Annotated in this window: 34 protein-coding genes, 1 tRNA gene and 1 pseudogene; 15 read left to right on the top strand and 21 right to left on the bottom strand. The window is 61.8% G+C overall.

What is annotated here, in order from left to right; translation table 11 throughout:
* Positions 1-886: hypothetical protein (locus B3849_RS03615; RefSeq protein ID WP_286779823.1), on the top strand; the 886-nt coding region annotated here is incomplete at its 5' end.
* On the top strand, positions 883-3183 hold the full coding sequence (locus B3849_RS03610; protein ID WP_278425199.1) for a sulfatase-like hydrolase/transferase: 2301 nt from the start codon (positions 883-885) through the stop codon (positions 3181-3183). The genes B3849_RS03615 and B3849_RS03610, both read left to right, overlap by 4 nt.
* 43 nt (positions 3184-3226) lie before the next feature.
* Here B3849_RS03610 and B3849_RS03605 read toward each other — a convergent pair whose 3' ends face one another.
* Genes B3849_RS03605 through pcaC form a run of 4 tightly spaced genes read right to left on the bottom strand, consistent with a single transcriptional unit; the run spans position 3227 to position 5763 of the window.
* Positions 3227-4057 carry a 3-keto-5-aminohexanoate cleavage protein gene (locus tag B3849_RS03605; RefSeq protein WP_005852216.1) on the bottom strand — a complete coding sequence of 277 codons (831 nt, stop codon included), beginning with the start codon at positions 4055-4057 and terminating at the stop codon, positions 3227-3229.
* Positions 4050-4655 (bottom strand): protocatechuate 3,4-dioxygenase subunit alpha, encoded by a 606-nt coding sequence (gene pcaG, locus B3849_RS03600; RefSeq protein ID WP_278425202.1) that lies wholly within the window; start codon positions 4653-4655, stop codon positions 4050-4052. The genes B3849_RS03605 and pcaG overlap by 8 nt, the downstream gene beginning before the upstream one ends.
* A complete protein-coding gene (gene pcaH / locus B3849_RS03595) occupies positions 4655-5386 on the bottom strand; it encodes a protocatechuate 3,4-dioxygenase subunit beta (protein WP_037943727.1) in 732 nt (243 codons plus the stop codon). The genes pcaG and pcaH overlap by 1 nt, the downstream gene beginning before the upstream one ends.
* Positions 5383-5763, bottom strand: a complete 381-nt coding sequence (pcaC, locus tag B3849_RS03590) for a 4-carboxymuconolactone decarboxylase (RefSeq protein WP_278425204.1) — start codon at positions 5761-5763, stop codon at positions 5383-5385. The genes pcaH and pcaC overlap by 4 nt, the downstream gene beginning before the upstream one ends.
* Positions 5764-5997: 234 nt before the next feature.
* On the opposite strand from pcaC, the gene B3849_RS03585 reads away from it, so the two are divergent.
* The 4 genes from B3849_RS03585 to B3849_RS03570 all read left to right on the top strand — a co-directional run bounded on the left by B3849_RS03585 (position 5998) and on the right by B3849_RS03570 (position 10595).
* The gene (locus B3849_RS03585) at positions 5998-7110 is read left to right on the top strand and encodes an S-(hydroxymethyl)glutathione dehydrogenase/class III alcohol dehydrogenase (RefSeq protein ID WP_005852224.1); all 1113 of its coding nucleotides are present in this window, start codon (positions 5998-6000) and stop codon (positions 7108-7110) included.
* Between the two features lie 176 nt (positions 7111-7286).
* Positions 7287-7745 carry a (2Fe-2S)-binding protein gene (locus B3849_RS03580; protein WP_005852225.1) on the top strand — a complete coding sequence of 153 codons (459 nt, stop codon included), beginning with the start codon at positions 7287-7289 and terminating at the stop codon, positions 7743-7745.
* Position 7746: 1 nt separating this feature from the next.
* Entirely contained in the window at positions 7747-9987 is a 2241-nt protein-coding gene (locus B3849_RS03575; protein WP_286779822.1) for a xanthine dehydrogenase family protein molybdopterin-binding subunit, read from the top strand.
* Positions 9984-10595 (top strand): hypothetical protein, encoded by a 612-nt coding sequence (locus B3849_RS03570; RefSeq protein ID WP_278425209.1) that lies wholly within the window; start codon positions 9984-9986, stop codon positions 10593-10595. Before B3849_RS03575 ends, B3849_RS03570 begins: the two co-directional genes overlap by 4 nt.
* Here B3849_RS03570 and B3849_RS03565 read toward each other — a convergent pair whose 3' ends face one another.
* Positions 10596-12110 carry a malonate--CoA ligase gene (locus tag B3849_RS03565; RefSeq protein WP_278425210.1) on the bottom strand — a complete coding sequence of 505 codons (1515 nt, stop codon included), beginning with the start codon at positions 12108-12110 and terminating at the stop codon, positions 10596-10598.
* A 155-nt stretch (positions 12111-12265) separates the two neighbouring features.
* Between B3849_RS03565 and B3849_RS03560 the strand changes: the two genes are divergently transcribed.
* The 5 genes from B3849_RS03560 (at position 12266) to B3849_RS03540 (ending at position 17812) form a co-directional block, all read left to right on the top strand.
* Positions 12266-12339, top strand: a tRNA-Gly gene (locus B3849_RS03560).
* A 137-nt stretch (positions 12340-12476) separates the two neighbouring features.
* Positions 12477-14276, top strand: a complete 1800-nt coding sequence (locus tag B3849_RS03555; protein ID WP_278425212.1) for an ABC transporter transmembrane domain-containing protein — start codon at positions 12477-12479, stop codon at positions 14274-14276.
* A 25-nt stretch (positions 14277-14301) separates the two neighbouring features.
* Positions 14302-14775, top strand: a complete 474-nt coding sequence (lysM, locus tag B3849_RS03550; protein ID WP_005852234.1) for a peptidoglycan-binding protein LysM — start codon at positions 14302-14304, stop codon at positions 14773-14775.
* A 218-nt stretch (positions 14776-14993) separates the two neighbouring features.
* Complete coding sequence (locus B3849_RS03545) at positions 14994-16871, top strand: acyl-CoA synthetase (RefSeq protein WP_009826457.1); 1878 nt, start codon at positions 14994-14996, stop codon at positions 16869-16871.
* Positions 16868-17812 carry an alpha/beta hydrolase gene (locus tag B3849_RS03540; RefSeq protein ID WP_278425213.1) on the top strand — a complete coding sequence of 315 codons (945 nt, stop codon included), beginning with the start codon at positions 16868-16870 and terminating at the stop codon, positions 17810-17812. The genes B3849_RS03545 and B3849_RS03540 overlap by 4 nt, the downstream gene beginning before the upstream one ends.
* A gap of 9 nt (positions 17813-17821) precedes the next feature.
* On the opposite strand, the gene B3849_RS03535 is transcribed toward B3849_RS03540, so the two are convergent.
* The 6 genes from B3849_RS03535 to B3849_RS03510 all read right to left on the bottom strand — a co-directional run bounded on the left by B3849_RS03535 (position 17822) and on the right by B3849_RS03510 (position 26013).
* A complete protein-coding gene (locus B3849_RS03535; RefSeq protein WP_005852240.1) occupies positions 17822-18658 on the bottom strand; it encodes an alkaline phosphatase family protein in 837 nt (278 codons plus the stop codon).
* A gap of 69 nt (positions 18659-18727) precedes the next feature.
* Positions 18728-20365: an ABC transporter ATP-binding protein gene (locus tag B3849_RS03530; RefSeq protein ID WP_278425217.1), complete on the bottom strand. Its 1638-nt coding sequence runs from the start codon at positions 20363-20365 to the stop codon at positions 18728-18730.
* On the bottom strand, positions 20362-21177 hold the full coding sequence (locus B3849_RS03525; RefSeq protein WP_009826461.1) for an ABC transporter permease: 816 nt from the start codon (positions 21175-21177) through the stop codon (positions 20362-20364). Before B3849_RS03525 ends, B3849_RS03530 begins: the two co-directional genes overlap by 4 nt.
* Positions 21178-21310: 133 nt before the next feature.
* Positions 21311-22267: an ABC transporter permease gene (locus B3849_RS03520; protein WP_005852247.1), complete on the bottom strand. Its 957-nt coding sequence runs from the start codon at positions 22265-22267 to the stop codon at positions 21311-21313.
* Positions 22268-22281: 14 nt separating this feature from the next.
* Positions 22282-23886 carry an ABC transporter substrate-binding protein gene (locus B3849_RS03515; protein ID WP_005852249.1) on the bottom strand — a complete coding sequence of 535 codons (1605 nt, stop codon included), beginning with the start codon at positions 23884-23886 and terminating at the stop codon, positions 22282-22284.
* Positions 23887-24018: 132 nt separating this feature from the next.
* Positions 24019-26013, bottom strand: coding sequence for a CocE/NonD family hydrolase (locus B3849_RS03510; protein ID WP_278425219.1), 1995 nt, complete (start codon positions 26011-26013; stop codon positions 24019-24021).
* A 367-nt stretch (positions 26014-26380) separates the two neighbouring features.
* Between B3849_RS03510 and B3849_RS03505 the strand changes: the two genes are divergently transcribed.
* The 4 genes from B3849_RS03505 to B3849_RS03490 all read left to right on the top strand — a co-directional run bounded on the left by B3849_RS03505 (position 26381) and on the right by B3849_RS03490 (position 34701).
* Positions 26381-29851: an Ig-like domain-containing protein gene (locus B3849_RS03505; RefSeq protein ID WP_286779821.1), complete on the top strand. Its 3471-nt coding sequence runs from the start codon at positions 26381-26383 to the stop codon at positions 29849-29851.
* A gap of 136 nt (positions 29852-29987) precedes the next feature.
* Entirely contained in the window at positions 29988-31295 is a 1308-nt protein-coding gene (locus tag B3849_RS03500; RefSeq protein WP_414718012.1) for a TolC family protein, read from the top strand.
* The gene (locus B3849_RS03495; protein ID WP_278425222.1) at positions 31292-33514 is read left to right on the top strand and encodes an ATP-binding cassette domain-containing protein; all 2223 of its coding nucleotides are present in this window, start codon (positions 31292-31294) and stop codon (positions 33512-33514) included. The genes B3849_RS03500 and B3849_RS03495 overlap by 4 nt, the downstream gene beginning before the upstream one ends.
* The gene (locus tag B3849_RS03490) at positions 33511-34701 is read left to right on the top strand and encodes an HlyD family type I secretion periplasmic adaptor subunit (protein WP_278425224.1); all 1191 of its coding nucleotides are present in this window, start codon (positions 33511-33513) and stop codon (positions 34699-34701) included. The genes B3849_RS03495 and B3849_RS03490 overlap by 4 nt, the downstream gene beginning before the upstream one ends.
* A 60-nt stretch (positions 34702-34761) precedes the next feature.
* On the opposite strand, the gene dtd is transcribed toward B3849_RS03490, so the two are convergent.
* The 10 genes and pseudogenes from dtd to B3849_RS03440 form a co-directional block, all read right to left on the bottom strand.
* Complete coding sequence (gene dtd, locus B3849_RS03485; RefSeq protein WP_278425226.1) at positions 34762-35208, bottom strand: D-aminoacyl-tRNA deacylase; 447 nt, start codon at positions 35206-35208, stop codon at positions 34762-34764.
* A gap of 1 nt (position 35209) precedes the next feature.
* Positions 35210-35884 (bottom strand): nitroreductase family protein, encoded by a 675-nt coding sequence (locus tag B3849_RS03480; RefSeq protein ID WP_286779820.1) that lies wholly within the window; start codon positions 35882-35884, stop codon positions 35210-35212.
* Positions 35881-37011: a primosomal protein N' (replication factor Y) - superfamily II helicase gene (locus tag B3849_RS03475; protein WP_278375642.1), complete on the bottom strand. Its 1131-nt coding sequence runs from the start codon at positions 37009-37011 to the stop codon at positions 35881-35883. The genes B3849_RS03480 and B3849_RS03475 overlap by 4 nt, the downstream gene beginning before the upstream one ends.
* Positions 37012-37077: 66 nt before the next feature.
* On the bottom strand, positions 37078-37632 hold the full coding sequence (locus B3849_RS03470) for a cytochrome b/b6 domain-containing protein (RefSeq protein ID WP_278425229.1): 555 nt from the start codon (positions 37630-37632) through the stop codon (positions 37078-37080).
* Between the two features lie 42 nt (positions 37633-37674).
* The gene (locus B3849_RS03465) at positions 37675-38793 is read right to left on the bottom strand and encodes an SPFH domain-containing protein (protein WP_286779819.1); all 1119 of its coding nucleotides are present in this window, start codon (positions 38791-38793) and stop codon (positions 37675-37677) included.
* A 35-nt stretch (positions 38794-38828) separates the two neighbouring features.
* A complete protein-coding gene (locus B3849_RS03460) occupies positions 38829-39788 on the bottom strand; it encodes a DUF2927 domain-containing protein (protein WP_286779818.1) in 960 nt (319 codons plus the stop codon).
* A 26-nt stretch (positions 39789-39814) separates the two neighbouring features.
* Positions 39815-40990: a toxic anion resistance protein gene (locus tag B3849_RS03455; protein WP_005852269.1), complete on the bottom strand. Its 1176-nt coding sequence runs from the start codon at positions 40988-40990 to the stop codon at positions 39815-39817.
* A gap of 36 nt (positions 40991-41026) precedes the next feature.
* The gene (locus tag B3849_RS03450; RefSeq protein WP_009826473.1) at positions 41027-41914 is read right to left on the bottom strand and encodes a 5-bromo-4-chloroindolyl phosphate hydrolysis family protein; all 888 of its coding nucleotides are present in this window, start codon (positions 41912-41914) and stop codon (positions 41027-41029) included.
* A 3-nt stretch (positions 41915-41917) separates the two neighbouring features.
* Positions 41918-42148, bottom strand: a complete 231-nt coding sequence (locus B3849_RS03445) for a hypothetical protein (RefSeq protein ID WP_005852271.1) — start codon at positions 42146-42148, stop codon at positions 41918-41920.
* 97 nt (positions 42149-42245) lie between these two features.
* Positions 42246-42834: pseudogene (locus B3849_RS03440) on the bottom strand (pseudouridine synthase); the annotation flags it as partial.

Genomic DNA, 42834 nt, shown 5'->3' with positions numbered 1-42834 from the left:
ACGGGTTCTGCTATGCCAGCCGAACCGGAGAGATGTTACACCGTTGGGCGCTACCAGCCGCGCTGCCGGTGCACTGATGCAAGATTTCACGCCCCTTTATGTCGATATCGACCTGCCCGAAGGTGTCTTGTTGCGCGATGACGCAGCGCAGGCCAGCGTCGTGGACGCCTGTCACCCCAATGATGCGCAGGCAATCTGGTACCACGCCCATGCCCCCGCCATGACCTTCAATGCGCAAAAGGCGATGACCCAATGGGCCGCCGAGAACGGCCTTGGCACGCCCGCGCGCCCTGTCGATCCGAATGACGACAATGCCACGCTGCTGGAGGGCGGCGGGGTGGCATTCACGCGCGGGGTGAATTGCGGCTTTGTCGTTGATGCGGCACTGGTCGAGCAGGACTGCTTTTGCCTTGCCATCCGTGTCACTTCGCCCGACGCAGAGGCGCGTAGCCTCCTGACGGTGAACCCCGACGCCAGCGACAACTACCTGTTTCTCAGCGAAAGCGAGGGCCGGCTGACCTGGCGGGATGATGCGGGTATGGTTGAGGTTTCCATCCCCGCACCGGGTAAGGACTATTGGGTGCTGGCAGGTTTTGACAAAGGGCAGTTGCACCTGGCCGCCGCACCGGTCGGGGATGCCTTTCCGACCCCGCAGAAGAGCACCCGACCAAGCGCTGAACTGGCGGCAGAGTTGAACGGTGTGGCTGATCTGTTCATCGGCTGCCGGTCCCACCGCAAGGGGATCCTCAAGACCTTGGGCACATCGGTGGTGCATGACGTGCTGATCTGGCTTGATCACGGTGCCAGCACGCCCGCCGCCCTTGAACAGGTCGCGCGCGCTTGCCGCTATGCTGAAGCGCCCCGAAACACAGGGGAACGCCCATGAGCTTTACCAGAACCGACACCGCTGGCGGCAATATCTGTGTCATCTGGATCGATGACATGATCGATATTTTCACGTGGCGAACGGCCTTCGGGCTGCAGATCAGCACGCCCAATATCGACCGCTTCATGTCCGAGGGGACGCGGTTTTCCAATGCCTATGCCACCGTGCCGCTTTGTGCGCCGTGCCGGGCGGAACTGGCGACAGGGCTGTCACCGTTTCGCACGGGGCTGGTCGATCTCAACCGGTTTTGGCGCGATATCTTGCCGCCAACGGCGGGCTGGCAATACGATTTGCGCCGCAACGGGTTCCGGACGTTCACGACGGGCAAGGTCGACAGCAACTACAAACCCATGCCCCATGAATATGCGCGTATCCTCTTTCATGAACAGCCTGAGGCAAAGGATGCGGGGCGGCGATCCAAGGTCAAGAAATACCTCGACAAGGGGCCGGGGATCGCGGGCGTGAACCATCCCGATGACGATGGCAGCCAGGATGACCGCTTCTACGACAATAGGGTGGCGCAGAACGCCATCGACTATCTGGATCGGGCCGACCCTGCGCGGCGGCACCTGATCCAGCTGGGCTTCAAGCACCCGCATTACAACCTGCAATGCCCCGACCGCTTCTATCAGCAGTATGATCCCGACCAGATTGTCTGGCCCAATTCTGCCGCGCCGGAGGATTACTTTGGCCCGCAGGAGGGCATGGCCGTCTACGAGGCCGCCTATATCGCCAACGGTCCCTGGACCCCGGAGAAGGCGGGCGATCATGCGTGGCGACAGGTTGTACGCGCCTATTTCGCGGCCATCAGCCATGTGGATGCGGAAATCGGTCGCTTTATGGACGCCTTGCGCGGTTCGGACCTGGCGCAAAATACCACCGTCCTGTTGCTGTCAGACAATGGGTTCAACCTTGGCACCCACGACAGTTTCCACAAGATGAGCCAGTGGGACAGCGCCGCCCATGTGCCGCTGGGGATCTGGCACGCAGGCATGACGCAGGGCCGCGTGGTCGAGATGCCCGTATCGCTGCATAATGTGCCCAAGACGATCATGGAGTTGGCAGGGCTGCCATACCGCCCCGACTGGACCTCGGGCCAAAGCCTGCTGCCGCTGATCGATGACAGTTTCGGATCGTATGACCATAGCAAGTCTCCTGTGACGAGCGTTTTCGGCACGCTCTCCGTGCGCGCCGCCGATCCGGATCTGAGCCAATACCGCTACTTCCGCTACCCCAACGGCGAAGAGCATATCTATGATCTGGTCGCCGACCCCGGCGAGACGACAAATATCGTGGAAACGGCCCCGCTCGACGTGTTGCGCCGCACTATGGTGGATAATGCGCTCGACCTCGGGCTTGACCTGCGCGGGTTCGAGAACCCGCAGCGCGGGGTCAATGCGATGATGGCGCTGGACGGCTCTGTGGTGCTGGCGGGGGGCACGGCGGATAATGATTATTGGGCCTATGGGGCCAATGCCGAAAAGATTTCGGAAGATGAAGACGGCGGCAATGACACGTTGTGGTATATGGCGGGCCCAGATGACTATGTGCTGCATATGCCCGCCTATATCGAGAATATCCGCATCGCCACCGTCGTCGCCCGGGAAGAGCAAGACCCCTCGAAGGGCAAGCCCATTGCGGTTGTGGCGCATCCCGATACCCCGATGAACTTCGAAACCTCCGAAAGGGTCGCGGTGAATGTCCAAGGAAGCCGCGGGGCCGATGTGATGATCGGTGCAAAATACGCGGGCGCGACCTTCTATGGCGGTGCCGGCGACGACATGTTGATCGCCAAATCAGGGCGCGGCAAGGATGTGCACCTGTTCTACGGCGGCGCGGGCAATGACACGCTGATCGGCGGCAATGGGCGCGACATCCTCGACGGGGGCGCGGGCAACGACGTGATCCGTGGCGGGGCAGGGCGCAGCAAGATCTACGGCGGGCCGGGCAATGACGATATTTCCGACGGCGAAGGCGGGTCCGAAATCCACACCGGCCCCGGCCGTAATCGTGTGAAATCCGCAGGCGGGGATGATACGATCTATATCGGCAGCGGGCACAACACGATTGAACCCGGCAAAGGGCGTGCGACCTTCCACGTGGCTTATGGCGGCGTGACGACACTTACCGGATGGGAGGACGACTATACGCTCGACCTATCCGACTGGCCGGCCGCCCCGACCATCACAATCGACGAAGGCCGTGGTGCGGAACTGAGGCTCGGCGTCGCCGTCGTGCGGATCAACGCCGCCGTCAGCGCCAGTCAATTACAGTCGCAAATCCAGCAAAGCCGATGAAAGCGCTGTCGCCCACCGAAAGCCCGGGGCGGCAGCGGATGTCTTAGACGCTGCGCAGGCCCAGAATGTCGCGCGCCTGCTGCCAGGTCGCCACGGGGCGTTCGTATTTCTCGCATAGATCCGCCGCGCGTTTGATCAGCGCCGCGTTGGATGGGGCGAGCGTGTTACGGTCCAGACGCACGTTGTCTTCCAGGCCGGCGCGCGTGTGACCGCCCGCCGCAATCGCCCATTCGTTCACGACGATCTGGTTCGGCCCGATCCCTGCGGCACACCACGCGGCCTCGGGCGCGCGGGCTTTCAACTGCGCGACGTAGAAGTCAAAAACCTCTTTATCCGCGGGCATGGCGTTTTTCACCCCCATGACGAATTGCACATAAAGTCGCCCGAACAGCTTGCCGTCCTTGTGGTGCTGGATCGCCTGCAGGATGTGGCTCAGATCGAAGGCTTCGATCTCGGGCACAACCTCATGGGCGCGCATTTCGGACGCCAGCCAATCCACCAGATCCGGCGGGTTCTCGTAGACGCGGGTGGGAAAGTTGTTCGACCCCACCGACAGCGAGGCCATATCGGGCCGCAGTGACAGCATGCCGCCGCGCGCCTTGCCTGCACCTGACCGCCCGCCGGTCGAGAACTGGATGATCATCCCGGGGCAGTGTTTCTCCAGCCCCTCTTTCAACCGCGCAAATTTCTCTGGGTCAGAGGAGGGCGTCTCGTCATCATTGCGCACATGGGCGTGGCAGATGCTCGCCCCGGCTTCAAAGGCTTCATGCGTGCTTTCAATCTGCTCGGTGATCGTGACGGGTACGGCGGGATTGGCGGCTTTGGTCGGTACGCTGCCGGTGATGGCAACGCAAAGAATGCATGGATCAGACATCTAGGAACACTGTTTCTTTCTCGCCCTGAAGGTAAATATCAAACCGATAGACGCCATCGGTTTCTTTCTCCGCGATCAGGGTCGCAACGCGGTTTTGATGTTCAATACGGGTCAGCAACGGGTCGGCGCCGTTATCGGCATCGGGGAAATACATACGTGTATTCAAGCCGATATTGATCCCGCGCGCGACGATCCACAAGCTGATATGCGGGGCCATCATACGCCCGTCGGGAAAGGGCACGGCACCGGGGCGGATGGTGTCGAACTGCCATTCGCCGGTGTCATAATCGCCCGCCTGGCGGCCCCATCCGGTAAAGTTCGGATCGGCGGCCCCACGGGGGTCATTGCCCGGATACAGCCCCGCCGCATCGGCCTGCCAGATCTCGACCAGCGCGTCTTTCAGCGGCGTGCCGGTGCCGTCATAGATCGTGCCCTTCACCGTGATCCGTTCGCCTTTGGTCTCGGCATTGACCATACGCGCGCCCAGATCCTCGGGGTAGACGCCGGTGATGTCGCAGAAATTCGGCACGCAGCCGATATGCACATAGGGGCCTGCGGTCTGCGACGGGCTTTCTTTCAACTGGGTCAGCTCTTGCATCAGTTCCCCTCCATCCGGTTTTCAAACATGGTGGACCGGCGGCCTCTGAGCACGATGTCGAATTTATAGGCCCGCGCATCCATTGGCACGGTATTGTCCATGTCCAACGGCGCGATCAACTGCTCTACCGCGGCGCGCGACGGGATCGTCTGCACGATGGGGCATTTCCAGATCAGCGGATCGCCCTCAAAATACATCTGCGTGATCAAGCGCTGCGCAAAACCCTGTCCGAAAACGGAAAAGTGGATATGCGCAGGGCGCCAGTCATTCACCCCATTGGGCCAGGGGTAGGCACCGGGTTTGACCGTGCGCAGGCTATAGCCGCCGTTCTCATCGGTCACCGTGCGGCCGCATCCACCAAAATTGGGGTCGAGCGGGGCCAGATAGCCCTCTTTCTTGTGGCGATAGCGCCCGCCCGCATTGGCTTGCCAGAATTCGAGCAACACACCAGGCACACCGCGCCCGTTCTGGTCGAGCACACGACCATGCACGATGATCCGCTGGCCAATCGCCATCTCGCCCTCGGCGGCGTAGTTGAGGATCAGGTCATTATCCAGCGCCCCCAGCATATTGTGGCCAAAGACCGGGCCGGTCTGCTCGCTCAGCGTGGTATTCATCGAGATCAGCGCCTTTTGCGGCGACCGCACCACCGATGTCTTATAGGCCGGTGCCAGCGCGGGCGGGTGCCAGCTCCGGTCACGGTGAAAGAACGCTCCGTTCTGATCGGTCATTCGGCGGCTTCCATTTCCTGATAGGTCTGTTTGGCGAGTTTAAGCGCATGGTTCGCCTTTGGCACCCCCGCATAAATGGCAACATGCTGGAACGCCTCGATCACATCGGATTTGCTGGCGCCGGTATTGGCGGTGGCGCGGATGTGCATGGGGATTTCCTCGAAGTTGCCGGTCGCCGCCAGCAGTGCCAGCGTCAGCATGGATCGTTCGCGGCGGCTGATCTTGTCGCTGGCCCAGACGGTGCCCCAGGCCGCTTCGGTGATCAGTCTTTGGAACGGCGCGTCCAACTCGGTCTTGGCGGCTTCGGCGCGGTCCACATGGGCATCGCCCAAAACGGCACGGCGGGTGGTCATACCGATCTCGGTTCGGTCGGCCATGTTCTTCTCCTCGGTCACGGTGGGTGTTCATTGTCGCGCTGCCGATTGGACAGGAAAAACACGCGGCGCGCAAACGCATATCCGCCCTTCCAAATGGATGAAAATCCCGGGGGAGGGGCCGCAATGCGGTGCCGGGGGCAGCGCCCCCTTAGGCCTGTCCGGCATCCCCCTGACCTTGACATCGCAGCGCTTTTTCGTCCTTTTGGCCGAAACAGCAAAAGGACGCTTCTTATGATGAAAACACGCGCCGCCGTCGCCGTTGCCGCAGGGCAACCGCTTGAAGTGATGGACGTAAATCTCGAAGGCCCCAAGCGGGGTGAAGTCCTGATCGAAATCAAGGCCACCGGCCTGTGCCACACCGATGAATTCACCCGTTCGGGCGACGACCCCGAAGGGATTTTCCCGGCCATTCTGGGCCACGAGGGCGCAGGCGTCGTGCTTGAGGTCGGCGAGGGCGTCACCACGCTCGAGGTCGGCGATCATGTGATCCCGCTTTACACGCCAGAATGCCGCGAGTGTGAATATTGCCTGTCGGGTAAAACCAACCTCTGTCAGGCGATCCGCGTGACCCAAGGCCAAGGGCTGCTGCCCGATGGCACCACGCGGTTCTCGATGATGGATGGCACGCCGATCCACCACTACATGGGCTGTTCGACCTTCGCCAATCACACGGTCATCCCTGAAATTGCCCTTGCCAAGGTCCGCAAGGACGCGCCCTTTGACAAGATCTGCTATATCGGCTGCGGTGTGACCACGGGCATCGGCGCGGTGATCAACACCGCCAAGGTAGAGATTGGCGCGCGCTGCGTGGTCTTTGGCCTGGGCGGCATCGGGCTGAACGTCATTCAGGGTCTGCGCATGGCGGGGGCCGACCAGATCGTCGGCGTCGATCTGAACGACGACAAGGAAGAGACAGGCCGCTACTTCGGCATGACCGACTTTGTGAACCCCACCAAGGTCGAGGGCGATATGGTCGCGCATCTGGTCGAGCTGACCAAAGGCGGCGCGGATTACACCTTTGATGCCACAGGCAATACCAAGGTCATGCGGCAGGCGCTTGAAGCCGCGCATAAGGGCTGGGGGGAGTCGATCATTATCGGCGTCGCACCGGCGGGGGCCGAAATCTCGACCCGTCCGTTCCAGCTGGTCACGGGCCGCGTCTGGAAAGGCACGGCGTTCGGCGGGGCCAAGGGCCGCACCGATGTGCCCAAGATCGTGGATTGGTACATGAACGGCAAGATCGAAATCGACCCGATGATCACCCACAAGCTGACGCTGGACCAGATCAACGAAGGGTTCGAATTGATGCACAAAGGTGAATCCATTCGCGCCGTCGTTGAATTCTAGGCGCGAATTCGTAAAACTTGCGACAAGCGCCGTCCTCACGGGGGCGGCGTTTTATGTTTTCTGAAACCCCTCGTGACACGATGTTTTGACGTGAGGGCACGAAGGGCTGCGGGATAGATTGGGTTTACCACCCCGATCCCGCTGGTATTTATAGAGTGAACGTCGGGAGACAAGGCATGAAACTTACAGTGAATGGCGTGACCCATGATGTGGACGTCGAGGAAGACATGCCCATGCTCTGGGTCTTGCGCGACGTTCTGGGGATCACCGGCCCGAAATACGGCTGCGGGATCGCGCAATGCGGGGCCTGCACCGTGCATATGGACGGGATCGCGGTCCGGTCGTGCCAGTTGGCCGCGGGCGATGTCGAGGGCGAGATTACCACCATCGAAGGGTTGGGCTCTCCGGCGGTGCGCCATGCGGTGCAGGAGGCCTGGATCGACCTGCAGGTCGCGCAATGCGGCTACTGCCAATCGGGGCAGATCATGCAGGCGGCCTCTTTTCTTGAGCTGAACCCCACCCCTACGGATGACCAGATTGACGCCGCGATGAGCGGGAACCTCTGTCGTTGCGGCACCTATCCCCGTATCCGCGAGGCGGTGAAATCCGCCGCGATCAAGCTCAAGGCGGTGTGATATGGGACGTGTGAAAACAATTGCCCGCCGCAGCTTCCTGATCGGCTCTGCCGCTGTTGCAGGCGGCGTCGTGTTTGGCACCTATCTTTACAAACGCGAGGGGGAGAACCCGCTGCTCGACGGGTTGAAACCCGGCGAAACCGCGATCACCCCCTACGTTAAAATCGACGCCCAAGGGATCACGCTGATCACGCCGCGCGCGGATGTGGGGCAGGGCGCGTGGTCGATGCAGGCGCATATGATCGCCGAAGAGCTCGACATTGACCCGCGCAGCGCCAAGCTGTCGCCCGGTCCGGCGGATGCGATTTACTACAACGGCGTTGTCGGGGCAGAGGCGCTGCCGATTGCGGCGACCTCTGACACGATGCTGGCACGCGGCGGGCGCGGTGCGGTCGATGTCATGGGCAAGCTGATGGGGCTGCATATCACCGGCGGCTCGTCCACCGTGCCTGATATGTATGATCGCCTGCGCATGGCCGGTGCCGTCGCACGCGAGACGCTGATCAAGGCCGCGATGAAGCAGACCGGCCTGCCGCGCGACCAACTGGGGACAGAGAACGGCTGCATCGTGCTGCCCGATGGGTTGAAGATCGAATACATCGACCTTGCCAGCATCGCCGCAGAGATCGAGCCGGTACAGGATGTCACCCTGCGTGATCCGTCGGAATGGCGTTATCTGACCAAGCCGCAGAAGCGGACCGACATCGTGGCGAAATCCACCGGTCGGCAGATCTACGGCATCGACATGCAGATGGACGGTATGGTGATCGCCACGACCCGCACCAATCCGGCGATTGGCGGCGGGCTGAACGGTTTTGACGCCGAGGCGGCACGCCAGATGCGCGGGGTCAGCGCGGTCTTGCCCATCACCGGCGGCATCGCTGTGGTGGCGGATAACACATGGCGCGCGTTTCAGGCGGCTCAGGCGGTTGAATGTGACTGGGGCCCGTCGCCCTATATCGGTGACAGCGCCGATCAGTTTGCCGCTGTGGCGGCCTCTTTCACCGACGATCACCGCGACAGCCGGTTCAAGGATGAAGGCGATGTAGAAGAGGCGTTGCAAGATGCCTCGGTCGTCGAGGCGGAATACCGCATCCCCTATCTGGCCCACGCCCCGATGGAACCGATGAGCGTCGTGGTCAAGCTGACCGAGGGGCGGCTGGATATCTGGACCGGCACGCAAATCCCCCGTTTCGTCAAGGCGAATATGGCGCGGCTGACGGGGTTGGACGGCGATGACATCCACGTGCATGTGCTGATGTCCGGTGGCAGCTTTGGCCGACGCCTTGAGGATGATTATATCGCCCAAGCGGTCGAGATCGCGATGCAGATGCCTGACACGCCGATCAAGATGATCTGGCAGCGCGAGGAAGACTTCACCCATGATTTTCCCCGCCCGCTGGCCATTGCGCGCGGGCGCGGTGCTGTGGCGGATGCCGGTATCGCGGCGTTTGATCTGTCTATCGCGGCCCCTTCGGTCGCTGAATCCTCGCTCGCAAGGTTGAACCAACCCGCCTTCGGCCCTGATGTCGCGATTGTCGCGGGGGCCTGGGACCAGCCGTTCCAGATCCCCAACTACCGCGTCACCGGCTACCGCACGCCAGCGATGGTGCCCATCAGCTCTTGGCGGTCGGTCGGGGCGTCGGGCAACGGGTTCATGCACGAAAGCTTCATGGACGAGATGTGCCACGCCGCGGGGGTCGACCCGTTGCAAGAGCGGCTGCGCCTGTGCTGGCACGACGCATCGCGCAAGGTGCTGGAGGCCGTGGGCGAGATGTCTGAGTGGGGCAGCGATCTGGGGCCGAACCGGGGGCGGGGGCTGGCCTTTACGCTGGCCTTCGGCGTGCCCGTGGCCGAGGTGGTCGAGGTCACCAATACCCCCGACGGCATCCGTATCGACAAGGTGTTTGTCGCCGCCGATGTGGGCCGCGTGCTGGACCCCGTGAACTTTGAGGCGCAGCTGCAAGGCGGTGTGATCTTTGGCCTGGGCCACGCGATGAACTGCGAGCTGACCTACCGCGACGGCGTGGCAGAGCAGGATAACTACCACGCCTACGAAGGGATGCGCCTGCACCAGACGCCTTTGATCATGGTGCGCGGGCTTGAGAATGGCGACAAGATCAGGGGCATCGGTGAACCCGCCGTCCCCCCCGCAGCACCTGCTTTGGCCAATGCGATCTTTGCCGCGACGGGGCAGCGTATCCGCGAACTGCCGCTGTCCAAGTCGATTGATTTTGTATGATCTCCCTTCGCGGGGGGATCATCGGCGGGATCATTGCGCTAGCCTACGCGGGCGGTGCTTTTGCGCAAGAAGCACCCGATCGCGCAGCGGCGCTGGCGGCGTGGGATGATATTCACACGGTCGTTTCGCATCCGCGCTGTACCAATTGCCACGTGGGCCCTGCTGGCGTGCCGCTCTGGGAGGGGTTGGGGCACGAGGAGGCTGCCGACCAAGCGCCCGTGCACGGCATGAACATCCTTGCCGATGAAAGCCGCATCGGGGCCGAGACAATGCCCTGCCGCACTTGTCACATTAGCTCCGCGTCGGAAAATACCGTCCCCCACGCGCCACCGATGATTGCGGACGCATGGCGGCTTCCCCCGATAGAGATGGCGTGGAAAGGCAAGACCAGCGCCGAGATATGCGCACAACTGCGTGACCCCGACAGCAACGGTGCCTTTACGCCCGAAGACCTGTCCGATCACCTGCGAACGTCGGCCTTTGTTGCATGGGGCTTTGACCCCGGCGCAGGGCGCGCGGCGGCCCCCGGTAGTATCCCAGAGATGCAGGAGGCGCTGGCGATCTGGGTGGCAGGCGGCACGCCCTGTGCGGGCGATCCGCACCCGTAGTCAGCCCTTGAACAGATCCGCAAAGGTTTCGCGCAGCAGGTTCTTTTGCACCTTGCCCATCGTATTGCGGGGCAGGGCATCAACCACCACCAGCTTGCGCGGACATTTGAACCGCGCCAGCGATTGCGCGACGGTCTGCGACAGCGCCTCCAGGTCCAGATCAAGGCTGCCATCGGCGACCAGCACACCAACCGGTGCCTCGCCCAGATCCCCATGAGCCACGCCGATCACGGCGCTTTCCAGCACGCCGGGTTGATCGTCTAGCACCTGTTCGACCTCTTTGGGATAGATGTTATAGCCGCCGGATATGATCAGATCCTTGCCGCGCCCGACGATCTGCACATAGCCGTCTTCGTCAATCAGCCCCAGATCACCGGTGATAAAGAACCCGTCCGCACGCAGTTCAGCGGCGGTTTTTTCGGGCATCTGCCAATAGCCTTGGAAAACATTCGGCCCGCGGACCTCGACGACGCCGATCTCTCCCTGTGGTAGGGTTTCGCCGGTATCGGGGTCGCAAATCTTGAGCTCGACCCCCGGCAGGGGCGTGCCGACAGTGCCGCCGCGCCGCGGCCCGTCATAGGGGTTCGAGGTGTTCATATTGGTTTCCGTCATCCCGTAGCGTTCCAGAATACGGTGGCCTGTGCGTTCCTCGAACTGCTTGTGCGTTTCGGCCAGCAAGGGCGCAGAGCCCGAGATGAACAGACGCATATGCGCCGTCAACCCGGCGGTGAAGTCATCAGAGCCCAGCAAACGGGTGTAGAAGGTCGGCACGCCCATCAACGCGGTGGCCTGCGGCATGAAGCGGATCAATTGATCGATGTCGAGCTTGGGCAGGAACACCATCGCGCCACCGCTGAGCAGCATGATATTGGTCGCCACGAACAGCCCGTGTGTGTGGAAAATCGGCAGCGCATGGAGCAGCACATCGGCTTTGGTGAATCGCCAGACATCAACCAGCGTTTCCGCGTTGCTCAGCAGGTTGCGCTGGCTCAGCATCGCGCCTTTTGATCGGCCCGTTGTGCCCGAGGTATAGAGGAAGGCGGCGAGATCCTCGGCCGCTCGGTCGACGGTATCGAAGGTGTCGGGCAGGGTGGCTGCCAGATCGCGCAGCGTGCCGCGGCCGGTGTTGTCCATCGTTTCTACCGCAGCACCGGCGGCGGCAGCGACCGGCGTGAGTTCGGTAACATCGGCAGGATCGCAAACCAGCAGCCGCGCGCCCGAGTTGCCGACGAAATAATCCACCTCGGACGCGGTGTAGCCGGGGTTGAGCGGCAAGAACACCAGCCCTGCCTGCACGCAAGCGGCATAAAGCGCCAGCGCATCCGGCGATTTGCCGACCTGCACCGCGACACGGTCGCCCGCTGTCAGCCCCTTGTCCGAAAACGCATTTGCATAGCGCGCGGCAGACCGGATGAATTGGTCATGGCTGATGGTGCGCCCGTCCGGCAGGATCAGGAACGGCGTGTTTTGCCCGATGTGGCGACCGAATAAAGCGTCGTAAAGCGGGTTGGGCATCGTCGTCTCCTTCTGACCTTTGGTAGCGCGGAATTTGCGCCATCGGCAGGGCCAGGTAAAGGGCGGCAAATGGCGCATTTTGATCTTTGCTGCATTTCGCGCGTGCAGACGGCCTTGACGACCCGCAGCGTATGACTTACCCCTCCTCCCGTAGCGCGGGCGTTGTGTAATGGTAAGACCTCTGCCTTCCACGCAGAAGACGCGGGTTCGATTCCCGCCGCCCGCTCCACTCCTTTCCCGACATCCTTTTGATTTTGGCTATTTGCGCTGGATCAATGCGCTTTTTTCGCAAGCGCCTTAGGGGTGCAGCCCTTGACCCCGCGCGATGTGCGGGCGATGACACGGCAGCACTCCAAAGGATATCTCATGGCACGTACCCCGACGCCCGGCCCCGGCACCGAAGAACGCGAAAAATCGCGTGAGTTGGGGGCCCTGCGCGCGCTGCTGCCGTTTCTTGCGCCCTATCGCGGGCTGATGATCGCGGCCATTCTGGCGCTGGTGCTCACGGCGATGATCTCTTTGACGCTGCCGCTGGCCGTGCGCCGCGTGATCGATAACTTCGGCACCGGCGAGGCCGAATTGCTGGACCAGTATTTCGTTGCAGCCCTGATCATCGCGGCCCTTCTGGCTGTCGGCACGGGGCTGCGCTATGCGCTGGTGACGCGCTTTGGCGAACGGGTCGTTGCCGATATCCGCAAGGCGGTGTTCGATCGCGTGATCTCGATGAGCCCGGCGTTCTACGAGAACCTGATGACCGGCGAGGTGCTGAGCCGGATCACCACGGACACCACGTTGATCCTGTCGGTGATCGGGTCGTCCGTGTCCATCGCCCTGCGCAATATGCTGATCGTGACCGGTGGGCTGGTGCTGATGCTGTTCACCTCGGCCAAGCTGACAGCGATGGTGTTGTTGATCGTACCGGCGGTAATTGTACCGATCCTTGTTCTGGGGCGGCGTTTGCGGGTGCTGAGCCGTGAAAATCAGGACTGGATCGCGGCAAGCTCGGGCAATGCGTCCGAGAGTTTGGGCGCGGTGCAGACCGTGCAGGCCTTTACCAACGAGGCCGCCAGCCAATCGCAATTCGCACAGATGACCGAAGCGTCCTATGATGCGGCGCAGCGTCGGATCAAGACCCGCGCGCTGATGACGATTATTGTGATCTTTCTGGTATTTGCCGGCGTCGTGGGCGTTTTGTGGATGGGCGCGCGGGATGTGCGTGCCGACCAGATGACCCCCGGTGCCTTGGTGCAATTCGTGATCTATGCCGTGATGGTGGCAGGCGGGGTCGCGGCGCTGTCCGAGATATGGGGTGAACTTCAACGCGCCGCCGGTGCCACGGAACGTCTGGTAGAGCTATTGCGGACCGAAGACACCGTGCAAGACCCCGCTACGGCCATCGCCTTGCCCAGTCCTGTCGCCGGTCGGATTGCCTTTGAGGACGTGCATTTCAGATACCCCGCGCGCCCTGATGTGCAGGCACTGGACGGGGTCAACCTGTCGATCAACCCCGGTGAAACGGTCGCGTTCGTCGGGCCCTCGGGTGCAGGCAAAACCACAATCATCCAGTTGATTCTGCGGTTCTATGACCCTGCCTCCGGGCGGATCACCCTTGACGGGGTCGATCTGCGCGATGTCTCGCGTGCGGCCTTCCGCCGGTCGGTCGCCTTGGTGCCGCAAGACCCGGTGATCTTCGCCGCCTCTGCCCGCGAGAATATCCGCTTTGGCCGACCCGACGCCACAGACGCCGAGATTGACGCCGCGGCCGAGGCCGCCGCCGCCCACGGGTTCATCAGCGCATTGCCCGACGGCTACGACAGCTATCTGGGCGAACGCGGGGTGATGCTGTCGGGCGGGCAAAAGCAGCGTATCGCCATCGCCCGCGCCATCCTGCGCGACGCGCCGGTGCTGCTGCTGGACGAAGCCACAAGCGCCTTGGATGCCGAAAGCGAACGCGCCGTGCAGGCCGCCGTGGATCGGTTGAGCGCGGACCGCACCACCCTGATCGTCGCGCACCGTTTGGCGACGGTGAAAAAGGCCGACCGCATTGTCGTGCTGGAAGCAGGGCGGATCGTCGATATGGGCACCCATGACGAGCTGGTCACTAAGGGGGGGCTTTATGCGCGCTTGGCGCGGCTGCAATTCACCGATGGTCTAGCGGACGTATGAAAAACCTTGTGAATTTCACGGTTAGATGGAAACAATCACACCCGAATGGATCCAGAAGGAGAACAACATGGGTTTGTGGAGTTTCGTAAAAGACGCCGGCAAGAAAGTATTTGGCGGCGGTGATGATACCGAAGTCACCGGAGCCGCGCTTCAGGATGAATTGAAAGACCTCGGGCTTGACGCCGAAGGGCTCGATATTTCTGTCGAAGGCGACAAGGTCAAGGTTTCGGGCAAGGCGGCGAGCCAAGAGATGAAAGAAAAGGTCATTCTGGCCGTGGGGAACGTCGAAGGCGTTGCCGCGGTTGAAGAAGACATGGACGGCGGCGAGGGGGACGGCACCTTCCACACCGTTGAAAAAGGCGACACGCTTTGGGCTATTGCGGCCAAGACCCTTGGCAATGGCGCGCGCTATGAAGAAATCTTTGAAGCGAATAAACCCATGCTGACCCACCCCGATAAAATCTATCCCGGTCAGATGCTGCGTATTCCTGCCAAGTAATCGCACCACACATAAGGGGTGTGCCACGCGCTTTTACCCCATAAAAGAGAGCGGCAGGCGGCGTCTGCCGCTCTTTTTCGAGCCTTCCGTTGGGTCAGTGGGCTTGAACGCAGCGTTTGAGCGCCTGCAAATGCTTGCGAAAGCTGAAATTAGCAATCATCTTTGACAACAGGGAATAACGGGATGCGGGCAAACCGCACCACTAAGGGAGGAACATAATGTCATTTGCCGGTGTAGAAGACCGTAACGCAATCGAAGCAGAAATGCCGTGGGCTGACCGCGACGTGCCTAAAACACTTTGGAGCATGTTGAGCGAAACCGCCGGAAAGTTTCCAAGCCACGACGCGATCAGCTACCAGATTTTCTCTGGGCCGAAAGATCACGCGGAAACCCTAAGCTGGTCGCAACTGCGGGGGCAGGTGGGCCGTGCGGCCAATCTGTTCCGGTCGCTGGGTGTGGGGCCGACCGATGTGGTCGCCTATGTCCTGCCAAACTGTAACGAGACGGTCATCACGCTTCTGGGCGGTGCGGTCGCAGGGATCGCAAACCCCATCAACCCGCTGCTCGAGGCAGAGCAGATCGGATCGATCCTGCGTGAAACCAATGCCAAGGTCGTTGTGACCCTGCGGCCTTTCCCCAAGACGGATGTGGCCGAGAAAACCGCCGAGGCGGTCAAGCTGGCACCGAATGTCACGACCGTGCTCGAAGTCGACCTGTGCCGCTATCTGACCGCTCCAAAGTCGTGGATCGTGCCGCTGATCCGTCCGAAGCTGAAGGTCACCAATCAGGCGACCTACAAGAACTTCAATTCCGAAATCGCCAAGCAACCGGCCGAGCTGACATTCGACGATCCGCAAGAGGATCGCGTCGCCTTCTACTTCCACACCGGCGGGACAACGGGCATGCCGAAAGTGGCGCAGCACAAGTATTCCGGCATGGTCTACAACGGCTGGCTTGGGCACACGCTGCTGTACACGGAAAACGACAACATCATGTGTCCGCTGCCGTTGTTCCACGTATTCGCCTGCCACGTGATCCTTATGGCCGCGGTGAAATCCGGTGCGCATGTGGTCTTCCCGACGCCTCAGGGCTATCGCGGGGACGGGGTGTTCGACAATTTCTGGAAACTGGTCGAGCGCTGGAAAATCACTTTCATCATCACTGTCCCTACGGCGATTTCCGCGAAGATGCAGCGCCCGATCAACGCTGATATCTCGACCGTGAAAACCGCCTTCTCCGGCTCGGCACCCTTGCCGCTGGAACTGTTCCGCCGCTTTGAAAAGGCCACCGGCATCACGCTGATCGAAGGCTATGGCCTGACAGAGGCGACCTGCCTTGTGTCGTCGAACCCGACGGACGGCGTGCGCAAGGTAGGCAGTATCGGCATCACCTTCCCCTATACGGATGTGAAGATCGTCAAAAGCACCAGCGACGGGCTGGTCGAGGCAGAGGTCGACGAGATCGGCGAGATCTGTATCTCGAACCCCGGCGTCTATGCGGGCAATACCTATACCGAAGCCGATAAGAACAAGGATCTCTACTATCAGGGCACGCACCTGCGCACAGGGGATCTGGGCCGTATCGACAGCGACAAATACCTCTGGATCACGGGCCGCGCCAAAGACCTGATCATCCGTGGCGGTCACAACATCGACCCCGCCGAGATCGAAGAGGCGCTTCTGGGTCACGAGGCGGTCGCCTTTGCCGGTGCCATCGGCCAGCCGGATGCCCACGCGGGCGAGGTGCCTTGCGCCTTTGTCGAACTGGTCGCAGGTGCGTCGATCACCGAAGCCGAACTGCTGGAGTTCTGTAAAGAGCACGTGCAGGAACGCGCGGCGCAGCCCAAGCATATGACCATCATGAGCGAGCTGCCCAAAACCGCCGTCGGTAAGATCTTCAAGCCCGACCTGCGCAAAAACGCGATCACGCGCGTCTATGACGAGACGTTGGAAGCCGCCGGTCTGCCCGCGCGTGTTGCCTCTGTCACCGATGACAAGAAACGCGGTCTGGTGGCGCAAATCGCCATGAATGGCGCAAGCGAGGCTGATGTCGGCGCATCGCTGGACGTCTTTACCTTCGGTTGGGAGGCCGCGTGATCCAACCCGACTACCGCGTTCTACTGGATGAGGAAATCTGGGCCTATATGGACCGCTCGGACAGTTTCTATCCACCGGACGCGGTGTCACTCACCATCGACCAGCAGCGCGCTGTCTATAACCGGATGTGCGCTGCTTTTCACCAACCCCACCCTGATGCAGTCCGCACATGGGACGTGGCCTTCGGTGGCGTCCCATGTCGCGTTTACGAGGCCGACACATCCGCGATCACGGTCGTCTACTATCACGGCGGCGGGTTTGTTGTTGGCGGGCTCGACAGTCATGATGATGTCTGCGCCGAGATTTGCGCCGCGACCGGCTACCGTGTGATCTCTGTCGACTACGCGCTCGCCCCCGAGGCCGTCTTTCCCGCTTGCTTCAACGACGCATGGGCCGCGTTTCAGGCGATTGCAGCCGCATATGACGGCAGGATTGTATTGGCGGGGGACAGTGCGGGCGGCAATCTTGCTGCCGCCGTCGCCCATACCGCGCGAGCATCTTTTCAGGGGCGCATAGCGGGTCAGGTGCTGATCTATCCCGGACTGGGCGGGGATCGCAGCAAGGGCAGCTATATCACCCACGCCAACGCGCCGCAGTTGACGGTTGCGGATATGGAGTTTTACCAGCAGGTGCGATCCGGTGGGGCACCGCCTGTGAACGATCCACGCTACGCCCCGCTGCACGATACCGACTTTACCGACTTGCCGCCTACGGTGATCCTGACGGTCGCCTGTGACCCGCTGTCGAGCGATGGGGAAGCCTATGCCGCCGCGATCAACGGGGCAGGCGGGCAGGCCCATTGGCACGAGGCCGCGGGCCTTGTCCACGGCTGTCTGCGCGCGCGGGTGATGTCACGCAAGGCGGCGGCATTCTTTGATCAGGTGACAGCGGCGATCGGCGCTGTCGGGGCAGGGCAGTGGCCTGCGATCAGCACGGGCTAAGAAACGGCATCATTTCAGGAAAGACTGCGCCTTCATGGTATCGGCAACCGGCGCACCCAACCGGCCAAGGATCGTCGGCGCGAGCTGTAACTGGTCGATCACCGTATCTTCGGACGGCCCTTCGGCATCGCCAAAGTAATACAGCGCGGTTTCCTGCTGCAACGCACTGCGTCCGCCGTGGTGCCCGCGCTCGTCCTGCCCGTGATCGGCTGTGACGATCACCTCATACCCCAAGGCGCGCCACTTCGGGATGAAGGGGGCCAGCATCTCGTCCATGACGGCGCAGGCGTGGTCCATTTCCTGACAGTCGTGGAAAAACCGATGCCCCATGCTGTCCAGCGTGCAGGTGTGCAGCATTCCGTAGTTCAGCCCGAACCGCAGCGCCAGATTGGTGAGAGAGCCAAACAGATCCACATCCGAAGGGGTCATCTGGTTCACCAGCCCGTAGCCGGTCATCGTGTGAAACCGCCCGTGGTTGATCGTGTCGCTCTCGGGTTCGTCGTATTCCACATCGCGCACATAGTCGAAGGGGTGGCGATTGAAGAATTGCGACCAGAAAGAATGGGCCACGGCCCCTGTCACGCCGCCCGCCGCACGGGTCTGGGCGAAGACGTCCTTGTGCTTTAGCCGGAACACATTGCCGTTGCCGGTACAGCCATGTTCAGCCGGTGCCACACCCGTGTGGATCGAGGCATAGCAGGAGGCAGAGATTGACGGCAGCACCGCACGCTGGGTCCAGACCCGCGCCTCGCCACTATCGACCCAGCCTTCCAGATTGCCGAACAGCCGACGGAAATTGCGGTAGGGCACACCGTCGAGGATGATCAAAAGCAGCTTGTTCTTCATGTCGATACCTCTTCGGCGGGCCACAGCGCTTGTATTTGTCCGATACAATACGCCGCCTTGCCCACAGGCTTAATTGCCAGCACTTTCCATTTTGCGATGTGCGATGGTTTCTTCCAGCCAGCCGATCTTCATCTCGGGGACAGAGCTCAGCAGCAGGTCGGTATAATCGTCAAAGGGCGGTGACAGCACCTGACTTTTGGGGCCATACCGCACCACTTCACCCTGATACATCACGGCGATACTGTCTGCGATGGCTTTTACCGTCGCGAGGTCATGGGTGATGAACAGATAGGCGACATCCTCGATCTTTTGCAGGTTCAACAGCAGCTTGAGGATGCCATCTGCCACCAGAGGGTCAAGCGCGCTTGTCACCTCGTCGCAGATGATCAGCTTGGGCTTGGCGGCCAGCGCACGGGCGATGCAGACACGCTGTTTCTGCCCGCCCGACAGCTCTGCCGGATAGCGGTCCTGAAACCCGTCGCCCAATTCGATCTCGTCCAGCAGTTCCTGAATACGCTTCTGCTTTGCCTTGCCTTTCAGCCCGAAATAAAACTCAAGCGGGCGGCCGATGATGGTGCCCACGGTCTGGCGCGGGTTCATCGCGGTATCGGCCATCTGGTAGATCATCTGCATCTCGCGCAGGTCTTCGATGGGGCGTTGCGCCAGGGCGGGGGCAAGCGCGCGCCCGTCAAAGGTGATCGTCCCGTCGCTTGGCGGCAGCAGGCCGGTGATCACGCGGGCCAGCGTGGATTTGCCCGAGCCGGATTCCCCCACGACAGCCAATGTCTGGCCCGGGTGAATATCGACGTTGATCTTCTTGAGCACGTCAAAATCCGTGCCGGCATAGCGGGCGGTGACGTTTTCGACCCGCAGAACAGGGGTATCGGTCGGCGCCTTTTCCTCGTGGCGGATCGACCGGACCGACACAAGCGCTTTGGTGTAGTCTTCCTTGGGCGCGTTGATGATCTGATCAACGGTGCCGTATTCGACCATATCCCCTTGTTGCAGCACCATAATATGATCGCTGACCTGTGCCACAACCGCGAGGTCATGGGTGATATAGAGCGCGGCAACGCCGGTGGCGGCGATGGCTTCTTTGATGGCGGCCAGCACGTCGATCTGCGTGGTCACATCCAGTGCCGTGGTGGGTTCGTCAAAGACCACCAGATCGGGCTGCGGACACAGTGCCAGCGCGGTCATGCAGCGCTGCAACTGCCCGCCAGACACCTGGTGGGGGTAGCGGTTGCCGATGGTTTCAGGGTCCGGCAGACCAAGCTTGCGGAACAGGTCAACTGCGCGTTCCTCGGCCTCGGCCTTGGTGAACTTGTTCTGATAGATCGCGGCTTCGGTCACCTGATCCATGATCTTTTTCGCGGGGTTGAAAGACGCCGCCGCGGATTGCGAGACATAGGTCACCTCGGCGCCGCGCAGGCGGCGCACGGCGCGCAGACGCTCCTTGAGGATGTCGCGCCCGTTGACCCAAACCTCGCCGCCGGTGATCTCTACCCCGCCGCGGCCATAGGCCATAGCGGCCAGCCCGATGGTGGATTTGCCCGCGCCGGATTCCCCGATCAGCCCCAGCACCTTGCCGGGTTGCAGATCAAAGTCGACGCCGTGCACGATCTTGATATCAATCGGCTTTTCGCCGGGCGGATAGGCGGTCGCGCCGATTTTCAGGCCGCGTACCTTGAGAAGTGGCTCGGTCATCCGCGGCCCCCTTTCAGCGATGTGGTGCGGTTCAAAATCCAGTCCGCAACAAGGTTGATAGAGATGCAAAGCGTGGCGATGGCATAGGCAGGGTAGAGCGCCGCCTGAATACCATAGTTGATGCCTTCCTTGTTCTCTTTCACGATACCGCCCCAGTCGGCTTGAGGGGGCTGCACGCCCAGACCCAGAAACGACAGCGTCGACACAAAGAGTACCGCAAAGATAAACCGCAGGCCCATCTCGGCGATCAGCGGCGACAGCGCGTTCGGCAGGGTTTCACGGAAGATGATCCAGCCGATCTTCTCGCCGCGCAGGCGGGCGGCCTCGACATAGTCCATCACGGTGATGTCCACGGCCACAGCGCGCGCCAGACGGTAGACACGGGTGCTGTCCAGCAGACCCATCAGGATAATCAGGATCGGCACGGTGGTCGGCATCACCGACAGCACGACAAGCGCAAAGATCAGCGACGGGATCGACATGATCAGATCGACAAAGCGCGAAATGGCTTGGTCGACCCAACCGCCCGAGACGGCTGCGAAGAAGCCCAGAATGGACCCCAGCGTAAAGCTGAGGATGGTGGCTGCAGTGGCGATAAAGATCGTGGTGCGCCCACCATAGATCATACGCGACAGCAGATCGCGCCCGATGCTGTCGGTGCCCAGCAGGAACTCCGACGACGAAGGCTCCCACACGTCACCGACGATTTCAGCCATGCCATAGGGGGCGAGCCAGGGGGCAAAGACGGCCATGATGAAATAGACGCTGGTAAAGAACAGGCCGATCATGGCGGAGATTGGAATGTTTTTCATGGGTTCGCTCCCAAACAAATGAATGGGTCAACGTCAGGTGGCGATACGGGCATGCGGCAGGGGGTCGCATTGGTGCGACGCTGAACTGCGGCCCCGTGCGTCGCGCATTGCCTCGGGGGGAGATGCGCGGCGCTCATTTGGGATGCCTCAGGCGCGGGTTGGCAAGGATCGACACGATGTCGGCCACAAGGTTCAACCCGATATAAACGGCGGCAAAGATCAGACCGCAGGCTTGCACCACGGGCACGTCGCGTTTGCTGACGTGATCGACCAGATATTGCCCCATGCCGGGATAGGCAAAGACGACCTCTACCACCACGACGCCGACGACCAGATAGGCGAGGTTCAGCATCACCACATTGACGATCGGGGCGATGGCGTTGGGGAAGGCGTGCTTGCGGATAATCTTCAGCATGCCCAAGCCCTTAAGCTCGGCTGTTTCGATATAGGCCGATTGCATCACGTTCAGGATCGCGGCGCGGGTCATGCGCATCATATGCGCCAATACGACCAGCGTCAGCACCATCACCGGAATGGCAATCGCGTTCAGCTTGGCCCCGAGGCTCATGCTGTCGTTGATGATCGCCACCGACGGAAACAGCCGCCATTTGATCGCCACCCAATAGATCAGCACATAGCCGATCATGAATTCCGGGATAGAGATCGTGGTCAGCGTGACGGCCGAAATGAGCTTGTCCGGCCAGCGGTCCTTGTAGCGCACGGCCAGCAGGCCGAGAAAGATCGCCAGCGGCACAGAGATTGCAGCAGCCCAGAAGGCAAGGAAAAGCGTGTTCTTCAGACGCCCGCCAAGGCTTTCTGCGATGTCGCGGCCATTGGTCAGCGCGGTGCCCAAGTCTCCTTGAAGCACGCCGCCCAGCCAGGCGAAATAGCGGGTCATGGCGGGATCGTTCATGCCAAGCTCTCGGCGCAGGTTCGCAAGCGCTTCGGGCGTGGCGGATTGACCTAGGATGGATTGTGCCACGTCGCCGGGCAAAATCGAGGTGCCTACGAAGATCAGAATCGACGCGGCAAAGAGGAGAAGAAGGCCCAACGCTAAGCGTTGGGCGATCAGTTTGACGATGGGATGCATAAGCTGGGTTTACCTTATGCGTCTTTGACCCAGCATTTGATCCCGGCTTTGTTGTTGGACAGTTCCGCGTTGGGATCTTCGACCCAGCCGCCGACATTGTTGGCGACACCATCCACAAAGTCGTTGAACATCGGCAGGATCAGCCCGCCTTCGTCGCGGATCATCTGACCCATCTTGGAGTAGGTCTCTTTGCGCTTGGCCTCGTCCAGTTCGGCGCGGGCCGACAGCAGCATCTCGTCGAACTCGGGGCGCTTCCAGCGGGTGTCGTTCCAGTCCGCGGTCGACAGATAGGCGGTCGAATACATCTGGTCCTGCACCGGACGGCCACCCCAGTAAGAGGCGCAGAACGGCTGTTTGTTCCAGACCTCGGACCAGTAGCCATCGTTCGGCTCGCGTTTGATCTCAAGCGGGATACCGGCGGCTTTGGCGGATTCCTGGAACAGCGATGCCGCATCGACCGCACCGGGGAAGGCACCGTCTGCAACGCGCAGGATGATCGGGCTGCCATCATGACCGGAGGCGGCGTAATGCTCTTTCGCCTTCTCGATGGAATGTTCACGCTGCGGGATCGATTCATCGAACAGCGGATAAGAGGCGTTGATCGGCATGTCGTTCCCGATGGTGCCGTAGCCGCGCAGGATCTTGTCGACCATTTCCTCGCGGTTGATCGCATATTTCAGCGCCAGACGCAGGTCGTTGTTGTCGAACGGTGCGGTGTCGACATGGGCGATAAACACATAGTGGCCCCGACCGGCAACGGATTTCACCGTCAGGTTGGGCGCGCGGTCCAGCAGGGCGGCAACCTTGGGATCAACGCGGTTGATCATGTTGACCTGACCCGACTGCAGCGCCGCGGTCCGTGCAGTGGCATCGTTCAGCACCAGCACTTCGTTGTAATCGGTGTGGCCGCGGTTGTCGGCGTCCCAGTAGTTTTCGTTGCGCTTGAAGCCGTGGCGCACGCCGGGCTCGTCGACTTCCAGTGTGTAAGGGCCGGTGCCGATGCCCGCGCCGGGGTTGTCCATGCCGCCATCGGGCTGGATCATCAGGTGGTAGTCGGCCAGCAGGTAGGGAAGGTCAGCGTTGCCGACGCCCAGTTCAACGATGAAGTTGTCGCCATCGACCTTCATGTTCTCGATACCGCGCATGATGCCCAAGGCACCGGATTGGCTGTTCTCATCCGAATGGCGCTGCATGGTTTTCAGCACGTCTTCGGGTGTCATTTCCTTGCCGTTGTGGAACTGGATGCCCTTGCGGATTTTGAACGCCCAGGTTTTCGCATCGGCCGAGGCCTCGTAGCTTTCGGCCATGCGGTTTTCGATTTCCCCGTTGGGATCGACCTCGACAAGGCTTTCGTACAGGTGGCGCAGGTTGTTCAGCGGCACTTCGGAGGCGGTCAGCGCAGGATCAAGCGTGTTGGTGGATTCACCGCCCGACGACCCGATTTTCAGTGTGCCACCGCGAATCGGTGCTTCGTGGGCTGCAGCCTGCGCGTGGTTCGCCAGCATCGAGTTGGCGACGGCGGCTGTCACGCCCAAAGCAGCGGCACGCCCGACGAATTCGCGGCGTGTCATAGTGCCCTTGGCCACTTGGCCGGTCATATGTTTCAGTTGATCATCCATGATGAGAACTCCCTGTTTTAGGTGATACTTCCACGCATTGGTGCGCAGGTTTTTTTATTGACTGGTGGCACAACGTTAAGCATTTCGGCCCGTGTCGCAAGTGGTAATACCGGCGGCCATGTGACGAGTTTGTTACATAAAGTGTCGCTTAATGTCTTTCGTCACGTCGCGTTCATAGATCAATTTGTCGTTTTCGTACGCTTCAAGACGGGCCGTCAGATGAAAATGGGTCGCGTCCGACCACATCTGCGACCGGGTTTCTGTGCGCAGGATGATGTCGTCCCGCTCCAGCTCTTCGGTCCAGTGACAGGTGCCTTTTGCGGACAGCGGATCGTCGGGGTGAATGCGCCACACTTCCCGCGCGACAGAGCCCGCGATCAGCCCGTGATCGGCATCGCGCAGCTTGCCGAAGTCATCCTCGATGATCAGAGAGACGATGCCCGTGACGCGGTCGATCTCTTGGCGGCGGATGTGGTTTTCGGGGCGCAGGGTCTCGGTCACCCACGCGGCGGCAGAGGTGGGCGGGGCAAAGCTGTATTCGTCCCCGCCGCTGGTCGGGCGCTGCGGCAGGTCGATCTGGCCGGACGACAGCGTGACCTCTGCCGCTTCGGGCGCAGGCCAGAGCAGGGGCCAATAGGCGGTAGAGATCGACACCCGCAGCCGGTGCCCCTTGGGGATGCGATAGGCGATGTGGTCAAGGTCCAGCGTGATGTCGGTCATGGCACCGGGCGCCATCGCCTGCGGATGTTCGGCGCTGTCGCGATGGGACAGGTTCAGCACGCCATAGGTAATCCGGGCCGAGGCCCCATCAGGGTGGATATGGTTCAACCGCACCGCGATCTGGCCCTGTGGTTTGTCGCAGGCCAGACGCAGACGCAGACGTGGCGCGCCAAGGATATCCATCTGCTGCGCCAAGGGCCCGCTGTCAAAGCAGACCGACAGCGCATCATCTTGCCTTTGGTCGCCGGGCATTTCGGGGCCAAGCCAGATCGCACAATATTCCCCGCCATCCGCGCCGCAATGCGCGGGGGAGGCGACGCTGCGGTCCAGCGGGGCCGCTGTGTCTTGCAGGCCCTCATCCGTCAGATGCAACGTCTTGACGGGCAGATGCGATGTCGCGCCTGTGGGTTCGGTGATCCAGCGGCCGGGGCGTTCATGCGTCCACGTTGCAGGGCGCATGCCGTCCATCAGATACGCGCGATAATCGGGGTCGGCTTCGACGCCCGTGTCGATCCCCTTGAGCCACCGGTCCCACCAGCGCAGCGCCTCTTGCAGAAAGCCGATGCGGGGTTCGGGGATGGCGAAATGCGGGTATTTATGCACCCAAGGCCCAACGATCCCCTTCGCACCGGGCAAGGCTTCAACCAACTGCGGGACCGCGTTCTTGTAGGAATCGCCCCAGCCGCCAATCGCCAGCACTTTGGCCTTGAGCGGGCTATACTCCTCGAACACCGACCCTTGCTTCCAATAGGCGTCGCGTGATTGATGGCGCAGCCAAAGCGCGGGGAGAAACGGTTCTGCCTCTAGCCGCTCCAGCCACATTTCGCGCCAGTCGGGGCGCAGGGCGGGATCGGGCGCGCGGCTGGAATAGGCCCACATCGTCGCCCCCCAGCCAAGGTTCTCGTTCAACAGGCACCCGCCCTTGTAGTGGATGTCATCGGCAAAGCGGTCGACGGTGGAACATAGCGTTATCACCGCCTTGAGCGGCTCTGGCGCATGGGCTGCGACCTGCAGCCCGTTAAATCCGCCCCAGCTGATGCCCATCATGCCCACCGTCCCGCTGCACCACGGTTGCGCGGCAAGCCAGTTGATCACCTCTATACAGTCGGCCTGTTCTTGGGGCGTGTATTCATCCTCCATCACGCCATAGCTGTCGCCATTGCCGCGCATATCGACCCGCACGCAGGCATATCCGCGTTCGGCAAACCAAGGGTGGGTCAGCGCATCCCGTGCGGTGGTGCCGTCGCGTTTGCGGTAGGGGAGGTATTCCAGAATCACGGGCACAGGCGCGGTATCGGAATTGTCAGGCCGCCAGACTCGTGCGGAAAGCCGGCACCCATCCGAGAGGGTGATGCCCATGTCGGGGTCTTCAATCAGTGATAGCGGGGTGTTTTGGGCGGTATCCATGCCGCGAAGGTCAGGGGGGAGCCCAATATTGTCAACCGTTTGCACGGGCTTGCGGTGTGGCACCCATGGGGATTTTTCCTGAGTGAAATGAGGTGGTTAATTATCTGGCAACGTTAACTATTATTAACGCTTTCCCGCAGTGGTAGAAACTGTGGCCGTGTTGCACTGTTGAAATAAGGCAAGAATGTGGCGTTCCACTTTAACCTTGGCTTTTATGTGTCTAAGCGGCTACCTTCTGCCTCAATAATACGTTTCGTTTTTTACGACGGACATAATCAGGCGGCTGCACGATGCGATCAACGCGTTGGCGGTCATAAAATTTCTCAGGTGTCGCGCGCAGAATGCGCACCGAGGTGGAGCAGATATTATGAAGACGATAGATTTCGTCGTTCGCGATCAAGCGGGCGCATTGCAGCGTGGCACGGTTGCGGAAAACGCAAACTTCCATGTTATCCAAGCGACATCAGGTCAGGAAATCTCGCTGAACCTGCGTCAGACCGATTTTCAATCGCATCAGCGGTCGGGCAACGACCTTGTGCTCACGCTGAATGACGGGTCGGTCATCACCATCGAGAATTACTTTAACGAAACCGGTGCCGCGAACCGCCTGTTCATTTCGTCAGATGGCTATCTGAACGAAGTCGCATTCGTCGAGGCCGAAGGCGGCGGGCTTTATGCGCAATACGGCCCGACCGAGCAGTGGGGCAAATGGAGCCCCTCTGACGATCTGATCTATCTGGGCCGCAGCGATGTGGCATCTGTGCCGGGCGGTGTCATGCCGGGCGCGGGTGACGACGAAGTGTCGATGTTGGCAGCACCCTTGCTGGGCGGCGTCGTTGGCGGTGGTGGTGCCGCGGCAGCAGCCGGTGCGGCGGTTGTCGGTGGTGCTGCCGTTCTGGGCGGCGGCGGTGGCGGCAATGGCGGCAGCCCTTCGGTCGCCCCTCCGTTCGTGAATGAACCCGACGCAACCGGCACGGTCGGCGGCGACGGCGCGGTAGAGCAGGTCGTTGTCACTGGCGGCGGCGAGCCCGGGTCCGAGGTCGTGGTCACCATCGGCGATAAAGAAGTCACAACAACAGTTGGCGACGACGGCACATTCGAAGCCGTGTTCGAAGGCGATAACTTCCCCGACGACGGCACCTATGAAGCCGAGGTCGTCGTGACCACGGACGGCAATGAGATCGTGCTTGACGGGCCGAGCTTTGTCATCGACACCACAGCCCCCACGGTCACCATGTCCGAAGGCACGCAGAGTGTCGGCGACTTCTTTAACGGTGACTCCTTTGCGAATGGCGTCACGCTGACCGGGAACGGTGAAGCGGGCGCGACCGTTGACGTGACCGTCGCGGATGTCACGCGCAGCACCACCGTCGGCGAAGACGGCACATGGTCCGTCACATTCGAACCCGGCACGCTGGAGGGAGGCGAATACGAGACAGAGGTTCTGATCAAGACCACCGATCAATACGGCAATACCTCCACCACCACCGAAACGCTGGTGGTCGATACCATCGCACCGACCGTCGCTGTGACATCGGGCACGCAATCCGTGGGCGACAGCTATAATGCCGCATCGTTTGGCAACGGTGTCACCCTGAACGGCACGGGTGAGCCCGGTTCAACCGTGCAGCTGACCATCGGTGGCATCACCCGCACCGCAACTGTGGGCGACAACGGCACATGGTCCGCGACATGGCAGGCGGGCACCTTGCCCGAAGGCGAATACGTCAGCGATGTCACCATCGTGACCACCGACGCTTTCGGCAACAGCTCCACCTCGACCGAGCAGCTGGTCGTCGATACCGTCTCTGAAGTCGCGATCGCAGCGGATACTGTCGAAGTTGACGGCGTGATCAACGCGGCAGAGCGTGGCGACGGTGTGACGCTGACCGGCACATCGCAGCCCGGGTCGACCGTTCAGGTCACCTTTGGGGGTGTGACCCGCGACGCGGTGGTTGACGCAAACGGCAACTGGTCCGCGGATTTCGCGGCCTCCGAAATTCCGACGGGCGAGACGACGGCGACAGTGACCGCAGTCGCGACCGATGCGGCGGGCAACACGGCCACCGCAACCGGCCAAGTCGATGTCGATACTTTGGTCAACAACCTTGCCTTCACCGGCCAGACCGGCGGCAGCGACGGGGTCGTGAACGCGGCAGAGGCGGCGCAGGGCATCGTGATGACCGGCACAGTTGAACCCGGCTCGACTGTTATGGTCCAGCTTGGCCAAGTGTCGCGTGCGGCCACGGTTGCGGCGGACGGCACATGGACCGTCAGCTTCGCCCCCAGCGACATCCCCGCAGGCACCTACACCAGCACAATGACCGCCACCGCCACCGACGCGGCAGGTAACGTTGATAGCGTATCGCAGTCTGTTTCAGTCGATACCGAAGCCGGTTCGCTGACCATCAGCCCGCTGCCCGTCGAGGGCGACGACGTGGTGAACGCGGCCGAGGCAAGTGACGGTGTGGCCATCTCGGGCACCGCCGATGCGGGTGCTGTTGTGCAGGTCACGCTGGCGGGTGTCACCCATACGGTTGTGGCAAATGGCAACGGTCAGTGGACCGCCTATTACGCCGCGGGCGAAGTTGCCCAAGGCGTTTATACCGCCGACATCACCGCAACCACGACCGACGCGGCGGGCAACAGCCGCAGCGCCTCTGACAGCGTGCGCGTGGACACCCGCGTCGACAACCTGTCGCTGAACACCGTCGAAGGCGATGACATCATCAGCGGGGCAGAGCGTCTGGCGAATGGCGGCGTTCTGGTCACCGGCACTTCTGAAATCGGCTCGTCCGTGGTCGTGTCGCTTGGCGCGGCATCGGTGAACGGCGCGGTGGATGCGAATGGCAACTGGTCCGTCACCTTTGCGCCGGGTCAAGTGCCCGAGGGCACGATCAACACCACCGTTTCGGTCAAGGCAACGGATGCCGCGGGCAACTCTGCCACGGCAAGCCACGCGGTGCTGATCGACACGGTCGTGGATCCGCTCGACATGAACCAAGCGGGCGGCAGCGACGCTGTGGTCAGCGCACGTGAAGCCCAGACCGGCATTGATCTGAACGGTCAGGTCGAAGCGGGATCTAGCGTAGTGGTCAACTTTGACGGCACCAACTACACCGCGTTTGTGGACGGTGCTGGCAACTGGTCGGTCACGATCCCGCCTTCGGAAATCCGTCAGGGCACCTATGACGCCGACATCTCTGTCACCGCCACGGACCATGTGGGCAACATCGCGTCGATCACCGACACGCTCGCAATCGATACCTATGCGCCCGAAGGCCCCGTCATCGCGTCCTATACCCGCGACGGTGACGGTATTCGTGGCATCTCGACCGAGATCAGCCCCGATACGCTTGAGGTGCATCAGGTGAACGCAGACCGCTCCATCTCGGAAGTGGAATCGACCAGCTTTGACATCGACGCCATTGGCGAGCGTAACTTCCAGTTCGAAAGCAATGTGCCAGACGGGTCCGACCTGATTGTCACGGCCACTGACGCTGCGGGAAACTTTTCCGGCACGTATCTGGCGCTGGATGATGAAGCGGCGAACACGCAGTTGACCCTGACCAACCCGAATCTGGGAAACTACAACATCGAAACCGTTGATCTGCAGTTCGCCGAAGAGGCGCATCTGACGATCACGGAAACCGCGCTGGTCAACCTGTCGAGCAACACGAACGAGCTGATCATCGACGGGCATAACGACGACACCGTGACAATCACAGGCGCGGTACGTGGCGGTTCAGAGGTGCGTGGGGATCAAACCTATGACATCTATACACTGGGCGACGAAGCCACGCTGATGATCGATAACGACATTAACGTCATCGTCTAAAGATTGCACCGCGCCCTCTGTTCAAGGGGGCGCGGTTGGCACACGCAGGCGGCAACGACCGCAGGCGTTTCCAGAATAAAAAAACCGGCACGTTAAGGGCAGGATAATGAGGCAGAGTGTAAAACGGGCAGGGGGCATGTGCGCAGCAGCGCTGGCCCTATCCGGCTGCATGTCGGATTTCGGCAGCGGCATGATGCCCGGTGACCTGATGCAATCTGACATCGTTACCCGGTTCCGCACCCCCGATGCCTCGCAGGGGATCAAACCCACCTACGCCGAAAAAATCACCGCAGACAGCCAGATCATCCAGGGTCTGGCGCTGCGGTCTTCTGTTCTGCCCGATGACACCGTGTCGGATCAGGTGGCCTCTGCCGTGCTGGCCGCCAACAGCCGCACCGCCGAGGCAGAGCTGCGCGCCGCCACCATGCGCTCGGAAGCAGCAAGCAAGAACTGGTTGCCCAAGATCGGGCCGCAGGTCAGCCTGACATCCTTGGGGTCGCTGGCGGCCAATCTGGTGGTGGATCAGGTGCTGTTTGACAATGGCCGCCGTGCCGGTGAACGCGCCTTTGCCGTGGCCGATGTCGAGGTCGCTGCCGTGTCACTGGCGCAAGATACGAACGACCGCGTGGCGACTGCGCTGAAGCTCTACACCAATGCGATCGAGGCGCGCGATACCGCCGCGCTGAACCGTGTCGCGCTTAAGGATATGACGCATTTCGAATGGGTGATGCAGGAACGGGTCAAAGGCGGCGTGTCCGATGTGTCCGACCTGACCATTCTGCGCCAGAAACTCCTTGAGATCCGCGCCACGCTTGATGCCTCCGTCGAACGCGAAGCCACGTCGATGTCCGAGCTGAACGCCATGTCGATCCGCCCGCTGGATACGCTGCACGGCTTGCCCGAAGTGCCCGTGAACAGCTTTGCCGGTGCGCCTTTGTCCGTGGTGCGTGCCGAGGCCGAAAAGACCCGCGCCATCGCCGCCGCCAAGGTGGAACGCGCCGGATTGCTGCCGGGGCTGTCGGCGGGTGCGACCATCGGTGAAGGGGGCGGCGCAGGGCTGACCCTTGAATCGGATCAGCTTCTGGGTCTGGGCACCAAAGCCTCGCTTGATGCGTCGGCCATGGCCGAGGAAACCGCGACCCGCAAGGTCCGGCAATCGGTCGAGGATGCCAACCGCGCGCTGCGCCGTCTGGAAAAACAGCTGAGCGCCAAGACCCGTCAGGCTGCCGAGGCCGCGACCCTTGCGGCACAGGCCAAACGCAACCTTGACCTGTTTCAGGAACAATATGACGCCGGTCAGCGTCAGGTCATGGATGTTGTCGGCGTCTACGAGACCTATTCGCGTCAGCAGCAGTCGCAGATCAGCCTCAAGTACGAGGCCGTGCGTCTGAAGATCGAGATGGCGCAGATACAGGGCGTGTTGGCGGACGGGAGCGCGATTTGACCCAGAAGCCGACCTTTACGCTGACAATCACCAACGGCAATCAGGGTCGGATGGCGGCGGCGGATGCAGCCCGGCCCAAGGCAGAGAACGCCAACCGCCCCGAAGACCGTCTGATGGCGCGGGCCAAACTGGCCGCGACCTATGCCGGATTGCTGGGCGTCACCACCGCGCCACGCGACATCTTTGAAATCGTCGCCACGGCCCCCTTGCAGGGCAATGATCCACAGGTAGAGGCCGAAGCACTGGCCCGCGGGATGGAAAGCGCAGGGCTGGTGACACAAGTCAGCCGGGCGCGGGGGATCTCTAAGGATATGTGGCCTGCGCTGGCCTATATGACCTCGGGGCAGGTCTTGCTTGTCATGGGGCAGCAGCGTGGCGATCTGATCCTGTATGACACGACGTGCACCGACAATCGCGCGATGGTGCCGATCAGCGATTTCAAACCCTTCTTTGCGGGGCTGATCCTGCGGGCCGAAGCTTCGCTGAAAACGGTGGCCGAAACCCATAAGACCGATGGCGCGCCTGCGCATTGGTTCTGGGGGCAGTTTCCGCGCTTTCGTCGCCAGTTGATAGAGGTCGCGACGGGGTCTTTCGTGGCCAACCTGCTGGCCGTCGCTGTGGCGCTGTTTTCCTTGCAGGTCTATGACCGCGTGATCCCGCATCAGTCCGAAGCGACGCTTTGGGTGCTCGCCGCCGGTGCGGGGCTCGCGTTGCTGATGGAAGCTTTCCTCAAGATGGCGCGGGCGCGTCTGATGGATGGGGCAGGGCGGCAGATCGAGCTGTCGGTGCAGGACATCCTGATGCGCCGGTTGCTGGGGATGCGGTCCGACACGCGCGGCCAAGCCCCAAACCAGCTGTTTTCCGCGATGCGCGAATTCGGATCGGTGCGTGAATTCTTTACCGCGTCGACCATTGGCACGATCGCGGATATCCCCTTTATCTTCGTGTTCCTCTTCCTCGTGGCCAGCATTGCGGGGAATGTTGTGTGGGTGTTGGTGCTTGGCGGTATCCTGATGCTTGTGCCGGGGTTCTTTCTGCAAAAGAAAGCGATCCAACTGACGCAGGAGACCCAAGGCGCGTCGACCAAATCCTCCCGGCTGCTGCACGAGGCGATATTCGAGCTTGATACGGTCAAGACCCAAAGGGCAGAGGACCGCGTGCTGCGCCTGTGGACCGAGCTGAACACCCTGTCGTCCGTCAAATCGTCAGAGCAACGCAAGCTCGCGTCCTTCCTCACGTTCTGGAGCCAAGGTGTCCAGCAGGCCACCTATGTCGCAGCGGTCATCGTGGGCACCTATCTGGTGTTTGCGGGGGAATTTACCGTGGGGTCGATCATCGCGGTCGGTATCCTGACGGGCCGGACGCTGGGGCCGCTGACGCAGCTGTCGGGCACGATGGCGCGGTGGGGCAATGTCAAAGGCGCGCTTGACGGGCTCGACGCGATTGTCGCCGCGCCGCAGGACACCGCAGAGGCGCGCACCTATCTGCGCCGGGAAAAGCTGAAAGGCCAGTTCGAACTGCGCGACGTGATCTTCCGCTACGAGGATGACGGTGCCCCGACGGTGGACATCAAAGCCATGTTGATCCAGCCGGGGCAGCATGTCGCCGTGCTGGGGGCCAATGGATCGGGCAAATCGACACTGCTGAAGATGCTCAGCGGGCTTTATGCCCCGACCGAAGGGCGCATTCTGGTGGACGGCACAGAGCTGGGCCAGATCGAGCCGCGCGACCTGCGCCGGCTGATCGGCTATCTGGGACAGGACGTGCGCCTGTTCTCGGGCACGCTGCGCGATAACCTGAACCTCACCATGCTGGAACGCGACGACGACCGCCTTCACGCAGCCCTTGATTTCGCAGGGCTGGGGCCGTTCGTGCGCAACCACCACAAGGGGCTGGACCTAGAGATCAAGGACGCGGGCGCGGGCCTGTCTATCGGGCAGCGTCAATCCATCGGTTGGGCGCGCCTGTGGTTGCAGGATCCGGCGATCTGCCTGCTGGACGAACCCACAGCAGCGCTGGACCAAAGGTTGGAGGCAACGCTGGTCTCGCGGTTGCAAAGCTGGATGGCAGGGCGCACCGCGATCATCGCAACCCACCGCGCCCCGATCCTTGCGCTGACCGAACGCACGCTGGTGCTGCAGGATGGCCGCATGACCATCGACGGGCCCAAGGAAAAAGTGCTTGCCCATCTGGCGGGACAGAAGGGGCACGTCGCATGAGCAGTCTTAGCACCACGCCACTGGGCGCGCAGATGACGGGGCAGATGCGTGGGCCATCCATGGTGATCTGGCTTTGCGGCGCGTCGGTACTGGTCTTCCTGTTGTGGGCTGCCTTTGCATGGGTCGACGAAATCGTGCGTGCCGAAGGGTCGATGATTTCCAGCTCGCGCCCCCAGATCATCCAGAACCTCGAAGGTGGTATTCTGGCAGAACTTGCCGTGGGCGAGGGCGATCATGTGGAGAAGGGCGACGTGTTGGCCCGTCTGCATGGCACCCAGTTCCAATCTGCCGTGGACGACCTGCGCGACCAGATCAGCGCCTTTGAAATCCGCCGTCTGCGCCTGGAGGCAGAGCTGGCCGGACAGTACGACTTTGACGTGCCCGACGCCTTCGCCACGCGCACGCCCGATATCGTCGCCTCTGAACGGGCATTGCTGAAAGCGCGGCAATCGGACTTTGTCTCGCGCTCCGAAGGGGCGGGGCGGGTGCTGACCGAGGCGTTGAAAGAGCGTGAGCTGCTTGAGAATATGCTCAAGAAAAAGATCGTTTCGCTGATCGAGGTGACGCGCGCGCGCAAGACCCATGCGGATGCGCGGATCAAGCTGGACGAGATCGTCACCGGCACAGAACTGGAGCGTGCGCAGGAATATTCCGATGTGCTCAAGGAACTGGCGACGCTGAAACAGAACCTCAAGGCGAGCACGGACCAGTTGAACCGCACCGTCCTGGTCAGCCCCCTGCGCGGCATCGTCAACAACCTGAGCGTGACCACCATCGGCGGCGTCGTGCGCCCGGGCGAGCAGATTTTGCAGATCATCCCGCTGGACGAAGAGCTTTTCGTCGAGGCCCGCGTCAAGCCCGAAGACATCGCCGGCGTGCGCCCCGGCCAAGAGGCGACAGTCAAGCTGTCGGCCTATGACTATACGATCTATGGCACGTTGAAGGGCACGGTCAAATTGATCTCGGCGGATACGTTCAAGGACGAACGATCCCGCGCGCCGGATGGGGATCCGCACTATAAGGTCACGTTGCAGGTGGACACAGAACACCTCACCCCGCGGCAGGCGTCGTTGCAAATCCGACCCGGCATGCAGGCAAGCGTGGAGTTGCACACAGGATCAAAGACGGTTCTGCAGTATCTGTTGAAGCCGCTTTACAAGTCCAAAGAGGCGTTTCGGGAGCCGTAGGCGGGACAAGGGGGGCTGTCTGCCCCCCTGACCCCCCGAGGATTTTTTCCATTTGGAAGATCAGGGGTTTTCTGTGTCGAGCCAGAGGGTGACGGGGCCGTCGTTGGTGAGCGCGACGGACATATCGGCCCCGAATGAACCGGTTTGGACATGAATGCCGAGGGCGTCGACGCAGGCGATGAAATCTTCGTATAGCGTTTTGGCCTGATCGGGCTTGGCGGCCCGCGAGAAACCGGGGCGGGTCCCGCGGGAGGTATCGGCGGCAAGGGTGAACTGGCTGACAATCAGCGCGCTGCCGCCCGTATCCGGCAGGCTGCGGTTCATTTTGCCAGCATCATCCTTGAACAGACGCAGCTTGGCGATCTTTTGTGCCAGTACTTGCGCGGTCGCATGTGTATCGTCGGGCATTGCGCAGACGAAGATCAGCAGCCCGTGTTCGATGTGACCGATGATCTGGCCGTCGACAGTGACGGAGGCGTTGCTGACGCGTTGTAGGAGTGCGCGCATATCAGGATTTCCAATCGATGATGTCTTCAGGGGTGGCCCGCTGCGTGCGGAACCGGTTGATCGGTGCCGCGTCATCCGCATAGCCAAAGGAAATCGCGCAAAGGATCAGGCGGTCTTGCGGCAGGTCGAAATGCTGTCGCACGGTGGGCGCATAGGCAGCGATAGCGGCTTGGGCGCTGGTGGCCACCCCAAGCGCTGTGGCCGCCAGCGTAAAGGCCGTGACAAAGCCGCCGCTGTCCATCGCCCCGTAAGCCCCAAGCTCAGCCGGGGAGGTCACGATCGCCACATGGGGCGCGTCAAACAAGGCATAGTTCCGCATCATCTGCGCCATGCGGCCCGCATGGTCCGATTTCTCGATCCCGACGGCGTCATAAAGCTGGAACCCGCAGGTCCGCCGCCGGTCGCCGTAGACGCCGCTGTAAGAGGCCGGCCAGTCCAGATCGGGGGCGGGGGGTGTGCCTTTGGCAATCTCTAGCGCCAAAGCGTCGCGGAAGCGGTCGGTCGCGGCCCCTTTGGTGACGGTCAGCTGCCAAGGCTGCGCATTGCACCACGACGGCACGTGGCGCGCTGCGTCGACGATACGGGTGATGAGCGCGTCGTCGACCGGATCGGGGCGAAAGGCGCGGCACGAAGAACGCGCGCGCAGGATGTCGGTGAATGTATCGATCTGGGTCATTTTTGGAGCGCCATAAAATAGCCAACGACCCCTGCGACAATCAGACCAAGGATCACGGCAAAGGTGATTTTCACAGCGGAATAGGGGCGTTCGCCCTGTACGCTGCCAGTGCGGCCGTTGACCACAAAACGATAGGTCTTGCCGCGGTACTTGTAAGCTGCCAGCCAGACCGGCAGCAGGATATGTTTGAACGTCACATCGCTGACCTGCGTCTGGATATTGTGGATGCGCTGACGGTCGCCGCCGATATCAAAACGCACATCGCGCTGGATCATCGCGTCCATCACCTCGCGTGCCTGTGCATAGCCTTCATCAAGCGTCACCGCATAGGCTTCGGCGCGAAACCCGGCGAGGTATTCCGGGGCATAGGGTTCAAGGGCCGCCAGATCCCACGGGGCCAGCGCATCGGTGAACCTTTTGGGAAGCGATTTCGACGCCAGCACCAGCACATCATCAAAGAACCGCGCCACCCGACCCGAGGTCGCCCGCCAGCGGATTTTCGGCACCTGCTGCTGCACCCGCTTGCCGTCGCGTATGACGGTCTGGGTGACGTAATAGACCGTGCCCCTTTCGCCCGAATAGCTGGAGCGCGTGTCGGCGTCATAGGTCCAGTAGGGCACATAGATGCCTTGCATCTTGCGGCCCTTGCGCGCGTATTCCTGCAGGCCATTGGGGGCAAACCACAGGCTGCCCAGCCAGTCGGTCATGGCATCGCGTGCTGTATCCTCGGTCAGGCCAAAGGGCAGCACGGCGCGGGGTTTGATGTGGCGGTTGACCCCGGTATCGATCACAACAGGGGTTGCGCAGAACGGACATTCGGTGGCGTGTTTGCCGGGGTCGAACTCTACCTGTGCGGCGCAGTTGGGGCAGGTTGTGACCCGTGTATCCTCCATCTGCGATTGGGGGAGAGCGCTGGCCAGTGCGGCTTGAAAATCCAGCTCGGCGATCGGGTTATGCACGCCGCGCGTGCCTGAAATCTCTTCGGTATTGCCGCAGTGGTCGCAGACCAGCAGATATCTTTTAGGATCAAACCGCAGATCGGACCCGCAGGTGTCACAGGGGAACCGGTGTTCCTCGGTCGGTGGGGGGGGCAGGTCGGGGTCGTCAAAGCCGGTGCTGGCGGGCATAGAGCTGTCCTTTGGTCAGGCCTGCCCCAGACATAGGGCAGTGCGCTCCCTGCCGCCAGAGCAGGGTCACAAAAAACGGTGCAGCACTTTAGGGGCCATGATGCGCAGGGCATTGTCGCGCAGGCGAAGGTGACGCCAGATGTGAAATGCGGCATGGGCCAGCGCGATGCCTGCAAGAGCGTAGAATTCGATGCTGTGGATCAGCCCGACGAGGTCGTTGGCGCGCGGCATATCAAGGGGCACGGCAATCGGGACGATCCCACCGGCCCAAAGCTGCACGGTCGAGGTCACCCCGATCAGCAGCCCTGTCAGGGCGACGCCAAAGATACCCCAGATCAATGTCTTGTGCAGCACCGGATGCAGCCAACGGGCCCAGCCCCGAAGCTTGGGGCCGGGGCGCCCCAGCAGGCCGCGCCGCATGTAGGACACCCACCATAGCAGGGCCGCGCTGACAAAGACCAAGCCCATGACCGAATGGAACCGCACCGCTGCAGGCCCGATCCGCGCCACATCCGCCGGCTGCACCAGCAGGAACCAGACAAACAGCGGCACCATGCCCCAATGCAAAAGCTTCATCAGGGTCCGACGGTGGGGCAGCAAGGGGCGACGGCGTGAGGTCATAGCCTAGACACGCGCCTTGCCCGTTCCAAGTTTCACAGAGCCTTACGCAGGCGGCGGCGGGGGCGGCAGCACGGTAAAGAGCTGCGCCAGCTCGGCCACATCGTCTGCTTTCAGCCAGCCATCCTGACCGGGGGTCCAGACATAGGTCTCGCGGGTTAGCCCGCCATCCGTGGCCATGCGGCCCAATGCGGCCTTTGAAAACGGGCCCTTGGTCTGGCCGTTCTCTGCCAGATGCCAGACCTTTTCAGGTTGCGGTGGGGGCGGTGGCGTCTGTGCAGCGGGGGCCGCAGCCGCGGGGCGCGGACCCCACGGGCCTGCCTGCGCGGCGGCGGCCTGGCCCATCTGCATGCCCAATCCGGCACCCAGACCGGTCTGCATTGCTGCGCCCGCAGCGCCCTCGCGGCCCAATGCCTCTGCCGCCTGGAACTGCGTGAACTTGTTCAAATCCCCGATCACCCCCATCGACGACCGTTTGTCCATCACCTCCTCCACGGCGGGGGGGAGCGAGATGTTTTCGATATAAAGTTCGGGGATGGTCAGCCCGTATTCTGCAATGGTGGCCGAGATTTCGGTGCTCACCAGTTTGCCCAGCTCACGGGTATTGGCGGCCATATCCATGACCGGAATATTGGACAGCGCGATGCTGCGCGAGAATTCCTGCACGATGATATTGCGGATTTGATAGCTGATCTCGTCCATGGTGAATTCACCATCGGTGCCCACGATTTCGGTCAGGAACCGCGCGGGGTCCGACACTTTGACCGAGTAGGTACCATAGGAACGCAGGCGCACGGGGCCGAATTCAGGGTCGCGCACGATGATCGGGTTCTTGGTGCCCCATTTCAGATCGTTGAAACGGGTGGTGTTGACGAAATAGATCTCGGACTTGAAGGGGCTTTTGAAGCCGTGATCCCAATGCTGCAGCGATGTCATGATCGGCATGTTATTGGTTTCAAGCATATAAAGGCCGGGCGTGAACACATCGGCCAGTTGACCTTCGTGGACAAAGACCGCCGCTTGCCCTTCGCGGACCGTCAGCTTGGCCCCGTATTTGATCTCGTGGCCATGCCGCTCGAAGCGGTAGACCATGGTGTCGCGCGTGTCGTCGGTCCAGTGGATGACATCAATGAACTGGCCGGAGAGGAAATCGAAAATGCCCATGGGAATGGTCCTTATTCTTTCGTCGTAAAGCTGCGTTACACCGGCCCGTCCGTCAACTCGCGTGCGATGATCCGGGTGATCGGGTTGACCTGCTCTGCTGTCATGCCGGGGCGCAGACGCTTGTCATAGAGCATCTTGAGCAGGAGTTCGTCGTGTTTGGTCAGCAAGGCGAATTCGTCGTCATCGTTAAAGATCGACGGGCGCGCGGTGGGGCTGTCGTTGGCAAGGCCAAGGCCCTGCGCAAGTTCTTCATGGATACACGACAGCCGCATAAGCGAGGGGTTCTCGGCACGGATGACGGCGACGGCAGCGGTATAGGTGCTTGGGTCCGCGCCACCGGCATAGGCGGCGACGATGCAATAGGTATCGCGGCGCAGATCGCTGAGCGCGGCAAGGCTTTCGGCGGTCACACCGGGGATGCGTTCGGCGGCTTGGGCAAGGGCGGCGGGGCGGTCATCCTCGCCCGCGATAATCACCATAAAGTTCGGCTTGCCGCCCACGGTGATGGAATGCTGCGTCGTGGCGGCGAGGCGGGTGGCATAGTCGCGGATCGAGGCCGCATCGCGGTCACGTTCGGACGGGGGAACGCTGTCGCCAAAGACGACCTCCATCCGGACGGGGCGTTCCCAGCGGCGCATGGGGGTCTTGTCGCCACGTCCGGTCAGGGTGGCGTTATATTCGTTGTAAAAAGCGATCTGTTCAAAGTTGCGCACCAGCATGTCGGCGGTAAAGGGCGTGTCCTGCCCCCCACCATCCCGGCGCAGCAATCCTTGGCTCAACTGGGCCTGTTGCACCTGGTTAAAATAGCTGCGCAGCTTGGCGCTTTTTTGCGACGTCGGCTTGGCCACCACGGGGGGCGGGGCCGGCGGCGTGTCGGGGCGCGCGATGGGTTTCAGCGTCGGTTCAACAGGGGGCTGCGGGGTGCAGGCGGCCAGCGCGGCGACCACAGCCGCCGTGCCGATCCATCCTGTTCGCCCCAACCGTTGCCATACCATATCGCGCGCTCCAGGTTGTGACGGGGTTACGCCGCAGGGGACGCGGGCTTGGCCGCTTTGGCGGAGGCCAGCGTGTCGCGCAGATTGGCCTCCATCTCTTGCAGGTCTTTCTCGGCAGAGGCACGGCGCGCCTTGCCTTCGTCGGCGATCTGCAGCGATTCCTGAATGGTGCCGATCAGGTCGGCATTGGCCTGTTTGACGGCTTCGATGTCGAAGACGCCGCGTTCCATCTCGGTCCGGATGACCTTGTTGCTTTCGCGCAGGTTCTGCGCGTTAGAGGTCAGCAGCTCGTTCGTCAGGTCATTGGCGTCACGCACGGCGGCGGCGGCTTCGACGCTGCGCTGGATGGTGACCGCCTGCGCCAGCTGGGTTTCCCACAGCGGCACGGTGTTCACGAGGGTCGAGTTGATCTTGGTCACCAGCGACTTGTCATTTTCCTGCACCAAGCGGATCGAGGGGAGCGATTGCATCGTCACCTGACGGGTCAGTTTCAGGTCATGCACACGGCGTTCCAGATCGTCCCGCGCGGCGCGGATGTCGCGCAGTTCCTGTGCGACCATGACCTGATCCGCCTCTGGTGCGGCGTCGACCTCTGCCTGTTTGGCGGGGATTGTGGTCGCGTCAAGCTCTGCCAGCTTGGCCTCGCCCGCGGCGATATAAAGCGCGAGCTCATCATAGAACTGCAGCGTCTTTTCGTACAGCATATCAAGGGATTTGATATCCTTGAGCAGGGTATGTTCATGAGTCAGCAGCTCGTCCGTGACGCGGTCGATCTGACCCTGTACCTTTTCGAACTTGGCGGTGAATTTGGCAAAGGGGGCCGCGCGGCCCAAAAGACGTTCCCACCAGCTGCGTTCACGGCGCACGTCCAGCTCGGACACGGAAAAGCCGCGGATGGTTGTCACGATCGTGCGCAGGCTGTCACCGGCAGGGCCCACATCCTTGTTGCGCACGTCCTGCAACATCGCCTGACTGATCTCCTGCAACTCGGCCTGTGCGCCGGACCCGAAACCGATGATCGATTGCGTGTCGCCCATGTCGATCTCTGCCATGCGGCTTTTGATCTCTGCCGATTGTGGCGCATCGGCTTTCTCAAGCGAGACGACGGCATCCGCAGGGGCGGGGTCGGGCAGGATCTGCGCGTTGACCTCTTCCACCAACGCTACGGATTGGGTCGCTTTGTCACGAACGGTATCAGACATGTTTCAAGTATTCCTATGCTCTTGGGGCGGGGCGCGTCAGTCGAGACGCACGCCTTCTCGGGAAAGCCGCTCGCGCAGCACGTCGATTTCGATGTTCAGATCGGTCTTGTCTTCCAATAGCGATTTTTGGGTGCGCGCGGCAAAGTTTTTGTCCAGATCATCCAGCAAAGCCAGATAATCGGCGCGTGCCTGCGCATCGCCGGTGCTGGCGTAGATATCCGCAAACTTGATTGTCGCGTCACGCGCGCCCAGCAGATAGACCGACAGGTATTTGCGCGCACCGGTCAGATCACGCGGATCATCCTGCACAGTGCGTATCAGGGTGCGCGCGGTGTCCTGAAACTGCGCCAGCCGGTCGCGCGCCTTGCGATCGCCCGCGCGTGCAATGGCGGTGTTCATCGCGGCAAGGTGCTTTTCCGCCTCGTCCACGACACGGGCGACGCGGTCTTTCTGGAAGCTGTCCACGCCCTCCATCCCTTTGGATGTCAGCGGATCGATGCCAAAGGCCGACACATGCAGCCCCATCGCGGCCAGCGCATAAAGCACAGGGGCGGCCAGTCCGGGGTCATTCTTGTAGGCTGCAAGCGCCACGCCGGCACCGGTCAGCAGGCTGGCGATAATCTTGCGCGGCAGGGCGGGGCGTTCGGCGACCTTGCGCGCGGTATAGGCGGCTTCGGCTTTCAGCCCCTCGCGCAGCATCCATGCGGCACCGGTCAGCGTCGCCGCCGCCAGCAGCCCCAATGCAAGCCCCTGCGCCCCGTCGTTCAACGACATGAACACAAGCGGAATGGCGGGGATGAACAAAATTTTGGCCCGCCCGCTTGCGGGGTCGACCTCTATCCGTTTGGCGCGGGTGCCCTGCGGGGGCGGCGTGCTGCCGTTCGTGTCATGATTGCTGTATTTACCGCCAAAGCGCTGCGCCATGGATCAAAGCCCCCCGAGCCAGCCGGTAGAGACACCGAAGAGCAAGACGACAAGCGCGGCATAGGTGATTTTCTGAAACGGTGTCGGTGCCATGGGGCGATAAACCTCCTGTCCATGCGCTGGTGTCGATGCACGACGGCCCGCGTCCAGAATCCTTGCGATGATTGTCACCAAAACGGCGACAAACGCAACAATCAGCGCCAGCGTGGCGACAAAGACAAGCAATCGACCCATCGGACCTTCCTTTGCACGACATATAGTCGCAGTGCCCGCCACCCGCTAGGGTCACGCACGCAAAAGTAGCGGCCAAAGGGCCGTAAACCCACAGAAATCAGGGTTTACGGGTGGATTTTACGCGGGTGCCGAACTTGCGCGGCGCGGGGTCGGACGCGGGGCGTGCGGGCTTGGACTTGCCATAGCCGGGCTTGGGCTTGCCGGGGATGGTCTTGCCCGTCGCGGTCTTGTCACCCGGTTCCTTGGGCAGGCCGGGGCGACCGGGGCCCGGCTCTCCGGGTTTGCGGGCCTTGCGCTTGATGATGCGCGCGGGCTTTTTCTTGACTGCGGTGCCGGTGGTATCGGCAATCTCGAGGCCCAGCTGGTCACGGACCACCTTGCGCTTGAGTTCCTCGACCTCGCCGGTTTTCAACTCGCCAAGCTGGAACGGGCCATAGCTGGTGCGGATCAGCCGGTTCACCGACAGGTTCACCGCTTCCATCGCGCGGCGGATCTCGCGGTTCTTGCCTTCGCGCAGCCCGACAGTGAGCCAGGCGTTCGCCCCTTGTTGCCGGTCCAGCGTGACCGTCATCGGCTGAAAGTCCTCGCCATCCACGGTGATGCCCTTGCGCAGCGGTTCAAGCATATCGTCGGTGGGGCGGCCATTGACGCGCACGCGGTAGCGGCGCAGCCAGCCGTTCGAGGGC

Source organism: Sulfitobacter sp. UBA4523 (assembly GCF_002388305.1).
Taxonomy (GTDB): domain Bacteria; phylum Pseudomonadota; class Alphaproteobacteria; order Rhodobacterales; family Rhodobacteraceae; genus Sulfitobacter; species Sulfitobacter pontiacus.
The sequence above is the reverse complement of the archived record's forward strand: the minus strand, read 5'-3'. Positions and strand labels throughout refer to the sequence as shown.

Bases quoted from the DNA above. Each gene is read 5' to 3' on its own strand.
- pcaH (WP_037943727.1), bottom strand. From the start codon at position 5,386: ATGACCGATCAGAACGGAGCGTTCTTTCACCGTGACCGGAGCTGGCAC.
- B3849_RS03450 (WP_009826473.1), bottom strand. From the start codon at position 41,914: ATGGCGCAGCGCTTTGGCGGTAAATACAGCAATCATGACACGAACGGC.
- B3849_RS03530 (WP_278425217.1), bottom strand. From the start codon at position 20,365: ATGACCGAGCCACTTCTCAAGGTACGCGGCCTGAAAATCGGCGCGACC.
- pcaG (WP_278425202.1), bottom strand. From the start codon at position 4,655: ATGCAAGAGCTGACCCAGTTGAAAGAAAGCCCGTCGCAGACCGCAGGC.
- B3849_RS03500 (WP_414718012.1), top strand. From the start codon at position 29,988: ATGTGCGCAGCAGCGCTGGCCCTATCCGGCTGCATGTCGGATTTCGGC.
- B3849_RS03610 (WP_278425199.1), top strand. From the start codon at position 883: ATGAGCTTTACCAGAACCGACACCGCTGGCGGCAATATCTGTGTCATC.
- B3849_RS03605 (WP_005852216.1), bottom strand. From the start codon at position 4,057: ATGTCTGATCCATGCATTCTTTGCGTTGCCATCACCGGCAGCGTACCG.
- dtd (WP_278425226.1), bottom strand. From the start codon at position 35,208: ATGCGCGCACTCCTACAACGCGTCAGCAACGCCTCCGTCACTGTCGAC.
- B3849_RS03525 (WP_009826461.1), bottom strand. From the start codon at position 21,177: ATGAAAAACATTCCAATCTCCGCCATGATCGGCCTGTTCTTTACCAGC.
- pcaC (WP_278425204.1), bottom strand. From the start codon at position 5,763: ATGGCCGACCGAACCGAGATCGGTATGACCACCCGCCGTGCCGTTTTG.
- B3849_RS03545 (WP_009826457.1), top strand. From the start codon at position 14,994: ATGTCATTTGCCGGTGTAGAAGACCGTAACGCAATCGAAGCAGAAATG.
- B3849_RS03455 (WP_005852269.1), bottom strand. From the start codon at position 40,990: ATGTCTGATACCGTTCGTGACAAAGCGACCCAATCCGTAGCGTTGGTG.
- B3849_RS03575 (WP_286779822.1), top strand. From the start codon at position 7,747: ATGGGACGTGTGAAAACAATTGCCCGCCGCAGCTTCCTGATCGGCTCT.
- B3849_RS03585 (WP_005852224.1), top strand. From the start codon at position 5,998: ATGAAAACACGCGCCGCCGTCGCCGTTGCCGCAGGGCAACCGCTTGAA.
- B3849_RS03445 (WP_005852271.1), bottom strand. From the start codon at position 42,148: ATGGGTCGATTGCTTGTCTTTGTCGCCACGCTGGCGCTGATTGTTGCG.
- B3849_RS03475 (WP_278375642.1), bottom strand. From the start codon at position 37,011: ATGCCCGCCAGCACCGGCTTTGACGACCCCGACCTGCCCCCCCCACCG.
- B3849_RS03555 (WP_278425212.1), top strand. From the start codon at position 12,477: ATGGCACGTACCCCGACGCCCGGCCCCGGCACCGAAGAACGCGAAAAA.
- B3849_RS03480 (WP_286779820.1), bottom strand. From the start codon at position 35,884: ATGACCCAGATCGATACATTCACCGACATCCTGCGCGCGCGTTCTTCG.
- B3849_RS03460 (WP_286779818.1), bottom strand. From the start codon at position 39,788: ATGGTATGGCAACGGTTGGGGCGAACAGGATGGATCGGCACGGCGGCT.
- B3849_RS03535 (WP_005852240.1), bottom strand. From the start codon at position 18,658: ATGAAGAACAAGCTGCTTTTGATCATCCTCGACGGTGTGCCCTACCGC.
- B3849_RS03470 (WP_278425229.1), bottom strand. From the start codon at position 37,632: ATGACCTCACGCCGTCGCCCCTTGCTGCCCCACCGTCGGACCCTGATG.
- lysM (WP_005852234.1), top strand. From the start codon at position 14,302: ATGGAAACAATCACACCCGAATGGATCCAGAAGGAGAACAACATGGGT.
- B3849_RS03505 (WP_286779821.1), top strand. From the start codon at position 26,381: ATGAAGACGATAGATTTCGTCGTTCGCGATCAAGCGGGCGCATTGCAG.
- B3849_RS03520 (WP_005852247.1), bottom strand. From the start codon at position 22,267: ATGCATCCCATCGTCAAACTGATCGCCCAACGCTTAGCGTTGGGCCTT.
- B3849_RS03515 (WP_005852249.1), bottom strand. From the start codon at position 23,886: ATGGATGATCAACTGAAACATATGACCGGCCAAGTGGCCAAGGGCACT.
- B3849_RS03510 (WP_278425219.1), bottom strand. From the start codon at position 26,013: ATGGATACCGCCCAAAACACCCCGCTATCACTGATTGAAGACCCCGAC.
- B3849_RS03570 (WP_278425209.1), top strand. From the start codon at position 9,984: ATGATCTCCCTTCGCGGGGGGATCATCGGCGGGATCATTGCGCTAGCC.
- B3849_RS03490 (WP_278425224.1), top strand. From the start codon at position 33,511: ATGAGCAGTCTTAGCACCACGCCACTGGGCGCGCAGATGACGGGGCAG.
- B3849_RS03580 (WP_005852225.1), top strand. From the start codon at position 7,287: ATGAAACTTACAGTGAATGGCGTGACCCATGATGTGGACGTCGAGGAA.
- B3849_RS03565 (WP_278425210.1), bottom strand. From the start codon at position 12,110: ATGCCCAACCCGCTTTACGACGCTTTATTCGGTCGCCACATCGGGCAA.
- B3849_RS03465 (WP_286779819.1), bottom strand. From the start codon at position 38,793: ATGGGCATTTTCGATTTCCTCTCCGGCCAGTTCATTGATGTCATCCAC.